Source organism: Caldimonas hydrothermalis (genome assembly GCF_056746695.1).
In genome coordinates, this window is record NZ_JBWQXA010000011.1 from 1 (window position 1) to 55016 (window position 55016).

The window sequence follows — 55016 nt, forward strand, 5'->3', positions numbered from 1 at the left end:
GCGCCCGCTCGACGATGGAACGCTCGGTCTCAGAGCGCGGCGCAGTATGGACAAGGCCCCGCCGCCTTGGGAAGCCAGCAATCGCGGGTTTTACAAAGAGTTGCCGCAGGTTGCGGGTGGTTACGGGCGCTTCAAGGCGGGGGGCGGCTCAGCAGGCGCAAAAAAACAAGCGGCTCACAAGGAGCCGCTTGCTGGTGTGGGCCGCGCCGCTTCAGGCTGCCGCGAGCCAGGCCGAGGTGTCGAAGGCGCTGCTCATCAGCGGCATGTGGGTGCCGAAGCTCGGGCCGGAGGTCTTGGAGGCCTTGGCGGCCGGCTTGACGGTGATCTCGCTGTGGGCCATCTCGTTCGCCCGCTCCCATGACCCGATTTCCTGGGAGCGGGCTACAGAAAAGAATAGAAACACCTGAAGGGCACCTTTCGGTCGCCCCAGAAGTCCGCCGCGTCGCGGAAGACGTCGAGCAGTTGCTCGCGCGCCTCGCGGTCGAAGCGGGGGTTGTCGGGAATCTGCTCCAGCACGACGATGAAGCCCGGCTGCGGGCCCGACTTGTTGACCAGGTCGGTCATGCAGTCGTACAGCGCATCGAAGTTCTTGCCGAAGTGCGTCGGGAACAGGAAGGCCTCGGCAATGCCTTCCAGCACGTCCTGCTTCGTCTGGGCCTGGGCCAGATTCGCGTACAGAAAGTGCTGACCGGTGTCTCGGGCGGCCTGCATCAGATCCTCCACCCGGAAGGCCCGGATGGATTGGACGATGTTCGGACGGACGGTCTGCAAAAGCATGGTCACGATCCTCGTTGCTTCAAAAGCGCTTCATTCGATGATCCGGCGAAAGCTCGCATAGTGGTCATCGGTGTAGTAACAGACCTCAGGTTTCGTGGGAGGCACGCCGCCACAGACGATGCGCCGCGCCCCGCGATGCCGCACCCCCGGGGTCTTGACCGTGTACTCGCGGTAGTGGCCGCGCGGCTTGGGCGGCAGCAACCGCTCGCGGTTGAAGAACACGGTCCCGTCCTTGTCGTACGGGAAGGGGCCGCCGGCGAGGATGCGCCGGTGGGTGTCCTGGGCTTGACGGGGCAGGTCGCTCAAAGCGACCACATCGACGCCGGCTTTCAGGCCCGGCGCAGCTTCCCGGGCCGTGACATCGTTGTGACCCAGGACCATCGCCAGCACTGCGGCGGTAGTGACTCCTAACATCCGGAGTGACTGCCACCGAAGTGACCTTGCAGCGGTTGCCACGGGTTTTCCCTGAATCCTGAAGCCGCCATGGTAGCGAATCGGCACCAAAACCACAAGGCTGTGCCTCAAATTTCAGCAGCGTCAGGGGATTTTAAGACCCATCGAAGTGGGCGCACGCTGACAGATATAGCTTTTTGCGGCGTGGTTTTCATCCCGCCGTCACGGCCACAGCGGGTCCGGCGGGCGCCGGGCCGGACCGCGGCGGGGGGCCAGGGGTGTTCAAGCCCACGGCCCCAGGACCTCAGCGCCCTGCGTTGGCGTCGGCCACCGCCAGCGCGGTCATGTTCACGATGCGGCGCACCGTGGCCGAGGGGGTGAGGATGTGCACCGGCTGGGCCGCGCCCAGGAGCACGGGGCCGATGGCGATGCCGCCGCCGGCGGCCGTCTTGAGCAGGTTGTAGCTGATGTTGGCCGCATCGATGTTGGGCAGCACCAGCAGATTGGCCTCGCCGGACAGCGTGCTGTTGGGCATCAGGGCCTTGCGGGCGGCTGCGTCCAGGGCCACGTCGCCGTGCATCTCCCCGTCGATCTCCAACCACGGAGCCTGGGTGCGGATGAGCTCCAGGGCCTGGCGCATCTTCACGGCCGAAGGCTGGTTGCTGGAGCCGAAGTTGGAGTGCGACAGCAGCGCGGCCTTGGGTTGGATGCCAAAGCGCAGCATCTCCTCGGCCGCCAGCACGGTGATCTCGGCGAGCTGCTCGGCCGTGGGGTCGTGGTTCACGTGCGTGTCGACCAGATAGACCTGGCGGCCGGGCAGGATCAGGCCGTTCATGCAGGCGTAGGTCTTGACACCCGCCCGCCGGCCAATGACCTGGTCGATGTAGTGCAGGTGCATGGCCGTGGTGCCCCAGGTGCCGCACAGCATGCCGTCGACCTCGCCTTTGTGCAGCAGCATCGCGCCGATGAGCGTGAGGCGCCGGCGCATCTCGATTTTGGCGAGCTGCTGGGTCACGCCCTTGCGTTCGGTCATGCGGTGGTAGGTCTGCCAGTAGTCGCGGTAGCGGTGGTCGTATTCGGTGTTGACGACGTCGTAGTCGCGGTCTTGCTGCAGCCGCAGGCCGAAGCGTTCGATGCGCTGCTTGATCACCTCGGGGCGGCCGATCAGCGTGGGGCGAGCCAGGTGCTCGTCCACCACGACCTGCACGGCGCGCAGCACGCGCTCCTCCTCGCCCTCGCAGTAGACGATGCGCTTGTTCTTGGCTCGCTTGGCCACGTTGAAGATGGGCTTCATCGTGGTGCCCGAGGCATAGACGAAGCTCTGCAGCTTCTCGCGGTAGGCGTCGAGGTCGGCGATGGGCCGGGTGGCCACGCCGGAGTCGGCCGCGGCCTTGGCCACGGCCGGCGCGATGCGCATCATCAGCCGCGGGTCGAAGGGCTTGGGGATCAGGTACTCGGGCCCGAAGCTCAGCGTCGCGCCGGCATAGGCGGCAGCCACCACCTCGCTTTGCTCGGCCTGGGCGAGTTCGGCGATGGCGTGCACCGCGGCGATTTCCATCTCGTCGGTGATCGTGGTGGCCCCGCAGTCCAGCGCCCCACGGAAGATGTAGGGAAAGCACAGGACGTTGTTGACCTGGTTGGGGTAGTCGGTGCGGCCGGTGGCCATGATGGCGTCGTCGCGCACGGCCTTGACCTCTTCCGGCAGGATCTCGGGCGTGGGGTTGGCCAGCGCCAGGATGAGGGGCTTGGCGGCCATCTTCGCCACCATCTCCGGCTTGAGCACGCCACCGGCAGACAGGCCCAGGAAGATGTCGGCGCCTTCGATCACCTCGGCCAGGGTGCGCAGCGGGGTGTCTTGCGCGAACTGGGCCTTGTCCGGGTCCATGAGTTCGGTGCGGCCCTGGTAGACCACACCGGCAATGTCGGTGACCCAGATGTTCTCGCGCGGGATGCCCAGCTTCACCAGCAGGTTCAGACAGGCCAGGGCGGCCGCGCCAGCGCCGGAGGTGACCAGCTTGACCTGCCGCAGATCCTTGCCCACCACCTTCAGGCCGTTGATGACGGCCGAGCCCACGACGATGGCCGTGCCGTGCTGGTCGTCGTGGAAGACCGGGATCTTCATGCGTTCGCGCAGGCGGCGTTCGACGTAGAAGCAGTCTGGCGCCTTGATGTCCTCGAGGTTGATGCCCCCGAAGCTGGGCTCGAGCGCGGCGATGATGTCCACCAGCTTGTCGAGGTCGTGCTTCTCGTTGATCTCGATGTCGAAGACGTCGATGCCGGCGAATTTCTTGAACAGCACCCCCTTGCCTTCCATCACCGGCTTGGCCGCCAGCGGGCCGATGTCGCCCAGGCCCAGCACGGCCGTGCCGTTGGTGACCACCGCGACCAGGTTGCCGCGGGAGGTGTAGCGAAAGGCGTTGGCCGGGTCGGCCACGATTTCCTCGCAGGCCGCGGCCACGCCGGGCGAATAGGCCAGGGCGAGGTCGCGTTGGTTGACGAGCTGCTTGGTGGCGGCGATGGCCACCTTGCCGGGGGTGGGGAACTCGTGGTACTCGAGGGCGGCCTGGCGCAGTTCGGCGCGTTTGTCTTCGGCAGACGACATGGTGATTCCCTTGTGAGCTCGGCGGGTCGGACGGCGGCCCACCGGCCGCGGCGCGCTGCCACGGTGGGCCAGGATTGTAGGAGGGGGGCAGCCGGCCGGCGTGCGTTTCCCGCATGGGCCGATGCGCAGGCCGCATCGCGGCCAGTGTGGCAAAGCCCGCGGCGGCCGCCGATTCGCAAAAGTGCGTACGCCGCTCCCAGGGGCCGGGGGCGATAGTGTCGTGGCAGGTTCTGACGGCCGCGCAAGCCTCACAATGCCATGATGTCCACCGAGCTGCCACCGCCCGTCCGGCCGCGCCCCTGGCGCAGGCCCATGTTGTGGGGTGCGCTCGTGGCCTTGCTGGTGGTGGCGCAAACCGCGCTGGTCAAGCTCACCATGGAGTACGAGACGGCGCGAGCCCAGGACCGCGTCGAACGGGCGGCCGCCGAGGCAGCCGGCGAGGTCCGGCAGAGCCTGTCGCGCGACCTGCAAAGCCTGCAGGCGCTGCTGTGGAACGAGCCCTCACTGCCGCAGTGGCGCGCCGATGCGGCCGACCTGCTGCGCGCGCGCCGCGAGCTGGTGCGCATCGAGCGCCGAGACCTGGACTTCCGCCTGATCCAGGGGGTGGACAGCCCCTATCGCACACCGCTGTTCACCGTGATCCCGCGCGACGAACTGCGGGTGGATGCCGAGGTGGCCTGCGCCAACGCGCGCCGCTTGTCGGGGCCGGCCTACTCGCGCAGCTATTTCGTGCCCCTGCCCGGCGGCCTGGGCCTGGAGGTCATGGACGTGTGCCTGCCGGTGACCGAACAGGCCCGCCTGTCGGGGTTCATGGTGGCCTCCTATGCGCTGCAAAGCGTGCTCGGCGAGGCCGTTGCGCCCGAGACGGCCAAGGGCTACGAGCTGGCCTTCGTCGAGGGCGACGGCACCCGTCTGGCACGCGCCGGGGCGGTGCCACGCGGCCAGGGGGTCTTCGTGGCCCAGCGCCTGATCGACCTGCCGGGCAACACCCTGCAGTTGCGCCTGGACAGCGGGGCGGGTCAACCGGCCCTGATCCCCAACCTGGCGGTGGCCCTGGTGCTGGGGCTGTCGCTGGCGCTGGCGGCGGTGGTGGCGCTGCTGGCGCGCGACGTGCGGCGCCGCGCCCAGGCCGAGCACGATCTCGCCGAGGCCCTGGCCTTTCGCAAGGCCATGGAGGATTCGCTGGTCACCGGCTTGCGCGCGCGCGACCTGGACGGGCGCATCACCTATGTCAACCCGGCCTTCTGCGCGATGGTGGGTTTCGAGCCGCACGAGCTGATCGGCAAGACCATCGGTCAGGACTCCCCGCCGTACTGGCCCCCCGAGATGGTGCAGGAATACACGCAGCGCCAGCAGGTGCGGCTGTCGGGCACCTTGCCCCCGCGCGAGGGCTACGAGACCACCTTCATGCGCCGCAACGGCGAGCGCTTCCCGGTGATGGTCTACGAAGCCCCGCTGGTCGACCGCGAGGGGCGGCAGGCGGGCTGGATGGGGGCCGTGCTCGACCTGAGCGACCAGCGGCGCGTCGAGGAACTGTCGCGTCAGCAGCACGAGAAGCTGCAGGCCACGGCGCGGCTGGCCACGGTGGGCGAGATGGCCTCGCTGCTCAGCCACGAGCTCAACCAGCCGCTGGCGGCCATCTCCAGCTACGCCACGGGGTCGGTGAACCTGATGCGCAGCGGCCCGGTGGACGCCGACATGCAGGCCATGATCCTGCAGGCGCTGGAGCGCATCGCCGAACAGGCCGAGCGTGCCGGCCGGGTGATCAAGAGCGTGCACGACTTCGTGCGCCGGCGCGAGCACATCCGCGAGGCTCTGCGCGCTGACCAGCTCATCGACGCCATCATGCCCCTGGTGCGCCTGCAGGCGCGCAAGAGCGCCACGCGCATCGAGCTGGACTGGCCCGGGCCGGGGGCACCGGTACCGCGCGTGGTGTGCGACCGCACGATGGTCGAGCAGGTGCTGCTCAACCTCACGCGCAACGCCATCCAGGCCATGGAGGATCAGCCGCTGGAGCGGCGCGTGCTGCGCATCCGGGTGCGCCAGGCCGATGCGCGCTGGGTGCGTTTCTCGGTGATCGACCAGGGCGCGGGCATCGCACCCGAGGTGGCCTCTCGGCTGTTCACCCCCTTTTTCACGACCCGCAGCGAAGGCATGGGCCTGGGTCTGAGCCTGTGCCGCACGGTGATCGAGCAGCACGGCGGTGCGCTGGTGTTCGAAAATCTCGGGGAAGGCGCCGGCACGGAGTTCCGTTTCACCCTGCCGGCCGAGCGGGCGGCGCCGCGCCGCAACGCGCCGCCGCAGACCACCCCCAGCGAGGAGCCCACGCGATGACCGTTCCTGCCGACGCCGGCATCCCCACCGTCTACCTCGTCGATGACGAGGACGTGCTGCGCGACGCCCTGGCCTGGCTGCTGCGTTCGCGCCGGCTGCTGTCCGAGGGCTACGCCTCGGCCGAGGCTTTCGAGGCCTTTCTGGACCAGCGTCGCATCTCGGGCCCGCTGGACCTGCGCGACCCGAGCTGCCTGCTGCTGGACGTGCGCATGCCGGGCATGAGCGGGCTGGCGCTGTTCGACCGCCTGATCGAACGCGGCCTGGTCGAGGCGCTGCCGGTGATCTTCCTCACCGGCCATGCCGACGTGCCCACCGCGGTGGCGGCGGTCAAGCGCGGGGCCTTCGATTTCGTCGAGAAGCCCTTTTCCGACAACGCGCTCGTCGACCGTGTCGAACAGGCCCTGGCGCGCAGCGCCGAGGTGCTGGCGCACCTGCGCACCGTGCAGGCCATCCATCGCCGCCTGGCCGAACTGACCGACCGCGAGCGCGACGTGATGCGCCTGGTGGTGGAGGGCCGGCCCAACAAGCTCATCGCCGACGAGCTGGACATCAGCGTGCGCACCGTCGAGGTCCACCGTGCGCGGGTGTTCGAGAAGATGGAGGTGAAGTCTGCCGTCGAGCTGGCCAACCTGCTGCGCGAGCTGCCCACCCCTCCGATCGCCTGAGCATGTCCCTGGGTGAATTCGAGCTGATCGCGCGGCATTTCACGCGCCCTGTGCGCCGCGCCGCGCTCGGCGTGGGCGACGACTGCGCCCTGCTGTCCCTGACGCCGGGCCAGCAGCTTGCCACCTCGACCGACCTGCTCATCGAGGGGCGGCATTTCCTGTCCACGGTGGCCCCGGAGCGCCTGGGCCACAAAGCCTTGGCGGTCAACCTGTCGGACCTGGCCGCCTGCGGGGCACGCCCGCTGGCCTTCACGCTCAGCCTGGCCCTGCCACAGGCCGAGGAAGCCTGGCTTGCGGGATTTGCGCGCGGGCTGTTCGCACTGGCCGACGCCCACGGCTGCGAGCTGGTGGGCGGCGACACCACGCGCGGGCCGCTGGCAATCAACGTCAGCATCTTCGGCGAGGTGCCTGCCGGCCAGGCCCTGTTGCGCAGCGGCGCGCGGCCCGGCGACGAGCTGTACGTGAGCGGCCGCCTGGGCGATGCACGGCTGGCGCTGGAGGTCTTCCGCGGCACGGTGAGCCTGCCTGGCGAGGCCTTCGAGCGCGTGCGCATCGCGATGGAATGCCCACAGCCGCGCGTGGCGCTGGGCCTGGCCCTGCGCGGCGTGGCCAGCAGCGCGATCGATCTGTCCGACGGCCTGCTGGGCGACCTCGGCCACGTGCTGCAGCGCTCGGGCTGCGGAGCGCGTCTGGAGGTGGACGCCGTGCCGCGCAGCGCCGAGCTGGCCGCCCAGCCGCTGGCGCTGCAGCGCCTGTGCACCCTGGCCGGCGGGGACGACTACGAGCTGCTCTTCACCGCCCCGGCCGCGCAGCGGCAGGCCGTGGCTCATGCGGCACAGGCCGCCGGCGTGCCCGTCAGCCGCATCGGCTGCATCGAGGCCGAGCCTGGGCTGCGCCTGATGGATGCACAGGGCCAGCCCCTGCCGAACACCTGGACTTCCTTCGACCATTTCCGAACGTGACCCTTGCCACTTCCAACATGACCCCCGGCGCCGCGCCCGAAGGCCCGGTGCGTCCCACCGGGCGCTTCCTCTGGTCCCATCCCGCCCATGCGATCGCGCTGGGCTTTGGCAGCGGGCTCAGTCCCTGGGCGAGCGGCACCGTGGGCACGCTGTGGGCCTGGCTGAGCTTTCTCGTGCTCGATCCCTGGCTGGCCGACCGGCACTGGGCCGGGCTGCTCGTCTTCGGGACCCTCGTGGGGTGGTGGGCCTGCACCGTCACCGCCGGCCACCTGCGCACCCAGGACCCGGGCTGCATCGTCTGGGACGAGATCCTCGCCTTCTGGACCGTGCTGTGGCTGGTCACACCCACCTCGAGCGAGGCGCTGTGGTCGCGCCACCTGGCCGCGTTCATCCTGTTCCGCGCCTTCGATGCCCTCAAGGCCGGCCCGGTGGGCTGGGCCGACCGCGCGTTCAAGGGGGGCGGCTGGCGCGGGGGCTTCGGTATCCTGTTCGACGATTTCGTCGCGGCGCTGTGCACCCTGCTGGTGATTGCGCTGTGGGTCTTCTTCACCGCGTGATGGACAGCCTCGGACTCGATCGGCTCGTCGAAGTGCAGGCCCTCGAAACCCTGCTGGGTGCACTCGCCCAGGGCCTAAAGGGGCGGGGGTGGCGCCTGGTGACGGCCGAATCCTGCACCGGCGGGCTCGTGGCCGCGGCTTGCACCTCGATGGCCGGCTCCAGCGACTGGTTCGAGCGGGGTTACGTCACTTACTCCAACCAGGCCAAGAGCGAGGCGCTGGGCGTGCCGCCGGACTTGATCGAGCGCCACGGTGCGGTCAGCCGCGAGGTGGCCATGGCCATGGTCATGGGGGCCCTGCAGCGCTCGGGGGCGCAGGTTGGCGTGGCCACCACCGGCATCGCCGGCCCGGGCGGCGGCAGCCCACGCAAACCCGTGGGCACGGTGTGGTTCGCCTGGGCCCGCGGCCAGGACTTCGTCGAGACCGAATGCCGGCGCTTTGCCGGCGACCGCACCCAGGTGCGTGCGGCGGCCACGCGGCATGCGCTGCAACGGGTGCGCGCCCTGCTGGAGGCCGCCCCGTGACGATCCTGCTGGCCGGGACGTTCGACCCGGGCGAAGCCGAGCAGTGGCTGGCCTGCCTGGAGGCTGCGCTGCCTGGCGAGCGCTGGGTGCGCCAGCGCGAGGAGGCCGACGACATCGACATCGCCGTGGTGGCCAACCCGCCGCCGGGCAGCCTGCAGGGCCTGGCCGGCCTGCGCCTGATCCAGTCGCTGTGGGCCGGGGTGGACAAGCTGCTGCGCGACCCCACCGTGCCCACCGGCGTGCCGCTCGCACGCATGGTCGACCCGGCGATGAACACCGCGATGGCCGAGACCGCGCTGTGGGCCGTGCTGCACCTGCACCGCGACCACGACCTGTACACCGCCCAGCAGCGCGAACGGTGCTGGCAACAGCACCCCCAGCGCCGTGCCGACGAAGTGCACGTGGCCGTGCTGGGCCTGGGCGAGATGGGCCGCGCCACGGCGCGGCGCCTGGTGGCCAACGGCTACCGCGTGAGCGGCTGGAGCCGGCGCGGCATGGCCATGCCGGGGGTGGAGGTCGCACGGGGCCGCCAGGGCCTGCACGCCCTGCTGGGCGAGGCCGACATCGTGGTCAACCTGCTGCCGCTTACGCCGGACACCCAGGGCCTCTTCAACGCCACCACGCTGGCCGCGATGCGGCCGGGCGCCTCGCTCGTCAACCTCGCGCGGGGCGGGCATGTGGTCGAGACCGATCTGCTGGCCGCCCTCGATGCCGGCCACCTGCGTCATGCCGTGCTCGATGTCTTCCGTGACGAACCTCTGCCGCAGCACCATCCCTTCTGGGGGCATCCGCGCGTGACGGTACGCCCCCATGTGGCGGCCGCGACCGATCCGCGCTCGGCGGCACAGGTGGTGGCGCGCAACATCCGCGCGCTGCGCGAGGGCCGGCCGCTGGCCCATCTGGTGGATCGGGCGGTGGGCTACTGAGCCAACGGCTTCAAAGCAAGACACCGCGGCCCCGCCGGCGGGGCCGGGCCAGTGATGCCGGCGCAGGGCTCGGCCAACATCAGCGTCAGCCGCCGCAGGGCCTGCCAGGGGTCGGCCGGCCAGTCCGGATGGGGCAGGCCCTTGACCAGGCCGTCGCAGACCTGGGCGGCCTGCAGCAGGCCGTGCAGCACCGTGTCGGGCAGGCGGGGCAGCACACGCTCGTAGAGCTTTTCCTTCACACCCCAGACCCGGTTCTCGCGCAAGGCCATCGGCAGCGGGCGGCCCGCCGCGGTGGCATCCTTCACGCGCTTGAGCGCACGGATGTCTTCGGCCAGCGTCCAGTGCACCAGCACGGCGGCCTCGCCCTCGGCCTGCAGGCCATCGAGCATGCGCAGCGCACGGGCCACCTGGCCGGCCAGCACGGCCTCGGTGAACTTGTAGACGTCGTAGCGCGCCACGTTGAGCACCGCAGCCTCGACCTGCTCGAAGCTGAGTTCCCCCTCGGGGTACAGCAGGCCGAGCTTCTGGATCTCCTGGTGGGCGGCCAGCAGATTGCCTTCGACCCGGTCGGCGAAGAAGGCCAGCGTGCGCTGCCCGGCCTCGCCGGCCTGCACGCGCTGGCCCTGGGCGGCCAGGCGCTGTGCAATCCACTGGGGCAGGGCCTTGCGGTCGATGGGGTCGATGCGCACACTCACGCCGGCGGCGTCCAGGGCGCTGAACCAGGCGCTGGCCTGCGTGGCCTTGTCCAGCCGCGGCAGGATCACCAGCGTCACGACCTCCTCGCCCAGCCCCCCGGCAACCGCCTGTGCATAGCGCTGCAGCGCCTCGCTGCCGTCCTTGCCCGGCTTGCCGCTGGGAATGCGGATCTCCACCAGCCGTCGGGCCGAGAACAGCGACAGCGCCTGGGCCCCGGCGAGCAGCTCGCTCCAGTCGAACCCCGGCCCGGCAACGGTGTAGACGCTGCGCTCGCCATGGCCGGCAGCCCGGGCGGCCGCGCGGATCGCGTCGCCGGCCTCCTGAACCTGCAGCGGCTCGTCGCCGTGCACGACGTACAAACCGCGCAAGCCCTGACGCAGATGCGCGACCAGTTGATCGAAGCGCACTTGCATGGGCCTGACTCAGCGCTGCAGCGCCGCCAAGCGGCGAATCACCTGGGCGGCGATGTCCTCGCGCATGCTGCGCAGCAGCTGCGCCTCCTCGCTCTCCTTGGCCAGCGAGGCGGTCTCGTTGTAGCTCATGGCTTGATTGAGCGACAGCTGCGTTTCGTCCAACCACAGCTCGCCATCGGAGCGGCGCAGACGAAAGCGCAACCGCAGCTGCAGCGTCAGCTCGCGGATCTGGCCGGCCGAGGTGCGGCTGCCCACGCCGCGCTGGAAGCCGTCTTCCAGCACCTCGAAGACGGCCTCGGCCTGGCGCGGGTCGTCCACCAGGCGCAGGTCCGGCACCGCGGCGAGCTGGCGGCGCAGTTCCTGGCCCATTGGTGACAGCGGGTCGAAACCCAGGCGCAGGCTGCGAAAGGGCAGGCTCGTGGCACCGCGCAGCCGAAAACCACAGCCGGCCAGCAGGCCCAGACCGGCCAGCGCCAGCACGGGCCGGCGCGCAAGACGGGGCTCAGACCACCACATTCACGAGACGCCCAGGCACCACGATGACCTTCCTGGCCGGCTTGCCCTCGCTGAATTTCGCGAACTCCGGCGCGGCCAGTGCGGCGGCCTCGATGGCCGCCTTGTCGGCGCTGGCCGCCACTTTGATCGCCCCGCGCAGCTTGCCATTGACCTGCAAGACGAGCTCGATCTCGTCTTGCACCAGCGCGGCTTCGTCCACCAGCGGCCAGGGCGCGTCGAGCAGATCGCCGAAGCGCTGGGCATACCCCAGCTCGCTCCACAGCACGTGGGTGAGGTGGGGGCAGGCCGGATAGAGCACGCGCAGCAAGATGCCCAGCCCTTCGCCCACGGCCCAGGCCGCGTAGTCGGCGCCGGCATCGGCGCGGGCGTCGAAGCCCTCCAGCGCGTTGAGCATCTTCATGCAGGCCGACACCACGGTGTTGTACTGCATGCGCTCGTAGTCATGCGTGGCCTGCTGCAGCAGCCGGTGGATCTCCAGGCGCAGCTTCTTCACCTCGACCGGCGCGGCGTGCCAGATGATCTCGGTGGCCAAGCCCGGCATCAGCATCTTCGCCGGCAGGTCGCGGTGGGCCTGGGCATAGTTCCAGACGCGGCGCAGGAAGCGGTGGGCCCCCTCGACGCCAGCGTCGTTCCACTCCAGCGTGGCCTCCGGCGGCGCGGCGAACATCGTGAACAGGCGGGCGGTGTCGGCGCCGTAACGGTCGATCAGGTCCTGCGGGTCCACGCCGTTGTTCTTGCTCTTGCTCATCGTGCCCACGCCTTCGTAGGTCACGGCCGAGCCGTCGCGCTTGAGCCGGGCCCCGGTGATACGGCCTTGATCGTCGTAGACGTTGTCCACCTCGTGTGGCCAGAAGTACTCGATGCCGCCCTTGTCGGTGCGGCGCGAGTAGATGTGGTTGAGCACCATGCCCTGGGTGAGCAGCTTGGTGAAGGGCTCGTCTACCTTCACCAGGCCCAGATCCCGCATCACCTTGGTCCAGAAACGTGCATACAGCAGGTGCAAGATGGCATGTTCGATGCCGCCGATGTACTGGTCCATCGGCATCCAGTACTGCGCGCCCTCGGCCACCATGCGGTCGTCACGCTTCGGGTCGCAGTAGCGCATGTAGTACCACGCGCTGTCCACGAAGGTGTCCATCGTGTCGGTCTCGCGGCGCGCCGGCTTGCCGCAGCGGGGGCAGTCCACCTTCAGGAAGCTCTCGCACTTGTTCAGCGGGTTGCCTGAGCCATCGGGAATCAGGTCCTCGGGCAGCACCACCGGCAGATCCTGCTCGGGCACCGGCACGGCGCCGCAGTCGTCGCAGTGGATGATGGGAATCGGCGTGCCCCAGTAGCGCTGGCGGCTGATGCCCCAGTCGCGCAGGCGCCAGGTGGTCTTCTTCTCGCCCAGCCCCTTGGCGGCCAGCAGCTCGGCGACCTTGTCGACCGCGGCGGCGTAGGACAGGCCGTCGAGCACACCCGAGGCAATGCAGCGCCCGCGCTGCTTGTCGGCATACCACTCGGCCCAAGCCTCGGTGGAATAGCGCTCGCCCTCGACGGCGACCACCTGCTTGATCGGCAGCCCGTACTTCTTCGCGAACGCGAAGTCACGCTCGTCATGCGCCGGCACGCCCATCACCGCGCCGTCGCCATAGCTCATCAGCACGTAGTTGCCCACCCACACGGGCACAGCCTCGCCGGTCAGAGGATGTTGCACGGTCAGGCCGGTGGGCATGCCCTCCTTTTCTTTGAGCGCCAGCTCGGCCTCGGTGGTGCCGCCTTGCTTGCAGCGCTCGATGAAGGCCGCCAGTTCGGGACGTCGCGCCGCCGCATGCGTGGCCAGCGGGTGTTCAGGCGCCACGGCGCAAAACGTCACGCCCATGATGGTGTCGGCGCGCGTGGTGAAGACGTACAGCCGCCCGTCCTGGATCAGTGCCCCCGAGGCGTCGCGGATCTCGTGCGGGAAGGCAAAGCGCACCCCCTCGCTCTTGCCGATCCAGTTCTCCTGCATCAGGCGCACACGCTCGGGCCAGCCGCTCAGGTGGTGCTGCACGTGGTCGAGCAGCTCCTGCGCGTACTTCGTGATCTTGAGGTAGTAGCCGGGGATCTCGCGCTTTTCCACCAGCGCGCCCGAGCGCCAGCCGCGTCCGTCGATCACCTGCTCGTTGGCCAGCACGGTCTGGTCCACCGGGTCCCAGTTCACCACCTGGGTGCGGCGCTCGGCGATGCCCGCCTCCAGCATCTTCAGGAAGAGCCACTGGTTCCACTTGTAGTAATCGGGCGAGCAAGTGGCGATCTCGCGCGACCAGTCGATGGCCAGGCCCATGGCCTGCATTTGCCCCTTCATGTGGGCGATGTTGGCGTAGGTCCACTGCGCCGGCGGCACCTTGTTCTTCATCGCCGCGTTCTCGGCGGGCAAGCCGAAGGCGTCCCAGCCCATGGGCATGAGCACGTTGTAGCCGTTCATGCGCAGGTAGCGCGTCAACATGTCGTTGATCGTGTAGTTGCGCACGTGGCCCATGTGCAGCTTGCCCGAGGGGTAGGGCAGCATCGAGCAGGCGTAGAACTTCTTGCGGCTCGCATCCTCGGTGACGCGGTAGGCGTCGCGGGCTTGCCAGTGGGCCTGGGCGGCGGCCTCGACCTGGCGGGGATCGTAGGGCGTGGTCTCGGTGCTCATGGTGCGGGAGGACGGCTTTCTTATTGGAGGCCCAACACGTCGGCCATGTCGAACAGGCCGCGCTCCTGGGCGGCCAGGAAACGCACGGCGCGCAGGCTGCCCTGGGCATAGGTGGCACGGCTGCTGGACTTGTGCGTGATCTCGATGCGCTCGCCGGTGCCGGCAAACAGCACGGTGTGGTCGCCCACGATGTCGCCGCCGCGCACGGTGGCAAAGCCGATGGTGGAGGGGTCGCGCTCGCCGGTCACGCCCTCGCGGCCGTAGACGGCGCATTGCGCAAGGTCGCGGCCCAAGGCCTGGGCCACCACCTCGCCCATCTTCAGCGCGGTGCCGCTCGGAGCATCGACCTTGTGACGGTGATGGGCCTCGATGATCTCGATGTCGTAGCCCTGCGCCAACGCCTTCGCGGCGGTCTCGAGCAGCTTGAGCACGACGTTGACACCCACGCTCATGTTGGGCGCCATCACGATGGCGATGTCTTGCGCGATGCGTGCGATCTCGGCTTTCTCAGCTTCGGAAAAGCCGGTGGTGCCGATCACGGCCTTCACGCCCAGTTCGCGGCAGACCTGCAGGTGGGCCAGCGTGCCCTCGGGGCGGGTGAAGTCGATCAGGAAGCGCGCATCCTTCAGGCCGGCGCGCAGGTCGGCGCCGATGCTCACACCGCTGCTGCGGCCCAGGAAAGCGGCGGCATCCTGACCGAGGGCCGGGCTGCCCTCGCGGTCAAGGGCGCCGGCCAGCCGGCAGTCGTCGGCGGCCAGCACGGCTTCGATCAGCACGCGGCCCATGCGGCCGGAGCTGCCGGCAATGGCGATGGGATGGGTCATGTCAGGACTCGTCGGGCGAAAAAAGGCAGAGGGTAGGACCGGCCCTCAGCGGGCCGCCGGTTCCAGCGGGGGGTACTCGCGCGTCGGCGGCTCGGCCGCAGCAGCGGCGGCGGGCTCGGCCGCCGGGCGCGGGGCGGGCAGTTGGCGCATCTGCTCCTCGGTGAGCTGCAGGACCGGCACGCTGCGCGGCTTGCGGAAGTTGTCGATCGAGGCGACGAAGGCCTCCTCGGTGGGCAGCTCGTCGGCGTCCAGGCGCACCAGGCGGTCGCCTTCGAAATGGGCGGTGACGCGGCGCGTCTGCGGCTGCGTGCCGGCGCGACGGATCGCAAAAACGTAGTCCCAGCGGTCGGCGTGGAAGGGGTCGGTCAGCAGCGGCGAGCCCAGGATCTCGCGCACCTGGGTGCGGCTCATGCCGGGGCGCACGGCGCGGGCCATCTCGGCGGTGACCACGTTGCCCTGCACCACTTCCACGCGGTAGGGGGTGAGCAGGCCCAGCACGGCGCCGTCGTCGCGCGCGGCGCAGCCGGCCAGCGACAACAGGGCGAGGGCGGCAAGGGCGGGACGCAAAGCTTGGGTCATCAGGGTTTCTCGGGAGAGGGCAGACGAGCGCAGGCGGGCCCGATATGATGCGAAGATTCTACCCAGCACGGTGCCGGCGCTTCGCAGCGCGCCGAATGTCCACAAGCCTGCGGAGTGCCCATGACCACCCTGGAAGAACTCAAGAGCAGCGGCCTGAAAGCCACCTTGCCCCGCATGAAGATCCTCGAGATCTTCCAGAAGGGCACGATGCGCCACATGACGGCCGAGGATGTCTACAAGGCCTTGCTGGCCGAGGGCTCGGACATCGGGCTGGCCACGGTCTACCGGGTGCTGATGCAGTTCGAACAGGCCGGCATCCTCTCGCGCAACCATTTCGAGGCCGGCAAGGCCGTCTTCGAGCTCAACGAGGGCAAGCACCACGACCACCTGGTGTGCGTGGTGTGCGGCCGCGTCGAGGAGTTCTTCGACCCGGAGATCGAACGGCGTCAGCAGCAGATCGCCAAAGAACGCGGCTACGAGCTGCAGGACCACTCGCTGGCCCTGTACGTGGTGTGCGGCCGCGAGGGCTGCAAGGGCCATCACGGCGAACGCTGAGCAGGGCCGGACGGCGGCCGCTCACAGGCTGGTGTCGTCGCGTTCCATGGCGCGCTGGTGGCGCTCGATGAATTCCTTGTAGGTGTCGATGCCGCGCAACTGCAAGATGGTGTTGCGTACGGCGGCCTCCACCAGCACGGCCAGGTTGCGGCCGGCGTCCACCGCGATCACCACCTTGCGCACCGGCAGGCCCAGCACGTCCTCATACAACGGCTCGTAGGGCAGGCGCTCGAAGTCGCGCTCCATCGTCTCTTTGCGCACCAGGTGCACGATGAGCTTCAGGCGCATCTTGCGGCGCACCGCGGTCTCGCCGAAGATGGCCTTGATGTCGAGCAGGCCGATGCCGCGCACCTCCAGCAGGTTCATCAGCAGCTCGGGGCAGCGGCCCTCGATGGCCGTCTGCGAGACGCGGTACAGGTCCACCGCGTCGTCGGCCACCAGGCCGTTGCCGCGCGAGATCAGCTCCAGGCCCAGTTCGCTCTTGCCCAGGCCCGACTCGCCGGTGAGCAGCACGCCCAGGCCCAGGATGTCCATGAAGACGCCGTGGCGCGTGGTGCGCTCGGCGAAATGCAGCGCGAGGTAGCTGCGCAGCACGTCGATGACGAAGCCGGCCGATTCTTGGGTGACGAACAGCGGGATCTCGGCACGCTCGCACATCGCCACGAGCTGGTCGGGCGGGGTCTGACCATCGGCCACCACCAGCACCGGCGGCTCCAGCGTGACGATGCGGGCGATGCGACGGGCCTGGTCCTCGGGCTCGGCGTTGGCCAGGTAGTCGACCTCGCGCCGGCCGACGATCTGCACCCGGTAGGGATGGATGTAGTTGAGGTAGCCCACCAGATCAGCGGCCGACTGGGCATCGCGCACGGCGACTTCGTCGAAGCGGCGTTCGGGATGGGCGTGGCCGGCGATCCACTGCCACTTGAGCGCGGCCCGGTGGGCCTCGAACAGGGCCTCGGCACTGATGACGGTGGGCTTCATGGGGCGGGTTGTAACCGCTTTCGGTGGGGGCTGTCACCCTAGTGGGTCCGCTGCACCAGCCCCGCTCCGGTGGCCAAGGTTCAGGCCACCGATTTCAGCGGTTCCCAGTTGGAGATCAGCTCGTGAACCTTGGCGGCCTCGGTCTCGGTCTTCAGGCGCTCGCGCAATTCTCGGTCGCTGAGCAGCTCGGCGATCTCGGAGAGGATCTCCAGGTGGCGCTGGGTGGCCGCCTCAGGCACCAGCAGGAAGATCAGCAGGCTGACGGGCTCGTCGTCGGGGGCGTCGAAGGGGATGGGCTGCTGCACCCGCAGCACGGCGGCCAGCGGGTTCTTCAGGCCCTTGATACGGCCATGCGGGATGGCCACGCCATGGCCCAGGCCCGTGGAGCCCAGGCGTTCGCGGGCAAAAAGATTGTCCGTCACGGTCGCGCGGGCGATGGCGTGCTGGTTCTCGAACAGCAGGCCGGCGTGCTCGAAAGCCCGCTTCTTGCTAGTGGCGTCCACGTTCACCAGCACGTTGCTGGCGGGGAGGATGGCTGCGAGACGGTTCATGCGGTCACCGCGCCGGGCTTGGCGGTTGGGGTCAACCTGTGCCCACGCGTCTTCGTGACAAAACGTTGAATTATAGGAAGCGCCCCTGTGGCGTATAGAGCGCACTCCCCAGCGACCTCGGGCATTGTGCACAGCTTGTTGCGTCGCAGCAAGCGCCGCGGGCAGCCGCTCAGGAAGGCAAACGGCGGCCCGCAGGCCGCCGGCGCCAATGCAATGTGTGTGTTCACTTATGACACTGGCTCGTCCATGTCGCCGTTGAGGCGCTTGGGCGAGCGGTGGTGATGGTCCTGCAGACGATCCTTGTGCTTGACGACTTGGCGGTCGAGCTTGTCCATGAGTTCGTCGATTGCGGCGTACAGGTCCTCATGGGCGGTTTCGCAGAAGATGTCCTTGCCCTTGACGTGCAGGTTGACCTCGGCTTTCTGGCGTCGCTCCTTTTCCTTCAGTTTCTCGACCGTGAGCAGCACGTTGATGTCCACCACCTGGTCGAAATGCCGGGTGACCCGGTCGAGCTTGGTGAGCACATACTCGCGCAGAGCGGGTGTCACTTCCAGGTGGTGGCCACTGATCGTCAGATTCATTCGAACCTCCTTTCCGAGGGAGTGAGGGAGTCGTGCCCCAGGAGGGTGCGCCGACCCGGGCCGATGGCCCGAACCCAGTGTGCTCCTCGGGGGCCGTCGTGACAAGACGGTGACGCAATACCCGAAACCCGGGTGCGGCCGCTCTCCCCAAGCGGGCCGAGCTGGGGCATGATTCATCGCTGGACATCGCCAGCCGCCGCTGGACGTGTCGTCCGGCCCCCTCCCCCCCTATCGACTCCAAGCCCTTGAGCCAGGTCAAGGCCGGCGCGCCGCTGGCCGCTAGGCTGACGGCAACGATGTCGTGACGACAGGGGAGTCCCGTCTTGAGCATCCGCAACCTGGACGCGATGTTCCGCCCGGCCTCGGTGGCCGTGATCGGTGCCTCCGACCGTGAGGGCAGCCTGGGCCGGCTGGTGATGCACAACTTGCAGGCCGGCGGCTTTGCCGGTCCGGTGTGGCCGGTCCATCCGCGGCGCGAGTTCGTGGCCGGGCAGCGGGCCTGGCCTTCGGTTGCGGCCCTGCCCGGCGTGCCCGACCTGGCCGTGCTGTGCACGCCCGCGCCCACGGTGCCGGCCCTGGTGGCCGAACTCGGGGCACGTGGCACACGGGCGGCTGTGGTGCTCAGTGCCGGCCTGGGCTCAGTGTCGGCCGACGGCGGGCGCAGCCTGCGCCAAGCCATGCTGGAGGCGGCCCGGCCACACCTGCTGCGCATCCTCGGTCCCAACTGCGTGGGCCTGCTGGTGCCGGGATGGCGCCTGAACGCGAGCTTTGCCCATACCGGGGCCCGGCCCGGCTCGCTGGCCTTCGTCTCGCAGTCCGGCGCCCTGGCCACCGGGCTGCTGGACTGGGCCAATGCACGTGATCTGGGCTTCTCGCACTTCGTCTCGCTGGGCAATGCCGCCGACGTGGACTTCGGGGATTTGCTGGACTATCTGGCCACCGATGCCTCGACCCGGGCGATCCTGATGTACATCGAATCCATCCAGGCGGCGCGCAAGTTCATGTCGGCTGCACGCGCGGCCGCGCGCAACAAGCCCGTGCTGGTCGTCAAGGCGGGCCGGGCCCCCGAGGGGGCCCGGGCGGCGGCCTCGCACACCGGGGCGATCGCCGGTGGCGATGCGGTCTTCGATGCAGCCGTCCGGCGCGCCGGGATGCTGCGTGTGGACACACTGACCGAGCTGTTCGATGCGGCCGAGACGCTGTCGCGCATGAAGGCACCGGCCGGCGAGCGCCTGGCCATCCTCACCAATGGCGGCGGGGCCGGGGTGCTGGCGGCCGATGCCTTGGCCCTGGGCGGCGGGCGGCTCGCCGAGCTCGGGCCGGCCACGCTACAGGCCTTGGATGCGGTGCTGCCGCCGACCTGGTCGCACGGCAATCCGGTGGACCTGATCGGCGATGCGCCCGTGGCGCGTTACACCGCGGCGCTGGATGCCGTGCTGGGCGACCCGGGTGTGGATGCCGTGCTGTTCATGCACGCGCCCACGGCGATCGTGCCCAGCGAGGCCATCGCCCGGGCCGTGCTGCCGCGCATGCGCGATGCCGCCCGGCCGGTGTTCACCTGCTGGCTGGGTGGGACGGCGGTGGCGCAGGCGCGCTCGCTCACACGCAAAGCCGGCATCGCCGGCTACGACACGCCCGAGCAGGCAGTGCGGGCCTTCTTGCACCGGGTGACCTACCAGCGCAACCAGCAGGCGCTGATGCAGACGCCGCCGTCGGTCCCGGCCGGCCCCCCACCCGACCGGGCGGCGGCCCGGGCCGTGCTGGCGCAGGCCCTGCAGGCCGGACGCCGGCGGCTCGACGAGCCAGAGGCCAAGGCCTTGCTGGCCGCCTATGGCCTGCCGGTGGTCGAGACCCGGGTGGCGGCCGACGAAGCCGCCGCGGTGCAAGCCGCCCAGGCCATCGGCTTTCCAGTGGTGCTCAAGATTCTGTCGCCGCAGATCTCGCACAAGTCCGACGTGGGCGGCGTGGCCCTGGCGCTGCAGGACGCCTCGCAGGTGGCGCAGGCCGCGCAGGCGATGCGCGAGCGGGTGCAGCGACTGCGTCCGGACGCGGTGCTGGCCGGCTATACGGTGCAGGCGATGGTGCAGCGCCCGCGTGCCCACGAACTGCTGGTGGGGGCGCTGAGCGATCCGCTGTTCGGGCCGGCGATCGTGTTCGGCCAAGGCGGCACGGCCGTGGAAGTGGTGCGCGACCGGGCGGTGGCCCTGCCGCCGCTGAACGTGGCGCTGGCGCGTGACCTGATCGGGCGCACGCGGGTGTCGCGCCTGCTGGCGGGCTACCGCGACCGCGCGCCGGTGGACCCGGCGGCCCTCGAGGCGGCGCTGATGGGGGTATCACAGCTCCTGTGTGAGCTGCCCGAGGTGGTGGAACTGGACATCAACCCCTTGCTGGCCGACGACCAGGGCGTGATCGCGCTGGATGCGCGGGTGGTGATTGCACCGGCCACCGGCACGGCGGTGGAGCGCCTGGCGATCCGGCCCTACCCGGTGGAGCTGGAGCACGGCTTCGACTGGGGCGGGCAGCCGATGCGGCTGCGGCCCATCCGTCCGGAGGACGAGCCTGCGCTGCGAGACTTCTACGGCCGGGCCGACCCGCAGGACTTGCGGCTGCGCTTTTTCATGGCGCGCCGCGAGGTGCCGCGCTCGGAGCTGGCGCGCTACAGCCAGATCGACTACGACCGCGAGATGAGCTTCGTGGCCGAGCCGCTGGGTGAGGCGGCCGGCGAGATCTGGGGCGAGGTGCGCGCCGTGTGTGATCCGGACAACCACACCGCCGAGTTTGCGATCCAGGTGCGCAGCGGCCTGCAGGGTCGGGGCCTGGGGCGCTACCTGCTGCAACACATGATCGCCTACCTGCGCGCACGCGGCACGCGCGAGCTGGTGGGCCACTGCCTGCCCGAGAACACTGCGATGAGCACGCTGGCGCGCCAGCTCGGCTTCCGCGTGGACATGACGCGCGAGCCCGGGGCGGTTTGGCTGAGACTGCCGCTGCAGGACGGCTGAGCTCCCTTTGTCGCCTTATCCGGGAAAGCCGCGGGATGCCATCACGCCCCTCTTGGCACGGGCCAGCAGGTTTTGGCAACAGGGTGTGACACGCGCGGCGCGCGGGGCACCGTTGGGGCGTGGCTCCCCCGATCAGGAAGTGTCGGCGCCGCGCAGGTCCAGGTCCCACAACACGTCGTCGCCCAGACGGTAGGCCCGGGCGCGGGGACGCAGGCACTGGCTCATCCGTTGCACCGGTGGCAGTTGCACGCCGGGCCGGCCCTGGCCGATGAGCACCGGGGCCACCATCAGATGCAGCCGGTCGAGCACCCCCTGGGCCAGGCAGCGCGACACCGTCACGCCCCCGCCTTCGACCAGCACCGTGGCCAGCCCCCGTTCGCGCAGGCCCGCCAGCAGGGCCGGCCAGACCACCTGGCCGCGATCGTCGACCAGCCCCGGCACGGCCAGCACCTGGTGCCCCCCCACGCGCTCGGCCGCGCGAGCACGGTCGCGCTCGTCGCAGGCCAGCAGCGTCGGGGCGATGCCATCGGTGAACAGGCCGGACTCGGGCGGCACGCGCAGGTGCACGTCCAGCACCACCCGCGTGGGGTGGGGCCCGTTGACACGCCGGGTGGTCAGCCGCGGGTTGTCGGCCACGGCGGTGCCGGTGCCCACCAGCACCGCGTCACACAAGGCGCGCAGCCGGTGCAGATGGGTCAGGGCCTCGGGGCCGTTGAGCGCGCCGGAATCGCCGCCCTCGGTGGCCACCTGACCGTCCAGGCTCTGGCCGAGCTGGCCCACCACACGGCTGGCATCGGCCGGCACGTCGGCCACCAGCGGCAGCAGCGGGCCGGCCAGCTCGTGCGCGGCCATGGGCCAGGCGCCGTGGAGCTGCCACTGGCCGTCGTGGTGGTGCATGCCCAGCCGGGGGTCGTGCACGGCGGTCAGGCGCGGTGCGGGCCCACGGCCATGGCGACGCCAGTCGGCCGCCTGCAGCAGCAGCGGCCAAAGAGCCTCGCAGGCCTGCGCCGCCGTGCGGCCCAGCGCCAGGATGTTCGGGCCGTTGCGCAGCTCGAAGGTCAAGCCAGGGCCTCCAGGAAGGGGGGCGGGGCCGGCGGGACGCGCCGGATGGGCCTGTGCCGGTAGAGCCCCGCCATCGCGGCTATGCTAGCAGCCTGATGAATGCCTTGATCTCCCCTCTTGCCGCCCTGCCCGCGCAGGATCTGGCCTCGGAACGCGCCGCCATCCGCGTGGACCGGGCCCAGACCGAACTCAAGCATGGCCGTGTGCTCGCACTGCGCTCGGACGCCGGCCCCGTGCTGCTGGCCGCCACGATCGAGACCCTGAGCCCTCCCCGTCTGGCCTGGCTGAGCGGCCTGGGTGTGCCGCTGCGCCTGCTTTTCACTGCCGAGCGGGCCACGGCCCTGGGCCTGGGCGTGGCCGGCAGCGTGAGCCTGCCGCTGCCCCCCGGCGCCAGCGTCGAGCAGTTGCAGGCGCTGGGCGCTGTGACGCTGGAGTTCGGCCCCGAAGGCCGCGCGCGTCTGCCCGCCGGCCTGCCCGATGTCGCCTCGCTGGGCACGCCTGAGCCGGCCACGGCCGTCATGCTGTCGGCTCTGGCCCTGGCCAAGCGGGCCCGCCTGATCCCGGCCCTGGTGGTGGCCGAGATTGGCGCGATCGGCGACGACACCCTGGAAGCCGCCCAGCTCGAGATCGTCAGCGAGGCCGAGGTGACCCAGGTGCGCGAGCAGGGCCATCTGAGCCTGCGCCGCGTGAGCGACGCCCACGTGCCCATCGACGCGCACGACGACTGCACGCTGGTGCTCTTCCGCGAGCTCAACGGCGATGCCGAGCATGTCGCCATCATCGTGGGCCAACCCGACCTGAGCCAGCCGGTGCCGGTGCGGCTGCATTCATCGTGCCTGACCGGCGACCTGCTGGGCAGCCTGCGCTGCGACTGCGGCGACCAGCTCCAGCGCGCCATCGCCCACCTGGCCGAGCGCGGCGGTGTGCTGCTCTACCTGGCCCAGGAGGGCCGTGGCACGGGTCTGGGCAGCAAGCTGCGCGCCTACCGGCTGCAAGACAGCGGCCTGGACACCATCGATGCCGACCAGTACCTGGGCTTCCGCGCCGACGAGCGCGACTTCCAGGCCGCCGTGGCCATGCTCAAGGCATTGGGCGTCACCCGCATCCAGTTGCTGACCAACAACCCGCGCAAGATCGAGGCGCTGCGCCGCGGCGGCATCGACGTGGTCGACCGCATCGCGCTGCACGCACCGCCCACGGCGCACAACGCCCGGTATCTGGCCACCAAGCGCGAACGCGCCGGACACATCAAGCCGGACGACGAGCAGGAGTGAAACCTGCCACTCAGGCCGGCACGCGCGCCCGGAACTTCAGATAGTCGGCCGCGCACTCCTGCGGCCGCTCGATCATCGGCAGGTGTCCGACACCGGGCATGCGGATGAGTTCCGCCTGCGGCATCAGGCCCTGCAGGATGGGGCCGGCGCCCGGGTGCAGCACGCGGTCTTCCTCGCCCCAGACGATGAGGCTGGGCGCCTTCACGGTGCGGGCCCGGTCCTCGATCGGATCGGCCTTGATCTGCTGGTACACCCGCTGCTCCAGCGCGTGGTTGGCGATGCGCTCCTTGGCCATCACCTGGATGTAGGGCATGGGCACCTCGGGCAGCCTGGCCACGGTGAAGGCCAGCGTGCGGGCAAAGTCTTCAGTGCTGCGCACCAGCAGCGGGTTGTCGGCACCGGCCTTCAGCATCTGCGCGAGCTCGCTCGGGGGCGCACTCCACACCCCGCCCGGGGCCAGCAGCCACAGGCTCTTCACCGCCTGCGGATAGCGTGCCGCAAACGCCAGGGCGATGTGCCCGCCCATGGAGTTGCCGCCCAGATGCAGCGCCGGCGCCCCCAGGGCCTGGGCCAGGGCCAGCAGACGCTCGGCCTGGGCGTCGGTGCTGTAGTCGGCCTCCATCGGCTTGGCCGATTCGCCAAAGCCGATGTGGTCGGGCACGATCACGCGATAGTGCGGCGTGAGGTGACGCGCGATGGTGTTGAAGTTGTCCTTGTTGCCGCCAAAGCCGTGCAGCAGCATCAGCGGCTCGCCCCGGCCGCCTTCCAGGTACACGTACTGCAGCCCGCCGGGCAGCGTGATCGAGCGGCGCTGCAACCCCGCGCGTTCGCGCAGGGTGTCGAGCATGTAGCGGACGGTCTTTTCCGGGGCGAGGTGGGCGAAGACTTGGGCGAGCAGGTTCATGGGCGCCGAGCATAGCCCAGGGCCGTGACGCGGCCTGTCACGCCGATGTCACCCCCGCCGCACCCGCAGCCGCTGCCCGTCGGCGGCCACCAGCACCAGGGCCCCATCGGCCGTGAACTCGTGGCGCACCACCTGGCCGAGGAACCGACCTTGCCTGTGTGGAGCGAAGTTCTTGACCCGACGCCCAGCCGTCGCGGGGCCGATCCATGGCAGGCAGGCCTGCCCGGCGCGCCAGCAGGGTTTGCGCGCAGGCCCCGCAGGCCAGGGAGGGGCTGCTGCGGCGCAGCACCTGCTGACGGCGGCTCGCGACTGGCCACCCGGTCGGCGATCTGACAAGATGCAGGAATGGCCCCCGGTGCACTGCAAGCTGCCATGTCCGCCCCTGCGCCCCAGGTGCTGGTCCAGCTCTCCGACACCCACATCACGGTGCCCGGCCGCTGGCTGGATGGTCGCATCGACACCGCCACCGCGCTGGCACGTGCGGTGCAGGCGGTGTGCCGCCTGCGGCCCGCACCGGTGGCCGTGCTGGTCAGCGGCGATCTGGTCGATGCCGGCTCGCCCGAGGAGTATGCGCACCTGCGCACGCTGCTGGCGCCCCTGCCGGGCCCCGTCTATCTGATGCCGGGCAACCACGACGAGCGCGGTGCCCTGCGGGCGGCCTTTGCCGACCACCCCTACTTGCGTCAGATGGAGGAAGGTGACTTCATCCAGTACACAGTCGATCTGCCCGGCTTGCGCCTGGTCGCCCTGGACACCGTGGTGCCCGGCGCCGGCCACGGTGCGCTGTGCCAGCGCCGCCTGGACTGGCTCGACGCCACCCTGGCCCAGGCCCCCGGACAACCCACCCTGGTGGCCCTGCACCACCCGCCCTTCCTCACGCACATCGAGCACATGGACGCCCTGGGCCTGCGGGAGGGCCGCGAAGCCTTCGAAGCCATCATCCGCCGCCACCCCCAGGTGGAACGCATCGCCTGCGGTCACCTGCACCGCTGCATCCAGGCCCGTGTGGCCCACACGGTGGCCATCACCGTGCCGTCGCCGGCCCATCAGGTGGAGCTGGACCTCGTCGGCGACCACCCGGCCAGCTACACCTTCGAGCCGCCGGGCTTCGGCCTGCACGTGTGGACCCGTGGCACGGATCTCGTCAGCCATGTGATGCCGGTGGGCGACTTCCCGGGGCCGTTTGCGTTCTAGCCGGGCGGCATCCGCTCAAAGGCCTGCAGCGAGGGATCCATGGCATCCCAGGCCTGCCCACGCACGCGGTAGGTGAGCACCTGCGGTGCGAAGCGGCTGGGGTCGTCGAGGCTGGCCGCGGGCACGGCGATGAGGTCGGGCATCGCAGCGAAACGCAGGTAGACCGGTGCGCCGCAGATGGGGCAGAACGCATGCGTCTTCACGTTGCCGCTGTCGGCTGCAACGTCCCAGTGTGTGGGGTTGCCGGTGATCTGCATCTCGGCGCGCGCGGGAAAGGTGAGGTAGGAACCGTGTCCCGTGCCGCTTTGCCGCTGGCAGTCGCGGCACTGGCAATGGTTCTGGAAGATGGGCGTCTGCTTCGTGGTGTAGCGCACGGCGCCACACGCGCAGCCGCCGCTGTACGGCGCTTGATGATCCGATGTCATGAAAGGGCTCCCGGTTCAGGCCGCTGCCTTGGGCTTGGCGAAAACGTCGATGCCCTCGCCGGTTTCGAGCAGTGACTTCAGGCTGGACAGGACGATGGGCCAGCCCTGCTGGATGCCCCTGGCCATGCCGCTACCGGCCTGCAGATCGTCATGGCTGACGGTGAGCTTCACCATGTCCTGATAGGGCGCGATATCGAAGGTCACGCGGCTGTAGGCGTCCGGGTCGTCGGCCTGCGAGGCATTGGCCCAGGTGATGACCAGACGCGTGGGCGGGGACACCTCCACGACCTTGCCCACCAGCTGAAGCGTGCGCTGCTCGTCGGCGCGCACATGCTGCCAGTCGGACCCCACCTGCCAGTCGGACAGGTTCTCGTGGCCCCAGTAGCGGCGGGCGATTTCGGGTTGGGTGATGGCTTCGAACACCTTGTCTGGTGTCGAGCGGATGTAGGTCACATAGACGAAGCTCGTCTTTTCCTGGCTCATCGTCACTCTCCTTCGAGTTCCTTTTTCAGGTCATGCAGCAGGCTGAGCCGCTGGCGTTCGAACTTGCGCACCCACCGCTCATAGACCTCGTGCAGCGGCACCGGGTTGATGAAATGCAGCTTCTCCCGGCCCCGTCGTACGGTGCTCACCAGGTTGGCTTCCTCCAGGATCCCGAGGTGCTGGGTGGCCGACTGCCGCGCCATGTCCAGGTGCTCGCAGAGCTGGCCCAGCGTCTGACCGTTCTGTTCACACAGCAGGTCGAGCAGCTTGCGACGGGTCGGGTCGCCCAGCGCCTTGAAAACTTTGTCTGCGTCCATTCGATGCGTCGGTACGTGAAGCCAGTATATGCAGGTAAATGCCTGCATGTCAAACGGACCTAGATCATCCTTGTTCCGGGTGGTCTTGAGGTAGGTCTAGTCGAACAGCGCAAAGCCCGCGCTCGCCGCCACCTGGCCATTCACCAGCACCTCGGCCTGGTGGGCACCGGGATACAGCACCCGCGTGCTGCGCGGCACGAAGTCGCGACGAAGGACCAGGGCCGCCTTCTCGCCAGGCGCCAGCACGAGATCGGTGCCCTTGAACACCTTGCGGCGCGGTGTGCCGCGCGCGCTGGCATAGACGATGGCGTAGTCGACGCACACCCGCACCGGCTCGGCATTCGGGTTGTGCAGTTCGAAGGACAGGTCCAGCACACCGCCCACGCGCACGCGACGTGACGACAGGCGCAGCGCCTTCAGCCCGATGGGCGCGCCCACACCATACCCCTGCAAGGCCAACGCCTCGGGGTGGCCGGCCTTCACCAGGGTGCGCAGGCCGTGGCGTACCGTCCCCAGGGCCTCACCCCCTTGTGCCTGCCAGCGCCGGGCGTGCTCGAGGGCCAGCTCGGCATCGAGCCGGCTCACGTCGTTCAGATGGTTGGCGGCCGAGCGGCGCACCACCTCGTCGGCATCGGACGCGAGCGGTTCGATGAGCGCCAGGCAGCGCTGCGGGTCGCGTTTGAGGGCCAGCACTTGCTGGCCCCAGGGCAGGAGCGGACGGCTGCCCTCGCTGGCCAGGCGGCGCACGCGCGGGTCGGCATCGGACACCCACTGCGCCAGATGCGCCAGTGAAAGGTCGAGGTGCTGAGCCAGGAAGGGGCGGATCGCAAACTCGGCGCTGAAGTGACGGGTGAGCCGGGCCAGCGCCGGCAGGGCCTGCTGCGGCTGGCTCAACCCGGCCAGTGCCGCCCATTCCAGATAGGGCGCCCGCGCAAAGGCGGCGATGCCCTCGCCTTCATTCCAGCCGTCGCGGGGTGCGCCGAGGGCGCGCTCCACCACGGCCAGGGCCTCGTCGAAATGCTTGGGCAGGTGGGTGTGCAAGGCCTCGCCCACGCGGCGCACGCGCTGCATCAGGCTCAGGGCCTCGAAGCCCTCGCGGCAGTCACGCAGGAAGGCGGTCGCACGGAAGCCCGGATGGGCCGTGCTCACGTCGCCCGCAATGGCACGCAGCACGGGCTCGGCGAAGCCGTCTTTCAAGGCGGGGGATTCGGACATGCCGCAAGCCTAACCCGGGCCTGCTGACAACGCGGCGTCAGCAGACCGCGGGAATCGTGCCATCGGCCGCCAGCAGCGTCTCCAGCGCCTGCTCGCGGATGCCGTAGAAGCGCTTGATCTCGCGGATCTGGTCGAGGATTTCATCGGCCGGCTTCGGGCTCGCGCGCTTGACCGCCAGGATCATCTTGTTCTTGTTGGTGTGCTCCAGCGAAACGAACTCGAAGACCTGGGTGTCGTAGCCGCAGGCTTCCAGCAGCAGGGCGCGCAGGCCGTCGGTGAGCATCTCGGCCTCCTGGCCCAGGTGCACGCCATGCTGCAGGATGGGTCGCAGCGGGTGCGGGCTGAGGAGCTGCGGGCGGATCTGCTTGTGGCAGCACGGCGAACACAACAGGATCGACGCCCCGCCGCGCACCCCCTGGTGGAGGGCCAGGTCGGTGGCCGTGTCGCAGGCGTGCAGCGCGATCATCACGTCGATGGGTTGCGGGGGCCTGCGGGCGATGTCGCCCTCGTCGAAGCGCAGACCTTGCAGGCCCAGCCGCTGCACGATGCCGTTGCACAAGGCCACCAAGTCGCCGCGCAGCTCCACGCCCACCACCTCAGCCTGACGCTGCAGGTGCTGCTGCAGGTGGTCGTGCACGGCGAAGGTGAGATAGCCCTTGCCGGCGCCGAAGTCGAGCACACGCACCGGCTCGCTGGCCGCTCGGGCCGCCAGCGGCGAATCGCCAAAGGCGTGCGAGAAGATCTCGACGAACTTGTTGATCTGCTTCCACTTGCGGGCCATCGCCGCCACCAGGTGGTGGCCGGCGTCCATCACCCCGAGTTCCACCAGGAAGGGGCGTGTGGGATCGACCCAGCGGCGCTTCTCGCGGTTGTGCCCGGCCGGCGGCGGGGCCTCGGCCACCGCCCCATGAAGGCGGCCGGTGCGCAGGCTGGCCCTGCCCTTGCGGCTGTGGGCCAACTGCACCTCCTGCGTCGGCGTGAAGAGGTGGGCGTTGCGAAAGCCCTGGGCGATCCACTCGCGCAGCGCCGCCGCCACCTCGGCAGCCGGCAGGTTTTTCGTGATGTCGCGGGTGCGGTAGCGCCACACGAAGGACCAGTGCGGCTGGCCGCGCAGCACCACCGGGCGACCCATCAGGCGCTCCAGTTCGGGCTCCGCCCCCTCGTAGCGCGCCAGCACCAGCTTGTGGGCCGTGCCCTGTGCCACCTCGGCCGCCACGCGGGCGAGGAAGCGTTCGAGGGCGTCGGTGTCGGGCGCGGTCATCGGAAACAAGTGTAGGACGGGACAAAGAAAAAGCCCGGCGCCAGCGGCCGGGCTTCCAGGCTGCCGCAGCAGCGGCTCACTTGAGGTGGCTGCTGATCAGCTTGGTCATCTCGAACATCGAGACCTGGGCCTTCTTGAAGATCTCCTTCAGCTTGGCGTCGGCGTTGATCATGCGCTTGTTGACGGCGTCCTGGAGCTTGTTCTTCTTGATGTAGTCCCAGACCTTCTTGGTGATCTCGGTGCGGGGCATGGCCTTGTCACCGACGATCGCGGCCAGGGCGGCGCTGGGGGTCATGGCCTTCATGAAGGCGGCATTGGGCGTGCGCTTGACCTTGGGCTTGGCCTCTTTCTTGGCCGCGGCCTTCTTGGCCGGCGCCGCCTTCTTGGCGGGTGCCGCCTTCTTCGCCGCCGGCGCCTTCTTGGCCGGCGGCGCCGCCTTCTTCGCGGCCGGGGCCTTCTTGGCCGGCGCGGCCTTCTTCGCTGCCGCCTTCTTGGCGGGAGCCTTCTTCGCAGTTGCCATGTCGAATCTCTCCATCATGAGTGGTTGATGTGCCGGGTCGGGGCGAGAACCGCATGAGCCCTCGTTCCTGCCGAACGCCTGCGTCGCGAATGGTACTGCGTGTGCATGCCACTGAGAAGCGGTTTTCAGAGGGAAAACCACCGCTTGGCCCAGTGTTCATGCGGTTTTGTCGCGGCCGGGCATCACCGCGAGGGGGAGGCTCCCCCCTTTGAAGCCCCTGGGCAGCGCAACAACGGGCTGTTACCCATCGGCCCTCGACGCTTTCCACAATGGTCTGCGCCCCTCTTTTCCCACCCGCGTTCAGACAGGAGACAGTCATGGCCAAGAAGATCCTCATGCTCGTCGGCGATTTCGGCGAGGACTACGAAACGATGGTGCCCTTCCAGGCGCTGTCGATGGTGGGTCACACCGTGCATGCGGTGTGCCCGGACAAACGCGCCGGCGACTGGGTGATGACCGCCGTCCACGACTTCGACGGTTACCAGACCTACTCGGAAAAGCCCGGCCACCGCTTCACCCTCAATGCCAGCTTCGCCGAGATCCGAGGCGAGGACTACGATGCCTTGGTGGTGCCGGGTGGACGCGCGCCGGAGTACCTGCGGATGAACCGCGAGGTGATCGCCCTCGTCCAGCACTTCGCGAAGGCCGGCAAGCCCATCGCCGCCATCTGCCATGGGGCCCAGTTGCTGGCCGCGGCCGGCGTGATCCGCGGCAGGAAAGTGTCGGCTTACCCGGCCTGTGCCGCCGAGGTGGAACTGGCCGGTGCGAGCTATGCCGACGTTGCGGTGGATCAGGCCGTCACCGACGGTGCGCTCGTGACGGCGCCGGCCTGGCCGGCCCACCCGGCTTGGCTGGCCCAATTCCTGACGCTGCTGGGCACGCGCATCCAGACCTGAGCTTTGCAAAGCCGCAGCACAGCGGCTATGGTTGACGCGGGCCGCGCGGCTCGCGCGGCGAGGAGACAGCGATGTGCGAGATTTTCATTCGCGCCAACCCCCAGTCGTACGAGTCGCGCACCCGCTCGGTGCGTCTGCACGGGGTGGTCACCAGCATCCGGCTGGAAAACCTGTTTTGGGATGTGCTGACCGAGATCGGTCAGCGCGACGGCCTGGGCGTGACCCAACTCATCGAAAAGCTGTACGACGAGCTGATCGCCTCGCGCGGGCAGGTGGGGAACTTCGCCTCCTTCCTGCGCGTGAGCGCACTGCGCTACCTGGCGCTGCAGGTGCACGAGCGCATCCCGAGCGACCTGTCGGTGCCGATCCGCTCACTCGACGCCCGGCAGGTGCTCGAACGCCTGCCCGAGCGTTGGGCGGCCGCCCAGCCGCACTGAGCCCTTCAAGCGCGCGGTGGATCGAACAAGCACTCCGGGCTGATGTCCGACAGCGTGGCGCAACCACACAGGGCCATCGCGATTTCCAGCTCATCGCGCAGCAAGCGCAGCACATGTGCCACCCCGCGCGCGCCGGCGGCCGCCAGGGCCCACACCTGAGGGCGTCCGACGAGCACGGCGCGCGCGCCCAAGGCCAGCGCCTTGAACACATCGGTGCCGCGGCGGATGCCTCCATCCACCAGCACCGGCAAGCGGCCTTCCACGGCCTGCACGATGCGCGGCAACACCAGGGCCGTGGGTGCGGCCGTGTCCAAGGTGCGTCCGCCATGGTTGGAGACGATCAGCCCGGCCACGCCATGGCGCAGGGCCTCGCGCGCATCGGCCGGGTGCATCAGCCCTTTGAGCAGCACCGGCAGCTCGGTGGCCGCACACAACCAATCCACATCGTCCCAGGTGGGCGCGGCATGCAACAGGCCGTCGAACAAGGCGCTGCCTGCACCGCTGGCGGGTGCTGCCGCTGCCGGCGGCCGGCCCGCCAAATGCACGGCCGACACGCCGGGCGGCAGCCGGAACTGGGCACGCCGCTCCCGGTCGCGCGCGCCACTGACCGGGGCGTCCACCGTCAGGACCAGGGCCTCACAGCCGGCCGCATGGGCCCGCTGCACGAGTTCGCGCCAAAAGCCGCGGTCGGACTGGGGATAGAGCTGCATCCACAACGGCCCGGCCTCGGGCTCGCCGCGCAACGCCTGGGCCACCGTCTCCACCGGCGTGTTCGACTGCAGGCTCAGCACCATGCCGGCCTGCAGGGCCGAGGCCGCCAAGGCCGTGGCCAGTTCACCATCGGGATGGGCCAGTCGCTGGTGCGCCACCGGAGCCAGCAAAATGGGATGCGCCAAGCGGCGCCCCAGCAGGCTCAAGCCCGTGTGCCCGCCGGCCGTGCGGCGCAGCACACGCGGCTGCAGGCGCAAGGCGCGCCAGGCCTCCACATTGGCCTGCAGCGTGAGCTCGTCGCCCGCCCCTCCGGCCAGATAGGCCCAGGCGTTGTCGTCCAGCCGCTGGCGCGCCAGCACCTCGTAGTCGGCAGGGCTGATGGCCGGCGCGCTCATGTGTCGGCCCACATGCGCAGCAGGTTGTGATACGTGCCCGTCAGGCCCACCACCGCCTCTTGCGTGCCGGCCACTGCGCGCAACTGGCTCAAGTGGCGGTCCAGGTCGTAGAGCAAGCGGCGCTGCTCATCGCTGCGCACCATGCTTTCCACCCAGAAGAAGCTGGCCAGGCGCTCACCGCGCGTGACCGGGGTGACCGCATGCACGCTGGTGCCCGGATAGATCACCGCATCGCCAGCCGGCAGCTTCACACGCTGGCTGCCATAGGTGTCTTCGATCACCAGCTCGCCGCCCTCGTAGTCCTGCGGATCGCACAGAAACACCGTGCAGCTCACATCCGAGCGCACTCGCTGGCCGGTGCTGCGCGAGTGCATCACCGCCCCGTCCACATGGGCCCCATAGGTATTGGCCTCGCCGCCATAGCGATTGAACAAAGGGTTGAAGATCTTCTTGGGCAAGGTCGCGGCGAAGAACTCGGCATGGCGCTCCACGGCTTGCAGGATCAGCGCTTGCAGCTGGCGCGAAGCCTCGCTGTCTTGCTTGAGCTGCCAATTGTGCTTGGCATGCACGGCCAAGGCGCCGGCGGTGCTGCGTCCGTCGATCCAGGGCCCCTCGCGCAACCAACGTCGCGCCTGGGCAAGCTCTTGCTCGCTCAATACCTTGCGTAAATGCAGCAGCATGACGCTCCCCTACTTCCACCGTCGATAAAAGAAAAACCGCTGCACCCGATGGCGCAGCGGTTGCATTGTCTCGCCTGGGCCGCCCAGCGACCCAGGCTCAGATCAAAACACCGCCTTGAGCGTGGCCTGCACGGTGCGCGGCGCGCCCGGTGCATAGAAGCCGCGATACAGCGAGTCGGCATACAGCTTGTCGGTGGCGTTGTTCACGTTCACCTTCAGCGACAAGGACTCGTTGAACGCATACTCGCCCATCAAGTCCAGCGTCGTGAAGCTGGGCGCCTCGATGGTGCGGTTGCCCTCCGGGTTTTGCTTGCCACGGTGGTTCAAGCCCGCGCCCACGCGCAACTTGGGCAGCACCCGGTAAGTCGTCCACAAACTGGCGGCATGCTTGGGCGTGAGGCCCGGACGGTCCCCCTTTTGCTGCGCGTTGCCACTGGTGACATTGCTCTCGTCGATGCGCGCATCTGGAATCCAGGTGTACGACAGGAAAGCCTCCCACTTGGGCGTGATGCGGCCGGCCACGTCCAGGTCCAGGCCCGCGGCATGGCGCTTGCCTGACAGCAGCTCCTGGTTCGCCGCCGTGTCCGGGTCGGTGTTACGCTCGTTGTACTTTTCCGAGTAGAACAGCGCCGAGCTCACCCACAGACGGTTGTCCAGCAAATCGAACTTGCCGCCGATCTCGAAGTTGCGGCTTTTCTCCGGCGGCGTGTTGATCAGGCGCTGCACATTCGTCGATCCCAGGTTGGCGTTGATCGCATGCTGGTAGGTATCGGCCGAGGTGTTGTACGACGTGCCGTACGAGACGTGGTAGGACGACCAGTCGTTGGGCTGGAACAGCAGGCCCACGCGCGGGCTCCACAGCGATTCCTTCATCTCGGCGCTGTTGCCGGCGGTGTCGCGGAAGTCGGCCGTGAAGCGGTCGAAGCGCACCCCGGCCACCAGTTTGACCGTGGCACTGAGTTCCGCCGTGTTTTGCACATAGGCGCTGTAGGTGCGCGCGTCAAAGCGGTTCATCGGGATGACGCGCGTATCCGCAATGCTGGCGCCATCGTCGGGCGTGCCCACGGTGGTGGTGGGACGTGCCGGTCCGGCGGCATTGTTGTTGCGCTGCGCATCGTCGCGGTTGAACTCCAGGCCGGCGATGAGGTGGTGACGCAGGCCCCAGGCCTCGAAGCGGTCGGAGTAATCGCTTTGCAAGGTGGTGATGTCGCTCACCCCGCGACGGCCTTTGCCGGTGCGCGTGAGCACCGTGTCCGGCCCCAGATTGTCAGGCGTGACGGCCTGTCCGTTGGGCTGACTGGCCGCACCGGCGAAGCGGATCACCGAGGCCCACAAATCGCGCTTGAAGCGCCCGTGCATCAGCGAGGTTTTCAGCTCGGCATCACCCGAGAAGCGGTGAATGTGCTGGAAGGAACCATAGGTGGAGCCACCTTTGTTGTAGTCGCTGTCCAGGCCATAGTAGTTTTTCGCCGGCAAAGACGGCTTGATCTTGCCGTCGATGTTGAACCAGGGGTGGTTGTACAAGGGCTTGTTGTCGTATTCCAAGTGATAGAAGCCCACTTGGAATTCATCGGCCGTGCCGATCCCCCAGTTGTACGTCGGCGCGATGCCCTTTTTGTCCACGCTGGCACCCCAGTTGTCGGCCTCGTGGATGAGGGTGTTGATGCGCAGCGCCGCGTTGGGCCCGGTCATCGCATTGAAGTCACCGGTCAGGCGGTAATAGTCACCCGAGCCCACCGAGACGTTGACCTCGTGGCGGTTCATCAGGAAGGGCCGCTTGCTCACCTGGTTGACCACCCCGCCGGTGGAGCCATGACCAAAGAGCATCGAGGCCGAACCCTTGAGCACTTCGATGCGCTCCAGATTGAAGGTGTCGCGCTCTTGCAGGCCGGGGTCGCGGCGGCCGTCGATGTAGACATCGCCGGCTTGCAGCAGCGAGAAACCGCGCAGACGAATGTCCTCCTCGCCGGTTTCCCCGGCCTGGAAGGTCACGCCGGCCGTGCTGCGCAGCACCTCGCGGAAGTCGTCCAGATTGCGCTCGTCCATCAGCCGCTCGGTGATCACCGTGACCGACTGCGGAATGTCGCGCAGCGCCTGATCACCCTTGCCGATGCCCGTGCGGTTGACGCGCAGGCTCTCCTTGGGGTTTTGTTCAGCGGTGGCTTGCACCTTGACTTCGGGCAGCGCCGAAGACTGCGTGGTGGCAGAGGGTGTGGACGTTTGTGCCCACGCACCGCCCACGGCCAGACTGGCCATCAAGGCAGCGGCCGGCCCCATCCGGGCCGGGGCCACCGCCCCCGAAACATGCGAACGAACCGAACGGCGCAAACGCGCCTTGGCGCGAGCTGAGCGTGCCATGAAAGCTTCTCTCCAACTGAGGGTGGCAAGACAGGCTCGAAAGTCGTCTTGGCTGGCGAGAGGCTCCCCGACGACGGGGGCTCATGGCTGGCGGATACACCTTCGAACAAAAACCATCACAAATGATAACAATTCTCGTTCGTGTTGTATGCGCAGGGGCGCGTGCCGCGTGCGATCAACGCGCCCGGGCACGCGCAGGGTTCATTCCCCGGGGCGGCGTGCCGGCAGCTTCGGCGCAGTGCGCACGCTCAGGATCATCGTGATCGCCAGGATGGCCGCCACCACGCCCAGCGAGGCGAAAACCGGGATCTTCACCACGTCGATCAGCAGCATCTTGGTGCCGATGAAGGCCAGGATCACCGCCAAGCCGTAGCTGAGCAGGTGGAACTTGGTGGCCATGGCCGCCAGCAGGAAATACATCGCCCGCAGGCCCAGGATGGCGAAGATGTTCGACGTGAGCACGATGAAGGGGTCGGTGGTGATCGCAAAGATCGCCGGGATGGAATCCACTGCGAAGATCACGTCGATCACACCCACCAGGGCCACCACCAGCAGCAAAGGCGTAGCGATGCGCTTGCCGTTTTCGATCGTGAAGAATTTTTCACCGTCGAACGATTTCGACACAGGCATGAGCCGGCGCAACAGCTTGAGCGCTGGGTTGTCCTCCAGGTTCGGCTCCTGGCCCGAGGCCCACCACATCTTGATGCCGGTGATGAGCAAGAAGGCGCCGAACACATAGAGCAGCCAGTGGAACTGCGCCACCAGCCAACTGCCCAGGAGGATCATCACCGTGCGCAGCACGATGGCGCCGATGATGCCGATCATCAACACCCGCTTCTGATAGGCCGGCGGCACCGCGAAGTAGGTGAAGATCATCAGGAAGACGAAGATGTTGTCGACCGCCAGCGACTTCTCGATGAGGTAGCCCGTGAGGAACTCGGTGGCCTTGACGTTGGCCACGGCCGTGCCGTGGTCCTGGGCCACGGCCCACCAGAACAGGCCGTTGAAGGCAAAGCTCAACGCGACCCAGACGATCGACCAGTTCAAGGCCTCCTTCACCGACACCGCATGCGCCCCCTGCTTGCGCAGGACGACGAAGTCGATGAACAGGGCCACGAGGACGGAAACGACAAAGAAGACCCACAGCCAATCGGGCGCAATGGTGTTCATGAACACTCCACAAAAGCTTGATTGCGCCGAAAGGTCTTGCGGGGCGAAGTCGCAGCCCTGGCGGGCCGGCTTCCTGCGGGACCCGGGCACATCCTGGCGGATGCGTCCGTACTGACGGGCCGTCGCCACGGTGGGGAACCGTGTGCTACTCCCCTTTCGACAGTCGGGATTGTCGCGGCCCCCACCATAACCCGGCAAGCGATGGGGCTTTATGCCGATGGACAGCCCAGCGGATCAGACTTGACCATCCGACGACAGTCCCCCCCAATGACAAGGAACCCCATGCGCACGACGGTCTTTCTCGTGGACGATGCCTCTCACACCCGGGAGCGCTTGTTGCCCCTGCTGGAGGGCCGGCCGGCTGCGCTGCAGACCGACACCGACGAGATCGTCCTGGTCGGCTGCGCGCCACGCATGACCCACCGGGTGTCCAAGTGGGTCTCGCACGGAGCTCGCGAGCATTGGCGCACCAAGTGGGCCCACAGACTGTTCGATGAGCTGGAGCCCTGGCTGGCGGCCCACGGCCTGCGGGTGCGCTGCGTGCTGGCCCGCGGACCGCTCGATGAGCTGCTGGGCACGCTGCGGCCCGATCAAGTCGTGGACCTGCGACGCCCCAAGGCGAGCGCTCCGATCGAGCCGCCCCGCGAACGCGCGCGGCCGGCCTGGCGCACGACCCTGCTGCTCTTCGGACTGGGGGCCCTGGTCGCGTTGTCGGAAGCCTGAGCGACCCGCCCAGGCCGCGATCGTGCGGGAGCCGGGCGCCGTCGCGCTGGCCTGCGCTATGCTGGACGCATGATGCTCATCCTCCTGCGCTGGGGCCTGCTGGCCGCCGCCCTGCTCTTCGTCGCCTATGTCTACCCGGCCGTGCAGGTGGCCAGCTTCAGCGCCGCGCTGGTCGCGGCCCTGGTGCTGGGCCTGCTCAATGCCGTCGTGCGCCCCGTGCTGGTGGTGCTCACGCTGCCGGTCACGGTCGTCACGCTGGGCCTGTTCCTCTTCGTCATCAACGCGCTGCTGTTCTACTTCGCGGGCTACCTGCTGGCCGGGCTCACGGTGCCCAGCTTCACGGCCGCGCTGATCGGCTCGCTGATCTACAGTGCGCTGGGCCTGCTGATCGACGCGGCCCTGCAGCAGCTCTTCGGCCGCAGCCGCTGAGGTCCGCAGCGCCTGGCCCCGGCCGGCTCGCGGGGGTGGTCAGGACGCGCGCGGGCGCACCCAGCGATGCAGCGTGGCGTGCAGGTCGTCCAGGTCGATGGGCTTGGGCACGAAGTCGTTCATGCCGGCCTCGCGCGCACGGCGCTGCTCGCTCACCATGGCGGCCGCGGTGAGCGCGATGATGGGCAGCGCCTCGGGCCCGTGGCGGCGCCGGATCCGTGCGGTGACGTCATAGCCGCTCATGTCGGGCATGTGCACGTCCATCAGCACGGCATCGAAGCGGCCCTGGTCGCGCTCCACCGCCTCCAGGGCCTGCTGCCCGTCACACGCCTGCACGACCTCGATGCCCCAGCGCTCGAGCATGCTGACCGCGATCATCATGTTCACCGGGTTGTCCTCCACCACCAGCACACGCGCGCCCTGCAGTGCCTGCGCATCCGGACCGCCCAGGGCCTGAGGGAGGGTGTGCGGCTGCACCTCGCGCAGGGGCAGTTCGGCCCAGAACACGCTGCCCTGGCCCGGCTGGCTGCGCACCCCCACCTCGCCGCCCATCAGGCGCGCCAGTTGGCGGCAGATCGACAGGCCCAGCCCGGTGCCGCCATAGCGGCGCGTGATGGAGTCGTCCGCCTGGATGAAGGGCTCGAAGAGGCGGTCGTGCAAGGCCGGATCGATCCCCGGGCCGGTATCCTCCACCTCGAAGCGCCAGCCCCCCCGGCGGCCACGGTCCACGCGCAGCGTGATGCGGCCGCGCTCGGTGAACTTCAGCGCATTGTTCAGGAAGTTGCCCAGAATCTGGCGCAGGCGCACCGGGTCGGCGCACACCCGCGTCGGCAGGTCGTCCGGCCGCTCGAGCTCGAAGTCCAGCGACTGGGCGCGTGCGAGCTCGCCATAGGTGTCGTGCAGGGCCTGCAGCAGCTCGGGCAGGTCGAACTCGATGGACTCGAGCTTGAGCCGGCCCGCCTCGATCTTGGACAGATCCAGGATGTCCGAGATCACGGCCGACAGTGAGCGGGCGCTTTCCACCAGGCGCTGCAGGTAGTCCTTGCGCCGGTCGGGCTCGACCTCGGGCAGGGCCGCGAGCTGGGCCAGCCCCAGCACACCATGCAACGGCGTGCGGATCTCGTGGCTCATGTTCGCCAGGAAGGCGCTCTTGGCCCGGCTGGCCGCCTCCGCCCGCTCCGTGGCGGCGGCGAGCTGGGCGGCCGCCTCGCGCTCGGTGGTGACGTCCTCGACGATCCAGATCGTGTCACGCCCGTCATGCGCCGGCGTCATTGACGGCACGTCCCTCAGCACGGTGGCCCGCGAGCGGGCCCAGAAGGGGCTGCCGTCGCGCCGCCACATCTGCCACTCGAAGTCCAGCGGCTGCCCCGAGGCGATGGCTCGCTGCGCCGTCGCCCGCACGCGCGCGAAGGCTTCGTCGCTGGGCCAGATGTCGCGCACCGACCGGCCGGCCAGGCTGCCGGCGGGCCAGCCCAGCATGCGCTCGAAGCGCTCGTTGACCTGGCGCATCCGGCCCCGGCGCACCAGCACGATGCCTACCGAGGCGTTGTCGAAGATGGCGCGGTACTCGGCCAGGACACGCTGGTGCTCGCTCATGTCACGCGACATCACGAGCAGGTAGCGCCGGCCACCCACCTCGAAGAAGGTGCCGGCGATCCGCATGGGCATCTCGCGTCCGTCCTTGGTGCGGTAGCGCATCGGGAAGTTGACGATGCGACCCTCGCGCTCGATCACACCGAGAAAGCGCTCCCGCTCGGCCTGGCTGGGCAGCATGCCCAGCTCGAGCACGGTGCGGCCGACGGCCTCCTCCGGGGCATAGCCAATGACGTCGGTGAAGCGGCGATTGACCCGGACATACCGCCCGGTCTCGGGCTCGGTGACCGTGATGATGTCGGGACAGGCCTCGAACAGGCCCGTCAGCAGGGCCTCCGAGCGACGCAGCGCCGCCTGGGCCTCACGGTGTTCGGTCACGTCGAGGAACATCGATTCGGTGACCGGTCCATCGGGCAGCTCCACCCGGGTGGACGTGGCCTCGACGATCACCTGACGCCCGTCGGGCCGCACGATCACCAGGTCCGCCAGCGGCAGGCTCTCGTCCGGCGCCAACGCGGCCAGCGCCTGCAGCCGTGCGCGTGCACGCTCACGCGAGTCCTCGTCGAAAAAGGACAGCAGGTCACGGCCGATCAGGTCCTCGGGCCGGGCCAGGCCCATGATGCGGGCCGCGGCCTCGTTGCAGACGACGATCTGCCACGCACGGTGAATGACCAGGGCCGAGGGCGAGCGCGAGAACAGGCGCCGATAGCGACGCTCCTGCGTGCGGGCTTCGCGCAGCAGCATGCGCATGTGCCAGGCCAGCACTGCCGCCAGCCCGAGCACCCCGGCCCCCCCGGCCCAGCGGGTCCAGGCGCCCAGGCCTGCGAAGGCTCCGCCGAAGGCCAGGATGGCGAGCGCCCCCGCCGCAGCCAGGAGGACATAGGCGGGTGCGGGCCAGCGCGGGGCGGCGCTGACCAAGGGCGCGAGCACTCGGTGCTCCTGGACAGGGATCACGCGGCTGTCATAGGGCGGTTGGGAAAGGCGCCCCGGATTCTAGGAGCCACCCTGGGACGGCAGGTCTACGCGCTCACCCTAGGAAAGACCTGGCCGACACCACGCAAACGGCGCGAACGTGCACTATTGCCGATCGCCGCGCCGGCGGACCGACCCGGGGATCGCCCCGATGCAGACCGCCGGCGGCTGCGTCCACACTGCGGGAGACTTTCGATCGACGACGGAGACCTCATGAAACGCTTCACCCGCCGCGGCCTGTGCCTGGCCGCCCTCGCCCTGGCCTTCGCGCCGGCCCTGCAGGCGCAGTCGGCCTGGCCCACCAAGCCCGTGCGCATCGTCGTGCCCTTTGCCCCGGGCGGCACCACCGACATCCTGGCCCGTGCGCTGGCCCCCGAGCTCAGCCGGGCCTTCGGACAACAGTTCGTGGTGGACAACAAACCCGGCGCCGGCGGCAACGTGGGCGCGGCCGAGGTCGCGCGCGCCGCGCCCGACGGCTACACCCTCCTGATGGGCACGGTGGGCACCCATGGCATCAACGTCTCGCTGTACGGCAAGCTGCCCTACGACCCGCAGAAGGACTTCGCGCCCGTGACCCTGGTGGCCGGCGTGCCCAATGTGCTGGTGATGAACCCGGCCAAGGCGGCCGAGTACAAGATCGAGACCGTCCCGGACCTGATCCGCTATGCCAAAGCCCACCCCGGCAAGCTCAACATGGCCTCCAGCGGCAACGGCACGTCCATCCATTTGGCGGGCGAGTTGTTCAAGACCATGACCGGCACCTACATGGTCCACTTTCCCTATCGCGGCTCGGCGCCGGCCGTGACCGACCTGATCGGCGGCCAGATGGACCTGATGTTCGACAACCTGCCCTCGTCGATGCCGCACATCAAGGCCGGCAAGCTCAAGGCCCTGGCGGTGACCAGCGCCTCGCGCTCGGAGGCCCTGCCGGACGTGCCGACGATTGCCGAGGCCGGCCCGCTCAAGGGCTATGAAGCCAGCTCGTGGTTCGGCCTGCTGGCCCCGGCAGGCACGAGCGCCGACATCGTCAACCGCTTGCAGCAGGAAACCGCCAAGGCCCTGGCCAATCCGGCGATCAAGGAGCGGCTGCAGTCCCAAGGCGCCATTCCGAGCGGCAACACCCCGGCGGAATTCGCCCGCCTGATCGACAGCGAGATCAAGAAATGGGCGGCCGTCGTGAAGGCCTCGGGGGCGAAGGTGGACTGAAAGGCCTCGGATCTCGCCCCCCGGGGCTGCGGGCGGCCACGCGCGGGCCTCAGCCCCGGGCCAGGCGTCGCTCGACGAAATCGAGCCGGTCCTGGCCCCAGAACAGCTCGCCGTCGATGACGTAGCTGGGCGCACCGAACACCCCGGCGTCGATGGCTTGCTGGGTGTTGGCCTCATAGCGCTCGTGCACCGTTTGGCTGTGGGCGTCTTCGATGCGCGAGGACGGCAATTCGCTTTCGCGCAGCAGCGCTGCGAGCACCGCCTCATCGGCGATGTTGCGCTGCTCGGCCCACACAGCCCGCGTGACCGCCGTGACCAGGCGCATCGCCGCCTCGGTGCCGTCCTTGAGGTCCACCGCGACGATGAGTTTGGCCGCGTCGTCACCGGCGACCGGAAAGTAGGCCGGCTCCGGGTGGATGGGAATGTTCAGGTACTCGCCGAAACGCTTGAGCTCCAACAGCCGGTAGGCTTGGCGCTGGGGCGCGCGCTGCTTGAGCGGCAGCCCGCCCGAGACCGGGAAGACCTTGCCGCCCAGATCCATGGGCAGCACGCGGATCGTCGCGCGATGGCGCCGGGCGATGTCCCAGAAACGCAAATGGCCCAGGTAGACATAGGGCGACTGCGGGGCGAGGTAGTAATCGACGGTCAAAGTCATGGGGACGCTCCTGGCAGTGCTTGCGCACTGTACGGCGAGCCTCACCGCGGCGCAGCCGGGCCGCCGCGATCCCCCCTGGTGCACTCAGGATCCGCCAGACACGGCCACCGACGGCTCCTCGACGATGGCCTGCTGCAGCTGCGGCGGCAGTCGTTCGCGCAAAGCTTGCAAACGCGCGCTGCGCTCTTCGGGGCTGAGGGAGGCATCCTGGGCCACGAAGGCCGCCTCCATCACCACGCGACCATGCTCCATGCCCTCACCGAACAGGGCTTGCGCCGTCTCGGCACCGAAATGCTGCCGCTGCAAGGCTTGCATGCGATCGAAAAACTGCTGCGCATCTTGTGCGTTGGCGGGTATGCCCCATTGCTGCAATTGCGCACGCGCTTGGCCCAGGTAGTCCCGATAGGTCTGGATCAGGCCCAGCGCGCGCTGGGCATCGGCGGCCGGCAAACCGTCACGCAGCGTCCAGGACAAGCGCTCCAAGTCCTGGGCGTCCCAGTGTTCGGGCATGTGCGACAGCACCGTCTCCAAGGCGTCGAGGGTGCGCTCGTCGATCGTCAAGCCCCCCGCGTAGCCGATGTCGAACAAACGCGCGACATCGACCGTCAAGCCCATCAGATCGATGGGCTCGCGCAAGCCGGGGCTGGCATCCGCCGCGGCGGAAGCCTGCGGCATGGCCCCTTCGGAGACGGCTCGCGCCTGCGGCGCAACCCCGGCCCGGGGCTCGTCGGGAGCCGACTGCCAAAGCTGCCAGGCCGCCACCAGGCCCACGGCCACGACGGCGGCCGCAAGCCAGGCAAGAGTGCGTCGGGAGATCAGCATGCGCGCATCTTGCACCGCCGCCAACCCTTTGGATCTAGGGAATGCACGGGCAGCAGATGACACCCGGGAGACAGGGGCATTCCCCGGTCTCGGGAAAACCCGTGGGAGACGCACGCCCGCGCGTGCAATGATGAAAGTGCACGGCCGTGCATTTTAATATGTTTCAATCGGAAACAGGCTGTTCCAGCCAGGGCCGCGCATTCATCATCATGCATGACGTTCGGAGACATCTTCATGAAATCTTGGACTCTTTCGACGATGGCCGCAGCGATTGCGGCTGGTGCGGCCTTGTTGGCGCCCGCCGCTGCTCAAGCCCAATATCAAAAAGGCCCCGACCCCACGGCCTCGGCTCTGGAGCGCAACGGCCCGTTTGCCATTCGCAGCACCTCGGTGTCGCGCTATGCGGTCAGTGGTTTTGGCGGCGGGCGCCTGTACTACCCCACGGCCAGCGGCACCTACGGCGCGATCGCGGTGTCGCCGGGCTTCACTGGCACGTCCTCGACGATGACCTTCTGGGGCGAACGCCTGGCCTCGCACGGCTTCGTCGTGCTCGTCATCGACACCATCACCTTGTACGACCAACCCGACAGCCGGGCCCGTCAGCTCCAGGCCGCGTTGGATTATCTGGCCACACAAAACGGCCGCAGCTCCAGCCCGATCTATCGCAAGGTGGACACCAGCCGCCGCGCGGTGGCCGGTCATTCCATGGGCGGTGGCGGCTCGCTGCTGGCCGCGCGTGACAACCCCAGCTACAAGGCCGCCATCCCGATGGCGCCGTGGAACACCTCGTCCACGGCCTTCCGCACCGTGAGCGTGCCCACGATGATCTTCGGCTGCCAAGACGACAGCATCGCGCCGGTGTCCAGCCATGCCATCCCGTTCTACAACGCCATCCCGAGCAGCACGCGCAAGAACTACGTCGAGATCCGCAACGACGACCACTTCTGCGTGATGAACGGTGGCGGCCATGACGCCACGCTGGGCAAGCTGGGCATCTCGTGGATGAAGCGCTTCGTCGACAACGACACGCGCTACAGCCCCTTCGTGTGCGGGGCCGAGTACAACCGCGTGATCACGAGCTACGAGGTCTCGCGCTCGTACAACAACTGCCCGTACTGAACGCTGAACGCGGCCCCGGCTCAGCTCAGCAACGGTCGCAGGTAGCGGCCGGTATGGCTCGCAGGGTGGCGGGCGATGTCCTCGGGCGTGCCGGCGGCCACCACGGTGCCACCGCCGGCCCCGCCTTCGGGGCCCATGTCGATGACCCAGTCGGCGGTCTTGATGACGTCCAGGTTGTGCTCGATCACCACGATCGTGTTGCCGTGGTCGCGCAACTGGTGCAGCACGCGCAGCAGCAGCCCGATGTCGTGGAAATGCAGCCCGGTGGTGGGTTCGTCCAGGATGTACAGCGTGCGACCGGTGTCGCGCTTGGACAGCTCCAGCGCCAGCTTCACGCGCTGCGCCTCGCCGCCCGACAGCGTGGTGGCACTCTGCCCCAGGCGGATGTAGCCCAGGCCCACATCGAGCAGTGTCTTGAGCTTGCGCGCGATCGCCGGCACGGCGTCGAAAAAGGCGTAGGCGTCTTCCACCGTGAGGTCCAGCACCTCGGTGATGTTCTTGCCCTTGTAGAGCACCTCCAGCGTCTCGCGGTTGTAGCGCCGGCCGTGGCAGACGTCGCAGGGCACGTACACATCGGGCAGGAAGTGCATTTCCACCTTGATCACGCCGTCGCCCTGGCAGGCCTCGCAGCGCCCGCCGGCCACGTTGAACGAAAAGCGCCCCGGGCCATAGCCGCGCTCACGCGCCATCGGCACCTCGGCGAACAGCTCGCGGATGGGGGTGAAGAGCCCCGTGTAGGTCGCGGGGTTCGATCGCGGGGTGCGGCCGATGGGCGATTGGTCGACGTTGATGACCTTGTCGAAGACGTCCAGCCCCTCGATCTCGTCGTGCGGTGCCGGCTCCAGGTGGCTCTGGTAGAGCTTGCGCGCCACCGCGGCGTACAGGGTATCGTTGACCAGCGTGGACTTGCCCGAGCCGGACACGCCGGTCACGCAGGTGAACAGACCCACCGGGATCTCGACCGTGACGCCGCGCAGATTGTTGCCGCGTGCATTGACGATGCGCAGCACTTGCGGGTCGGTGCTGTCGGCCAGCCGCCGGCGGCGCGCCGGCACCGGGATCTTCAGCTTGCGCGCCAGGTACTGGCCGGTGAGCGACTCCTCATGGGCCGCCACCTCGGCCGGCGTGCCCTGGGCGATGACGCGCCCACCGTGCACGCCAGCCCCCGGCCCCATGTCCACCACGTGGTCGGCCGCCAGGATCATGTCCTCGTCGTGCTCGACCACCAGCACCGAATTGCCCAGGTCGCGCAGGTGCTTGAGCGTGCCGATCAGGCGGTCGTTGTCGCGCTGGTGCAACCCGATGCTGGGCTCGTCGAGCACGTACATCACCCCCGTCAGGCCCGAGCCGATCTGGCTGGCCAGGCGGATGCGCTGGGCCTCGCCACCGCTGAGGGTGTCGGCACTGCGGTCCAGGCTGAGGTAGTCGAGGCCCACGTTGTTGAGAAAGCTCAGGCGCGAGCGGATCTCGCGGATCACCTTGTCGGCGATCTCGGCCTTGGCGCCCTTGAGCTGCAGCGTCTCGAAGGTGCGCAGCGCCTGCGCCAGCGTGGCACGCGAGATCTCGTAGATCGGCGTGCCCCTGCCGCTGGCGGCATCGACCAGGCGCACGTGTCGGGCCTCGCGGCGCAATCGCGTGCCGTGGCAGTCGGGGCAGGGCTTGTTGCTCTGGTAGCGGGCCAGTTCCTCGCGCACGGCCACCGAATCGGTCTCGCGCCAGCGGCGCTCGAAGTTGGGCAGGATGCCCTCGAAGGGATGCGAGCGCCTCACGCTGCGCTTGCGCCCAGCGCTGCCTTCGGCCTCGTAGACGAACTCGATGGCTTCCTCGCCCGAGCCGTACAGGATCACCCGGCGGGCCGGCTCGGGCAGGTCCTCGAAGGGCGTGTCGAGGTCGAAACCGTAGTGCCGTGCCACACTTTCGAGCATCGAGAAGGTGTAGGCGTTGCGGCGGTCCCAGCCCTTGATCGCGCCGCTGGCCAGGCTCAAAGAGGGGAAGGCCACCACGCGCTGCGGATCGAAAGCCGTGACCTCGCCCAGGCCGTCGCACGTGGGGCAGGCGCCCACCGGTGAGTTGAACGAGAACAGCCGCGGCTCCAGCTCGGCCAGCGAGTAGCTGCACACCGGGCAGGCAAACTTGCTGGAGAAGAGGTGCTCGGTGAGCGAGTCCATCTCCAGCGCGATGGCGCGCCCGTCGGCGATGCGCAGTGCAGCCTCGAAGCTCTCGGCCAGGCGTTGCTGCAGCCCCGGCTTGATCCTGAGGCGGTCGACGACCACGTCGATGTCGTGCTTCTCGGTCTTCTTCAGCTTGGGCAGTTCAGCGGCCTCATAGACGACACCGGCCTGTCCGCCCGAGCCGATGCGAAAGCGCACGAAGCCCTGGGCCTGCATGTCCTGGAAGAGCTCGACGAACTCGCCCTTGCGGTCACGCACCACGGGCGCGAGGATCATCACCCGCGTATCCTCGGGCAGGGCCAGCACGGCATCGACCATCTGGCTCACGCTCTGCGCTTCCAGCGGCAGGTCGTGGTCGGGGCAGTAGGGGGTGCCCGCACGGGCATAGAGCAGACGCAGGTAGTCGTGGATCTCGGTGACCGTGCCCACGGTGGAGCGCGGGTTGTGGCTGGTGGCCTTCTGCTCGATGCTGATCGCCGGGCTCAGGCCCTCGATCACGTCCACGTCGGGCTTGTCCATGAGCTGCAGGAACTGCCGCGCATAGGCCGACAGGCTTTCGACGTAGCGGCGCTGCCCTTCGGCATACAGCGTGTCGAAGGCCAGCGAGGACTTGCCCGAGCCCGACAGCCCGGTGATCACCACCAGCTGCTGGCGCGGCAAGTCCAGGTCGATGTTCTTGAGGTTGTGGGTGCGGGCGCCGCGCACGCGGATCAGGGGGGCATCGGCCGACAGGATGGGAGCGACGGGCGGGCGCTGGGACATGGGACGCGGCAGGAACGCTAAACCGGCCATCATAGTGCGCCACGCCGACGGGCGTTGACCGCAAGGGCCGGGACAAGCCCCGGCGCAAACGCTAGGATGCGCTCATGACACCCCCAATCCCCCTGTCCGCACGGTGCCGACGCCAGCTGCCGGCGGCCCTGGCCCTGGCGGCCCTGACCGGCTGCGGAGGCGGCGTGTTCGTCGAGTGGGGTCAGGGCTGGATTGGCTGGGACGGGGGCTGGGACCGCCACCCCCCGAGCGTGTCGCTCGTCGTCTCGCCCGCAAGCGCGAGCGCCGGTGCCACCGTCTTGCTCTCGGCCGCGGCCAGCGACGACAGCGGCATCGACGAAGTCCTCTTCTTCCGGCGCAGCGGCGAGACCGCCGTGCTGCTGGGCAGCGTCGGACGCAGCCCCTACACCTGGACCACCACGGTGCCGTCGGACGCCAGCGGCTCGGTGGGCTACTTCGCGCGCGCGGTGGACGTGGCCGACCGCCGCACCGACAGCGCCACGGTCACGGTCACGGTGTTGCCCTGAGCGGCTGGGCCTCGAGCAGCTTAACCAGGGCCCACAAGGCACGGTTGACCGGGGTGGCCACCCCGTGCACCGCCGCTCGGCGCACGACCAGGCCGTTGAGGTGATCGATCTCGCTGGGCTTGCCGCGCGCCAGGTCCTGGGCGGTGGACGAATACTGCGCCGGCATCGTGCCGGCCAGGCGACGCACCGCCTCGTGGGCATCGCCGGGCAGCGTCACGCCTTCGGCGCGCGCCACGGCCAGGCATTCGTCCACCACATCGCGCATCACCTCGGCGACGCCCTCGCCCTGCACCAGGCGGCCATAGGGCAGGCGGGCGATGGCCGACAAGGCGTTGTAGGCGCAGTTGAGCACGAGCTTGGCCCACAAAGCCCCGGCCACGTTGTCGGACACCTGCACCGGCACGCCGGCCGCACCGAAGGCCTCGACCAGGCCGGCGCTGCGCGGCGAGGGGCCGATCACCAGCTCGCCGCGGCCATGGTGGCGCACATGGCCGGGGCCAGCCATCTCGGTGGCGACATACACCACCGCCGGCAGCACCTCCTGCGTCAGCACGGCCCGCAGCCGCTCGGCGTTGTCCACGCCGTTTTGCAGGCTCAGCACCAAGGCATCGGCACGCAGATGCGGCCGCATCGCCCGCGCGGCGTCCTCGGTGTCGGGAGACTTCACGCAGCACAGCACCACGTCGGCGCCGGCCACCGCCGCCGGTTCGGTGTGGGCCTGCACGGCCACCTGTTCGTCAAAGGCCGCCGTCTGCAGCCGCAGCCCGCGGGCGCGCATGGCCTGCACATGCGCTGGCCGTCCGACCAACACCACCTGGTGGCCGGCACGCGCCAGCATGCCGCCGTAGTAGCCGCCCACCGCGCCCGCGCCCATCACCGCCCACTTCATCGCCCGCTCCTGCCGGAATCACTGTCGGCGATGGTAAGGGGTCTGGGGCGGGCGGCGAATCAGGCTTGCAACCGCGCGTCCAGCGTGATCGTGGCGTTGAGCACCTTGGACACGGGGCAACCCTCCTTGGCGCGCTGGGCGGCCGCTTCGAAGGCGGCGCGGTCGGCCCCGGGGATCTCGGCCACCAGGTCCAGATGCACCGCGGTGATGGCAAAGCCTTCGCCCACCTTCTCCAGCGACACTGTGGCGGTGGTGCGGATGCTGCGCGCCGTCAGACCCACCGCGCCGAGCTGGGCCGACAGGGCCATCGAGAAGCAGCCCGCATGGGCAGCAGCGATCAGCTCCTCGGGGTTGGTGCCCGGACCGTTCTCGAAGCGGGTGCCAAAGCCATAAGGGGCCTCGGTGAACAGGCCGCTGCCCACGGACAGACGGCCCTGGCCGTCCTTGAGGCCGCCGCTCCAGGCGGCCGATGCGCTGCGCTTCATGCCAGGTCTCCTTTCGGGTGAACAGGCCCCCAAGGTAGACCAAAGTCCTGTGTCGCGCACCCGGGAAACAAAGGCCTTACAATGTTGCGATGCAACAAACAGGCCGCTTCTCCCACGGCACGGTGCCGGCTTGCTACCCCGGCTGGGGTCTGGCGCGCGGCTTCTTTCGAGCGGTCGCCCCGCCCTGACGTCGCTCGGCCGCCCGGTTGGTACGTTTGCTGTCGGGGCGGCGATGCTCTGTTCGCCGCCTTCCCCCCTTTCGATTCCCTGATTTTCTTGCGCTCCCGGTGCGCCGGCGGGCCTCGTCTGTCTTTTCATGTCCACCGTTTTCACGCGCCGAGAGTGGTTCTCCAACATCCGCGGTGACCTGCTCGCCGGCCTCGTCGTGGCCCTGGCGCTCATTCCCGAGGCCATTGCCTTTTCCATCATTGCCGGGGTCGACCCCAAGGTCGGGCTGTATGCCTCGTTCAGCATCGCGGTGATCATCGCTTTCACCGGCGGGCGCCCGGGCATGATCTCGGCGGCCACCGGGGCCATGGCGCTGGTGATGGTCACGCTCGTCAAGGAGCATGGCCTGCAGTACCTGCTGGCCGCCACCGTGCTCACCGGCGTGCTACAGGTGCTCGCCGGCTGGCTGCGCCTGGGCTCGCTGATGCGTTTTGTCTCGCGCTCGGTGATCACCGGCTTCGTCAACGCCCTGGCCATCCTGATCTTCCTGGCCCAGCTGCCCGAACTCACCGACGTGAGCTGGGTGGTGTATGCGATGACGGCCGCCGGCTTGGCCATCATCTACGGCTTCCCCTACCTCAGCAAAGCCGTCCCGTCCCCTCTGGTGACCATCATCGTGCTCACCGCTGTGGCGATGGTGCTCGACCTGGACATCCGCACCGTCGGCGACATGGGCGAGCTGCCCGACAGCCTGCCCGTCTTCCTGTGGCCCGACGTGCCGCTGAACCTGGAAACCCTCCAGATCATCCTGCCCTATTCGGCCACGCTGGCCGTGGTAGGCCTGCTGGAATCGATGATGACGGCCTCCATCGTCGATGAACTCACCGACACCGCCAGCGACAAGAACCGCGAGTGCGTGGGCCAGGGCGTGGCCAACATGGTCACCGGCTTCATTGGCGGCATGGCCGGCTGCGCGATGATCGGCCAGTCGGTCATCAACGTGAAGTCGGGCGGGCGCGGGCGACTGTCCACCTTCTCGGCCGGCGTGTTCCTGCTGCTGATGGTGGTCTTCCTGGGCCCCTGGGTGAGCCAGATTCCCATGGCCGCCCTGGTGGCCGTGATGATCATGGTGTCGATCGGCACCTTCAACTGGGACTCCATCCGCAAGCTGCGCGAGCACCCGCCAAGCTCGTCGATCGTGATGGTGACCACCGTGGTCGTCACCGTGGCCACGCACGACCTGGCCCAGGGCGTGTTCGTGGGCGTGCTGCTGTCGGGGATCTTCTTCGCCCACAAGGTGGGGCGTGTGCTGCGCATCGACCGCAGCAGCAGCGCCGACGGCCGTGTGCGCACCTACACCGTGGTGGGCCAGGTCTTCTTTGCCTCGTCCGAAACCTTCACCGGCGCCTTCGACTTCAAGGAGGTGATCGACAAGGTCTGCATCGACGTGAGCCGCGCCCACTTCTGGGACATCACCGCGGTGAGTGCGCTCGACAAAGTGGTGCTGAAGTTCAAGCGCGAAGGCACCGAGGTCGAGGTGCGCGGCTTGAACGAAGCCAGCGCCACGCTGGTGGACCGCTTCGCCGTGCACGACAAGCCTGGCGCCGTCGAACAACTGATGCACTGAGAAGGAGCGCCCCATGGACAAGGTATACGCATGCATCGACGGTCGTTCCAACTCGGATGCCGTGATCGATTGGGGCATCTGGTCCGCCCAGCGGCTGCAGGGTCAGCTCGAGTTCCTGCACGTCATCGAGCGCCCTGATGCCGTGGCCGAGGTCAAGGACTACAGCGGCGCCATCGGCCTGGGGGCGCAGGAGACCTTGCTGCATGACCTGAGCGAGCATGACGCCCGACGCGGGCGACAAGCCCGGGAAGCCGGGCGCGCCCTGGTGGCCGCTGCCCGGGCGCGCGCCGAGGCCGCCGGGGTGTTGCACCATGATGGCCGGCTGCGGCACGGGGATTTCGTCGAGACGGTGATCGAGATGCAGGGCGACGCCGGTCTGTTCGTGCTGGGCGAGCACCACCACGCCGCGCCTGGCGGCCGGGTCCACCGGGAACATCATGTGGAGCGTGTGATCCGTGGCGTCGCCGCCCCGGTGCTGGTGGCCACCACCGAGCATTTCGAGGCGCCTTCCCGTGTGGTGCTGGCTTTCGATGGCGGCGCCGCCTCGCGGCGCAGCCTGAGTCGCATCGCCCGCCATCCCTTGCTGCAGGGGCTGCCGGTGCTGGTGGTTCGCGCGGGCGAGGACACGCCTGCGGCCCGCCGACAGCTCGACGAGGCCTGCCGCACGCTCGCCAGCGAGGGTGTGAGGGCCGAGAGTGAATGGGCCCGCGGGCCGGCCGAGGCCGTGCTGCCCGCCTTGGTGAAGGCGCACAAGCCCGCTTTGCTGGTGATGGGGGCCTTCGGCCACTCCTGGCTGCGAAGGCTGTTACTGGGGAGCACCACCTCGACGCTGCTGCGCGTCAGCGAAGTGCCGGTTTTGGTGTTGCGCTGAGACCGCGGCTCAGCGCTTCGCGCCGGTGGCGTGCGCCACGTACAGCGCCAGCGCCTCGATCTGGGCAGCGCTGAGGGTCTGCTCGTAGGCCGGCATGATGCCGAAGCCGTTGCGCACCGCCTTGGCCACGCGCTCGGCGTCCGGGCGCAGTTCGTCGAGCGAGGGGCCCACGGCCCCTCGCGCGCCGGCATCGGCCAGGGCATGGCAAACGGCGCAGGCCGGCGTGGCCCCCTGAAGGAACAGTTGCTTGCCCAGCGCCAGCTTGTCGGCTTCGCTGGCCTGGGCGCCCAAGGCCAGGCCGACCACGGCTGCCGCGATCGCGGCGCGCAGGCAAAGGATCGTCGGAAAGGATGGTCGGGACATCGAGGCAAAAGACGCAGCAAGATAGAGGCAAAGGCCGCCCGCAAGCAGCGTGCGAGGGCCTGCAGGGCGGGGCCCATGGCCCCGCCGCAGTCTCAGGCCACGGTGAGCTTCACCGCGTGGTCGGCCCAGCTGTTGTTGTTGTAGCCGTCCTGGTTCTCCATGCGCTGCTCGGGCTGCACATTGCCCTTGACATCGGTGGCGCGGCTGGCCAGGGTGTAGGTGCCGGGCTTGAGGTCGGCCGAGAACACGAACTGGCGCCAGGCGTACTTGCCCAGGTCGGGGCCCACCAGGCGCGCGGCCTGCCAGGTCTTGCCGCCGTCGATCGATACTTCGACCCCCTTGAGCGCCTCGATGCCGCCAAAGGCCACGCCGTGGATCTGCACCCGGCCGGCCTTGACCGGGCCGTGCTCGGACAGCGGGCCGTTGATCCAGGACTTGACGTTCATGCCCAGCACCGACTCGTGCTCGGGGCCGCCCTTGGCGCCCACGGGGCTGACGCGATAGCGGTTGGCCATGATGCCCGCGGTGGTCTCGCGCGGCGTGAAGGCCACGTTCTTCACGTACTTGATGTTGTTCACGCCGGTGTAGCCCGGCACGATCAGGCGCAGCGGGCCGCCATGGGCCAGCGAGATCGGCGCGCCGTTGAGCTCCCAGGCCAGCAGCGCGTCTTCGAGCGCGGCAATCGGCACCGAGCGCTCGACCTTCACCGAGTTCGGGTCCACGCCCTCGGGGATCTTCTCGCCGCCGGTGCCGGTGATGTAGCGGGCTCCGTCGACCAGACCGCCCAGGGCCTGCACCACGTTCTTCAGCGGCACGCCGCTCCAGACCACGCAGCCGGCCGCGCCCACCGTCCACGGCGTCCCGCTGGGCTTGTGCGGGAAGAAGCCGCGGCCGTTGCCCGAGCACTGCAGCACCATCGCCACGGTCTCGATGCCCAGCGTCTTCAACTCGGCCAGGGTGAGGTCGCGCGGGGACTTCACGCCCTGGAAGGAAACCGTCCAGGCATCGCGGTTGTCCAGGATGGAGGGGTCCGGCGCCGGCAGGTTGTTGCGGATGAAGAGCTGCTCACTGGGCGTGATGACGCTCGTGCCGAAGGCACTGCGCTTGGTCTCCAGCGTGCTGCTGCTGTGCACGATGAGGGCCGATGCGTCCTTCCAGCTCACATAGGCCGGCAGCGGCTTGGGTGCGGCGGCCTGCGCCACGGCCCCGCGGGTCCAGGTGGCCAAGCCCACGCCGGCCAGCGCACTGGCGCTGCCCACCAGCAGATGGCGGCGCGGCAGCGAGGTCGGTGTCTCTTGCATGGTCGTTTTCTCCTGATTCATCAAATGGTCGGCAGCTCCGCCAGCACAGGCCGGCAGGACACCACCGCGAAGTGTGACAAGAGCGCATGACGTCCACGGCGAATGTTGCGTCTTGTTACAACAAGAGAGCACCGAAAACCGCCCCGCCATCAAGGGCTTGCGGCATCGCAACAACCCTGCGGCCGTGCACGCAGGGGTCAAACGCTGTCGAGAACACGCAGCAGTTCACGCCCGTAGGCCTCCAGCTTCTTGGCGCCCACACCGCTGATGCCGGCCAGGGCCTCGAGGCTCGCAGGGCACTCGCGCGCCATCTGCACCAGGGTGGCGTCGTTGAAGACGATGTAGGCGGGCAGGTTGTGCTCGCGCGCGACCTCGGCGCGCCAGGCCTTGAGGGCCCGCAGGCGGGCCTGGGCGGGGGCGTCCAGGTCGGCCGCCGCGGCCCGGGCCGCGGCCTTGCCGCGCAGGCCCACGGCCGCGCGGCCCCGCCCCCCATCGGCGGGCACGCGCAGGCGCAGCGACACCTCGCCGCGCAGCACGGCGCGGGCGCTGTCGGTCAGCGACAGGGTGTTGAACTCGCCCTCGGCCACCACATGGCCCAAGGCCACGAGTTGGCGCAGCACCGAGCGCCACTGCGGCTCCGACAGGTCGGCGCCGATGCCAAAGGTGCTGAGCGCCTCGTGGCCGTACTGCTGCACCTTGGGCGTGCGCTGGCCTCGCAGCACGTCGATGAGATGCCCCGCCCCGAAGCTCCTGGGCCGGAAACGGTAGATGCATGACAGCGCCTTGCGCGCCGCCTCGGTCGCATCCCATGTCGCCGGCGGACTCAGGCAGTTGTCGCAGTTGCCGCAGGGCTCGCTGTCTTCGCCGAAGTAGCCCAGCAGCCGCACGCGCCGGCAGTCGTGCGCCTCGGCCAGGGCCAGCAAGGCGTCGAGCTTGGCACGTTGCACGCGCTTGAACTCCTCGGTGGCCGGGCTGTCGTCGATCATGCGGCGCTGGTTCACCACGTCGGCCAGGCCATAGGCCATCCAGGCCTGGGCGGGCTCGCCGTCGCGCCCGGCGCGGCCGGTCTCCTGGTAGTAGCTCTCGATGTTCTTGGGCAGGTCCAGGTGGGCCACGAAGCGCACATCGGGCTTGTCGATGCCCATGCCGAAGGCGATGGTGGCCACCATCACCAGGCCGTCCTCGCGCAAGAAGCGGTCCTGGTGCTGCTGGCGCACGGCCGCCTCGAGCCCGGCGTGGTAAGGCAGGGCCGGGATGCCCTCGGCGGTGAGCCAGGCGGCCGTCTCTTCCACCTTCTTGCGGCTTTGGCAGTAGACGATGCCGGCCTCGCCCGCATGCTCGGTGCGCAGGAAACGCAGGAGCTGCAGGCGCGGGTTGTCTTTCTCGACGATGTGGTAGCGGATGTTGGGCCGGTCGAAGCTGCTGATGAAGACCCGGGCGTCGTGCAACGCCAGGCGCGCCAGAATGTCGGCGCGGGTGTGCTCGTCGGCCGTGGCCGTCAGCGCGATGCGCGGCACGTCGGGGTAGCGCTCGTGCAGCACCGACAGCCCAAGGTACTCGGCACGGAAGTCGTGGCCCCATTGGCTCACGCAATGGGCCTCGTCGATGGCGAACAGGCTCAGCAGGCCGCGCTCGTGCAGCGAATCGAGCTGGGCCAGGAAGCGCGCAGTGGTCACGCGCTCGGGCGCGGCATACAGCAGCACGAGACGAGCGCTCATCATCTCGCGCTCGACCTGCTGGGTCTGCTCCAGGCTCAGCGTGGAATTCAGGAAGGCGGCGTGCACGCCGGCCTCCTCCAGCGCGCCGACCTGGTCATGCATCAGGGCGATCAGCGGGCTCACCACCACGGTGACACCGCAGCGGCGGCGATGGCGGGCGATGGCTGGCACCTGGTAACACAGGCTCTTGCCCCCGCCGGTGGGCATCAG

The 55016-nt window shown here is 69.0% G+C and carries 52 protein-coding genes (1 of these 52 running past the window's edge); 19 read left to right on the plus strand and 33 right to left on the minus strand.

Annotated features, from left to right (window positions below):
* Positions 1–211 precede the first annotated feature (211 nt).
* From AC1ECW_RS13255 to AC1ECW_RS13270, 4 genes are all read right to left on the minus strand, one after another.
* Positions 212–340 (minus strand): hypothetical protein, encoded by a 129-nt coding sequence (locus AC1ECW_RS13255; RefSeq protein ID WP_409707737.1) that lies wholly within the window; start codon positions 338–340, stop codon positions 212–214.
* Positions 341–381: 41 nt separating this feature from the next.
* Entirely contained in the window at positions 382–777 is a 396-nt protein-coding gene (locus tag AC1ECW_RS13260) for a barstar family protein (RefSeq protein ID WP_409661125.1), read from the minus strand.
* Positions 778–807: 30 nt separating this feature from the next.
* Complete coding sequence (locus tag AC1ECW_RS13265; RefSeq protein ID WP_409707734.1) at positions 808–1191, minus strand: guanyl-specific ribonuclease; 384 nt, start codon at positions 1189–1191, stop codon at positions 808–810.
* 283 nt (positions 1192–1474) lie between these two features.
* On the minus strand, positions 1475–3772 hold the full coding sequence (locus AC1ECW_RS13270) for an NADP-dependent malic enzyme (RefSeq protein ID WP_409707731.1): 2298 nt from the start codon (positions 3770–3772) through the stop codon (positions 1475–1477).
* A 258-nt stretch (positions 3773–4030) separates the two neighbouring features.
* On the opposite strand from AC1ECW_RS13270, the gene AC1ECW_RS13275 reads away from it, so the two are divergent.
* The 6 genes from AC1ECW_RS13275 to AC1ECW_RS13300 are packed head-to-tail and all read left to right on the plus strand — an operon-like array spanning position 4031 to position 9740.
* On the plus strand, positions 4031–6106 hold the full coding sequence (locus AC1ECW_RS13275) for a two-component system sensor histidine kinase NtrB (protein WP_409707728.1): 2076 nt from the start codon (positions 4031–4033) through the stop codon (positions 6104–6106).
* Positions 6103–6771 carry a response regulator transcription factor gene (locus AC1ECW_RS13280; protein WP_409707725.1) on the plus strand — a complete coding sequence of 223 codons (669 nt, stop codon included), beginning with the start codon at positions 6103–6105 and terminating at the stop codon, positions 6769–6771. Before AC1ECW_RS13275 ends, AC1ECW_RS13280 begins: the two co-directional genes overlap by 4 nt.
* 2 nt (positions 6772–6773) lie before the next feature.
* Positions 6774–7733: a thiamine-phosphate kinase gene (thiL, locus tag AC1ECW_RS13285; protein WP_481202019.1), complete on the plus strand. Its 960-nt coding sequence runs from the start codon at positions 6774–6776 to the stop codon at positions 7731–7733.
* A gap of 17 nt (positions 7734–7750) precedes the next feature.
* Positions 7751–8290, plus strand: a complete 540-nt coding sequence (locus AC1ECW_RS13290; protein WP_481202020.1) for a phosphatidylglycerophosphatase A family protein — start codon at positions 7751–7753, stop codon at positions 8288–8290.
* The gene (locus tag AC1ECW_RS13295) at positions 8290–8814 is read left to right on the plus strand and encodes a CinA family protein (protein WP_409707719.1); all 525 of its coding nucleotides are present in this window, start codon (positions 8290–8292) and stop codon (positions 8812–8814) included. Before AC1ECW_RS13290 ends, AC1ECW_RS13295 begins: the two co-directional genes overlap by 1 nt.
* A complete protein-coding gene (locus AC1ECW_RS13300; protein ID WP_481202021.1) occupies positions 8811–9740 on the plus strand; it encodes a 2-hydroxyacid dehydrogenase in 930 nt (309 codons plus the stop codon). Before AC1ECW_RS13295 ends, AC1ECW_RS13300 begins: the two co-directional genes overlap by 4 nt.
* On the opposite strand, the gene holA is transcribed toward AC1ECW_RS13300, so the two are convergent.
* Genes holA through AC1ECW_RS13325 form a run of 5 tightly spaced genes read right to left on the minus strand, consistent with a single transcriptional unit; the run spans position 9734 to position 15424 of the window.
* Complete coding sequence (holA, locus tag AC1ECW_RS13305; protein WP_481202022.1) at positions 9734–10849, minus strand: DNA polymerase III subunit delta; 1116 nt, start codon at positions 10847–10849, stop codon at positions 9734–9736. The genes AC1ECW_RS13300 and holA overlap by 7 nt on opposite strands.
* Positions 10850–10858: 9 nt before the next feature.
* The gene (locus AC1ECW_RS13310; RefSeq protein ID WP_409702785.1) at positions 10859–11365 is read right to left on the minus strand and encodes an LPS-assembly lipoprotein LptE; all 507 of its coding nucleotides are present in this window, start codon (positions 11363–11365) and stop codon (positions 10859–10861) included.
* Positions 11352–14021 (minus strand): leucine--tRNA ligase, encoded by a 2670-nt coding sequence (leuS, locus tag AC1ECW_RS13315; RefSeq protein ID WP_409702787.1) that lies wholly within the window; start codon positions 14019–14021, stop codon positions 11352–11354. The genes AC1ECW_RS13310 and leuS overlap by 14 nt, the downstream gene beginning before the upstream one ends.
* Positions 14022–14041: 20 nt before the next feature.
* Positions 14042–14845: a 4-hydroxy-tetrahydrodipicolinate reductase gene (gene dapB, locus AC1ECW_RS13320; protein ID WP_409702789.1), complete on the minus strand. Its 804-nt coding sequence runs from the start codon at positions 14843–14845 to the stop codon at positions 14042–14044.
* Between the two features lie 45 nt (positions 14846–14890).
* Positions 14891–15424, minus strand: a complete 534-nt coding sequence (locus AC1ECW_RS13325; RefSeq protein WP_481202023.1) for an outer membrane protein assembly factor BamE — start codon at positions 15422–15424, stop codon at positions 14891–14893.
* A 120-nt stretch (positions 15425–15544) separates the two neighbouring features.
* Between AC1ECW_RS13325 and fur the strand changes: the two genes are divergently transcribed.
* Positions 15545–15979 (plus strand): ferric iron uptake transcriptional regulator, encoded by a 435-nt coding sequence (fur, locus tag AC1ECW_RS13330; protein WP_409702793.1) that lies wholly within the window; start codon positions 15545–15547, stop codon positions 15977–15979.
* Positions 15980–16000: 21 nt separating this feature from the next.
* Here fur and hprK read toward each other — a convergent pair whose 3' ends face one another.
* From hprK to hpf, 3 genes are all read right to left on the minus strand, one after another.
* A complete protein-coding gene (hprK, locus tag AC1ECW_RS13335; protein WP_409702795.1) occupies positions 16001–16960 on the minus strand; it encodes an HPr(Ser) kinase/phosphatase in 960 nt (319 codons plus the stop codon).
* A gap of 80 nt (positions 16961–17040) precedes the next feature.
* Positions 17041–17511 carry a PTS sugar transporter subunit IIA gene (locus tag AC1ECW_RS13340; protein ID WP_409702797.1) on the minus strand — a complete coding sequence of 157 codons (471 nt, stop codon included), beginning with the start codon at positions 17509–17511 and terminating at the stop codon, positions 17041–17043.
* A 227-nt stretch (positions 17512–17738) separates the two neighbouring features.
* A complete protein-coding gene (gene hpf, locus AC1ECW_RS13345) occupies positions 17739–18092 on the minus strand; it encodes a ribosome hibernation-promoting factor, HPF/YfiA family (RefSeq protein ID WP_481202024.1) in 354 nt (117 codons plus the stop codon).
* Positions 18093–18415: 323 nt separating this feature from the next.
* Here hpf and AC1ECW_RS13350 point away from each other — a divergent pair, with 323 nt between their 5' ends.
* Positions 18416–21094: a bifunctional acetate--CoA ligase family protein/GNAT family N-acetyltransferase gene (locus tag AC1ECW_RS13350; RefSeq protein ID WP_481202025.1), complete on the plus strand. Its 2679-nt coding sequence runs from the start codon at positions 18416–18418 to the stop codon at positions 21092–21094.
* Positions 21095–21226: 132 nt separating this feature from the next.
* Here AC1ECW_RS13350 and AC1ECW_RS13355 read toward each other — a convergent pair whose 3' ends face one another.
* Positions 21227–22156 carry a RibD family protein gene (locus tag AC1ECW_RS13355; RefSeq protein ID WP_481202026.1) on the minus strand — a complete coding sequence of 310 codons (930 nt, stop codon included), beginning with the start codon at positions 22154–22156 and terminating at the stop codon, positions 21227–21229.
* A 95-nt stretch (positions 22157–22251) separates the two neighbouring features.
* Between AC1ECW_RS13355 and AC1ECW_RS13360 the strand changes: the two genes are divergently transcribed.
* Positions 22252–23430 (plus strand): GTP cyclohydrolase II, encoded by a 1179-nt coding sequence (locus tag AC1ECW_RS13360; protein WP_409702807.1) that lies wholly within the window; start codon positions 22252–22254, stop codon positions 23428–23430.
* 10 nt (positions 23431–23440) lie between these two features.
* Here the strand turns inward: AC1ECW_RS13360 and AC1ECW_RS13365 are convergent, their stop codons facing one another.
* A complete protein-coding gene (locus AC1ECW_RS13365) occupies positions 23441–24334 on the minus strand; it encodes an alpha/beta fold hydrolase (RefSeq protein ID WP_481202027.1) in 894 nt (297 codons plus the stop codon).
* 372 nt (positions 24335–24706) lie between these two features.
* Between AC1ECW_RS13365 and AC1ECW_RS13370 the strand changes: the two genes are divergently transcribed.
* Entirely contained in the window at positions 24707–25528 is an 822-nt protein-coding gene (locus AC1ECW_RS13370) for a phosphodiesterase (protein WP_481202028.1), read from the plus strand.
* Here the strand turns inward: AC1ECW_RS13370 and AC1ECW_RS13375 are convergent.
* From AC1ECW_RS13375 to AC1ECW_RS13400, 6 genes are all read right to left on the minus strand, one after another.
* The gene (locus AC1ECW_RS13375) at positions 25525–25953 is read right to left on the minus strand and encodes a GFA family protein (protein ID WP_409702813.1); all 429 of its coding nucleotides are present in this window, start codon (positions 25951–25953) and stop codon (positions 25525–25527) included. The two genes, AC1ECW_RS13370 and AC1ECW_RS13375, sit on opposite strands and share 4 nt — an antisense overlap.
* 15 nt (positions 25954–25968) lie before the next feature.
* Entirely contained in the window at positions 25969–26436 is a 468-nt protein-coding gene (locus AC1ECW_RS13380; protein ID WP_409702815.1) for an SRPBCC family protein, read from the minus strand.
* A 2-nt stretch (positions 26437–26438) separates the two neighbouring features.
* A complete protein-coding gene (locus AC1ECW_RS13385; RefSeq protein WP_409702817.1) occupies positions 26439–26753 on the minus strand; it encodes an ArsR/SmtB family transcription factor in 315 nt (104 codons plus the stop codon).
* 96 nt (positions 26754–26849) lie between these two features.
* Positions 26850–27968, minus strand: coding sequence for a DNA alkylation repair protein (locus tag AC1ECW_RS13390; protein ID WP_409702819.1), 1119 nt, complete (start codon positions 27966–27968; stop codon positions 26850–26852).
* A 37-nt stretch (positions 27969–28005) separates the two neighbouring features.
* Entirely contained in the window at positions 28006–29229 is a 1224-nt protein-coding gene (locus AC1ECW_RS13395) for a class I SAM-dependent methyltransferase (RefSeq protein WP_409702821.1), read from the minus strand.
* Between the two features lie 76 nt (positions 29230–29305).
* Positions 29306–29749 carry an SWIB/MDM2 domain-containing protein gene (locus tag AC1ECW_RS13400; protein ID WP_409702823.1) on the minus strand — a complete coding sequence of 148 codons (444 nt, stop codon included), beginning with the start codon at positions 29747–29749 and terminating at the stop codon, positions 29306–29308.
* 317 nt (positions 29750–30066) lie between these two features.
* Here AC1ECW_RS13400 and AC1ECW_RS13405 point away from each other — a divergent pair, with 317 nt between their 5' ends.
* Positions 30067–30645, plus strand: a complete 579-nt coding sequence (locus tag AC1ECW_RS13405; RefSeq protein WP_409702825.1) for a DJ-1/PfpI family protein — start codon at positions 30067–30069, stop codon at positions 30643–30645.
* Positions 30646–30716: 71 nt separating this feature from the next.
* Positions 30717–31082, plus strand: coding sequence for a ribbon-helix-helix domain-containing protein (locus AC1ECW_RS13410; protein ID WP_409702827.1), 366 nt, complete (start codon positions 30717–30719; stop codon positions 31080–31082).
* A gap of 5 nt (positions 31083–31087) precedes the next feature.
* Here AC1ECW_RS13410 and AC1ECW_RS13415 read toward each other — a convergent pair whose 3' ends face one another.
* The 4 genes from AC1ECW_RS13415 to AC1ECW_RS13430 form a co-directional block, all read right to left on the minus strand.
* Positions 31088–32188, minus strand: coding sequence for an alpha-hydroxy acid oxidase (locus tag AC1ECW_RS13415; RefSeq protein WP_409702829.1), 1101 nt, complete (start codon positions 32186–32188; stop codon positions 31088–31090).
* Positions 32185–32868, minus strand: coding sequence for a Fe2+-dependent dioxygenase (locus tag AC1ECW_RS13420; protein WP_409702831.1), 684 nt, complete (start codon positions 32866–32868; stop codon positions 32185–32187). The genes AC1ECW_RS13415 and AC1ECW_RS13420 overlap by 4 nt, the downstream gene beginning before the upstream one ends.
* A gap of 102 nt (positions 32869–32970) precedes the next feature.
* Positions 32971–35226, minus strand: coding sequence for a TonB-dependent receptor (locus tag AC1ECW_RS13425; RefSeq protein ID WP_409702833.1), 2256 nt, complete (start codon positions 35224–35226; stop codon positions 32971–32973).
* Between the two features lie 201 nt (positions 35227–35427).
* A complete protein-coding gene (locus AC1ECW_RS13430; protein ID WP_409702835.1) occupies positions 35428–36396 on the minus strand; it encodes a TerC family protein in 969 nt (322 codons plus the stop codon).
* Between the two features lie 282 nt (positions 36397–36678).
* Between AC1ECW_RS13430 and AC1ECW_RS13435 the strand changes: the two genes are divergently transcribed.
* Both AC1ECW_RS13435 and AC1ECW_RS13440 read left to right on the plus strand, forming a co-directional pair.
* Complete coding sequence (locus AC1ECW_RS13435; protein ID WP_409702837.1) at positions 36679–37119, plus strand: hypothetical protein; 441 nt, start codon at positions 36679–36681, stop codon at positions 37117–37119.
* Positions 37120–37191: 72 nt separating this feature from the next.
* A complete protein-coding gene (locus tag AC1ECW_RS13440) occupies positions 37192–37548 on the plus strand; it encodes a phage holin family protein (protein ID WP_409702855.1) in 357 nt (118 codons plus the stop codon).
* Between the two features lie 39 nt (positions 37549–37587).
* On the opposite strand, the gene AC1ECW_RS13445 is transcribed toward AC1ECW_RS13440, so the two are convergent.
* Positions 37588–40071: a PAS domain S-box protein gene (locus AC1ECW_RS13445; RefSeq protein ID WP_481202029.1), complete on the minus strand. Its 2484-nt coding sequence runs from the start codon at positions 40069–40071 to the stop codon at positions 37588–37590.
* A gap of 255 nt (positions 40072–40326) precedes the next feature.
* On the opposite strand from AC1ECW_RS13445, the gene AC1ECW_RS13450 reads away from it, so the two are divergent.
* The gene (locus tag AC1ECW_RS13450) at positions 40327–41319 is read left to right on the plus strand and encodes a Bug family tripartite tricarboxylate transporter substrate binding protein (protein WP_409702841.1); all 993 of its coding nucleotides are present in this window, start codon (positions 40327–40329) and stop codon (positions 41317–41319) included.
* Between the two features lie 49 nt (positions 41320–41368).
* Here AC1ECW_RS13450 and AC1ECW_RS13455 read toward each other — a convergent pair whose 3' ends face one another.
* On the minus strand, positions 41369–41974 hold the full coding sequence (locus AC1ECW_RS13455; RefSeq protein WP_409702843.1) for a 2-hydroxychromene-2-carboxylate isomerase: 606 nt from the start codon (positions 41972–41974) through the stop codon (positions 41369–41371).
* 84 nt (positions 41975–42058) lie between these two features.
* Positions 42059–42796, minus strand: a complete 738-nt coding sequence (locus AC1ECW_RS13460) for a lipase secretion chaperone (RefSeq protein WP_481202030.1) — start codon at positions 42794–42796, stop codon at positions 42059–42061.
* 234 nt (positions 42797–43030) lie between these two features.
* Between AC1ECW_RS13460 and AC1ECW_RS13465 the strand changes: the two genes are divergently transcribed.
* Positions 43031–43915 carry an alpha/beta hydrolase family protein gene (locus tag AC1ECW_RS13465; protein ID WP_409702847.1) on the plus strand — a complete coding sequence of 295 codons (885 nt, stop codon included), beginning with the start codon at positions 43031–43033 and terminating at the stop codon, positions 43913–43915.
* Positions 43916–43935: 20 nt separating this feature from the next.
* On the opposite strand, the gene uvrA is transcribed toward AC1ECW_RS13465, so the two are convergent.
* Positions 43936–46848 (minus strand): excinuclease ABC subunit UvrA, encoded by a 2913-nt coding sequence (gene uvrA, locus AC1ECW_RS13470; protein ID WP_409702849.1) that lies wholly within the window; start codon positions 46846–46848, stop codon positions 43936–43938.
* Between the two features lie 104 nt (positions 46849–46952).
* Here uvrA and AC1ECW_RS13475 point away from each other — a divergent pair, with 104 nt between their 5' ends.
* Complete coding sequence (locus AC1ECW_RS13475; RefSeq protein ID WP_409702851.1) at positions 46953–47384, plus strand: Ig-like domain-containing protein; 432 nt, start codon at positions 46953–46955, stop codon at positions 47382–47384.
* Here the strand turns inward: AC1ECW_RS13475 and AC1ECW_RS13480 are convergent.
* The gene (locus AC1ECW_RS13480) at positions 47368–48273 is read right to left on the minus strand and encodes a ketopantoate reductase family protein (RefSeq protein WP_481202031.1); all 906 of its coding nucleotides are present in this window, start codon (positions 48271–48273) and stop codon (positions 47368–47370) included. The two genes, AC1ECW_RS13475 and AC1ECW_RS13480, sit on opposite strands and share 17 nt — an antisense overlap.
* A gap of 59 nt (positions 48274–48332) precedes the next feature.
* The gene (locus AC1ECW_RS13485; RefSeq protein ID WP_409709263.1) at positions 48333–48758 is read right to left on the minus strand and encodes an OsmC family protein; all 426 of its coding nucleotides are present in this window, start codon (positions 48756–48758) and stop codon (positions 48333–48335) included.
* A gap of 316 nt (positions 48759–49074) precedes the next feature.
* Between AC1ECW_RS13485 and AC1ECW_RS13490 the strand changes: the two genes are divergently transcribed.
* Together AC1ECW_RS13490 and AC1ECW_RS13495 are read left to right on the plus strand one after the other, a co-directional pair.
* Positions 49075–50553: a SulP family inorganic anion transporter gene (locus tag AC1ECW_RS13490; RefSeq protein WP_409709266.1), complete on the plus strand. Its 1479-nt coding sequence runs from the start codon at positions 49075–49077 to the stop codon at positions 50551–50553.
* 13 nt (positions 50554–50566) lie between these two features.
* Positions 50567–51424, plus strand: coding sequence for a universal stress protein (locus tag AC1ECW_RS13495; RefSeq protein ID WP_409709269.1), 858 nt, complete (start codon positions 50567–50569; stop codon positions 51422–51424).
* Positions 51425–51433: 9 nt separating this feature from the next.
* Here AC1ECW_RS13495 and sorU read toward each other — a convergent pair whose 3' ends face one another.
* The 3 genes from sorU to recQ all read right to left on the minus strand — a co-directional run.
* Entirely contained in the window at positions 51434–51787 is a 354-nt protein-coding gene (gene sorU, locus AC1ECW_RS13500) for a SorU family sulfite dehydrogenase c-type cytochrome subunit (RefSeq protein ID WP_409709272.1), read from the minus strand.
* A gap of 92 nt (positions 51788–51879) precedes the next feature.
* Positions 51880–53088, minus strand: coding sequence for a SorT family sulfite dehydrogenase catalytic subunit (gene sorT, locus AC1ECW_RS13505; protein WP_409709275.1), 1209 nt, complete (start codon positions 53086–53088; stop codon positions 51880–51882).
* A gap of 197 nt (positions 53089–53285) precedes the next feature.
* Positions 53286–55016 carry the 3' portion of a DNA helicase RecQ gene (gene recQ, locus AC1ECW_RS13510; RefSeq protein ID WP_481202032.1) on the minus strand. Its footprint extends 219 nt past the window's final position, so the window shows 1731 of its 1950 coding nt (coding positions 220–1950); its start codon lies beyond the right edge, outside the window — the gene reads right to left on this strand; it ends in the stop codon at positions 53286–53288.

Bases quoted from the DNA above. Each gene is read 5' to 3' on its own strand.
- AC1ECW_RS13375 (WP_409702813.1), bottom strand. From the start codon at position 25,953: ATGACATCGGATCATCAAGCGCCGTACAGCGGCGGCTGCGCGTGTGGC.
- AC1ECW_RS13420 (WP_409702831.1), bottom strand. From the start codon at position 32,868: ATGCTGCTGCATTTACGCAAGGTATTGAGCGAGCAAGAGCTTGCCCAG.
- AC1ECW_RS13450 (WP_409702841.1), top strand. From the start codon at position 40,327: ATGAAACGCTTCACCCGCCGCGGCCTGTGCCTGGCCGCCCTCGCCCTG.
- AC1ECW_RS13415 (WP_409702829.1), bottom strand. From the start codon at position 32,188: ATGAGCGCGCCGGCCATCAGCCCTGCCGACTACGAGGTGCTGGCGCGC.
- AC1ECW_RS13395 (WP_409702821.1), bottom strand. From the start codon at position 29,229: ATGACCGCGCCCGACACCGACGCCCTCGAACGCTTCCTCGCCCGCGTG.
- AC1ECW_RS13265 (WP_409707734.1), bottom strand. From the start codon at position 1,191: ATGTTAGGAGTCACTACCGCCGCAGTGCTGGCGATGGTCCTGGGTCAC.
- uvrA (WP_409702849.1), bottom strand. From the start codon at position 46,848: ATGTCCCAGCGCCCGCCCGTCGCTCCCATCCTGTCGGCCGATGCCCCC.
- AC1ECW_RS13275 (WP_409707728.1), top strand. From the start codon at position 4,031: ATGATGTCCACCGAGCTGCCACCGCCCGTCCGGCCGCGCCCCTGGCGC.
- AC1ECW_RS13425 (WP_409702833.1), bottom strand. From the start codon at position 35,226: ATGGCACGCTCAGCTCGCGCCAAGGCGCGTTTGCGCCGTTCGGTTCGT.
- AC1ECW_RS13280 (WP_409707725.1), top strand. From the start codon at position 6,103: ATGACCGTTCCTGCCGACGCCGGCATCCCCACCGTCTACCTCGTCGAT.
- AC1ECW_RS13465 (WP_409702847.1), top strand. From the start codon at position 43,031: ATGAAATCTTGGACTCTTTCGACGATGGCCGCAGCGATTGCGGCTGGT.
- AC1ECW_RS13460 (WP_481202030.1), bottom strand. From the start codon at position 42,796: ATGCTGATCTCCCGACGCACTCTTGCCTGGCTTGCGGCCGCCGTCGTG.
- AC1ECW_RS13480 (WP_481202031.1), bottom strand. From the start codon at position 48,273: ATGAAGTGGGCGGTGATGGGCGCGGGCGCGGTGGGCGGCTACTACGGC.
- AC1ECW_RS13370 (WP_481202028.1), top strand. From the start codon at position 24,707: ATGTCCGCCCCTGCGCCCCAGGTGCTGGTCCAGCTCTCCGACACCCAC.
- AC1ECW_RS13325 (WP_481202023.1), bottom strand. From the start codon at position 15,424: ATGACCCAAGCTTTGCGTCCCGCCCTTGCCGCCCTCGCCCTGTTGTCG.
- holA (WP_481202022.1), bottom strand. From the start codon at position 10,849: ATGCAAGTGCGCTTCGATCAACTGGTCGCGCATCTGCGTCAGGGCTTG.
- AC1ECW_RS13255 (WP_409707737.1), bottom strand. From the start codon at position 340: ATGGCCCACAGCGAGATCACCGTCAAGCCGGCCGCCAAGGCCTCCAAG.
- AC1ECW_RS13360 (WP_409702807.1), top strand. From the start codon at position 22,252: ATGAATGCCTTGATCTCCCCTCTTGCCGCCCTGCCCGCGCAGGATCTG.
- AC1ECW_RS13435 (WP_409702837.1), top strand. From the start codon at position 36,679: ATGCGCACGACGGTCTTTCTCGTGGACGATGCCTCTCACACCCGGGAG.
- AC1ECW_RS13485 (WP_409709263.1), bottom strand. From the start codon at position 48,758: ATGAAGCGCAGCGCATCGGCCGCCTGGAGCGGCGGCCTCAAGGACGGC.
- sorU (WP_409709272.1), bottom strand. From the start codon at position 51,787: ATGTCCCGACCATCCTTTCCGACGATCCTTTGCCTGCGCGCCGCGATC.
- AC1ECW_RS13410 (WP_409702827.1), top strand. From the start codon at position 30,717: ATGTGCGAGATTTTCATTCGCGCCAACCCCCAGTCGTACGAGTCGCGC.
- AC1ECW_RS13295 (WP_409707719.1), top strand. From the start codon at position 8,290: ATGGACAGCCTCGGACTCGATCGGCTCGTCGAAGTGCAGGCCCTCGAA.
- AC1ECW_RS13430 (WP_409702835.1), bottom strand. From the start codon at position 36,396: ATGAACACCATTGCGCCCGATTGGCTGTGGGTCTTCTTTGTCGTTTCC.
- hprK (WP_409702795.1), bottom strand. From the start codon at position 16,960: ATGAAGCCCACCGTCATCAGTGCCGAGGCCCTGTTCGAGGCCCACCGG.
- AC1ECW_RS13405 (WP_409702825.1), top strand. From the start codon at position 30,067: ATGGCCAAGAAGATCCTCATGCTCGTCGGCGATTTCGGCGAGGACTAC.
- AC1ECW_RS13340 (WP_409702797.1), bottom strand. From the start codon at position 17,511: ATGAACCGTCTCGCAGCCATCCTCCCCGCCAGCAACGTGCTGGTGAAC.
- sorT (WP_409709275.1), bottom strand. From the start codon at position 53,088: ATGCAAGAGACACCGACCTCGCTGCCGCGCCGCCATCTGCTGGTGGGC.
- AC1ECW_RS13390 (WP_409702819.1), bottom strand. From the start codon at position 27,968: ATGTCCGAATCCCCCGCCTTGAAAGACGGCTTCGCCGAGCCCGTGCTG.
- AC1ECW_RS13490 (WP_409709266.1), top strand. From the start codon at position 49,075: ATGTCCACCGTTTTCACGCGCCGAGAGTGGTTCTCCAACATCCGCGGT.
- AC1ECW_RS13455 (WP_409702843.1), bottom strand. From the start codon at position 41,974: ATGACTTTGACCGTCGATTACTACCTCGCCCCGCAGTCGCCCTATGTC.
- AC1ECW_RS13475 (WP_409702851.1), top strand. From the start codon at position 46,953: ATGACACCCCCAATCCCCCTGTCCGCACGGTGCCGACGCCAGCTGCCG.
- leuS (WP_409702787.1), bottom strand. From the start codon at position 14,021: ATGAGCACCGAGACCACGCCCTACGATCCCCGCCAGGTCGAGGCCGCC.
- thiL (WP_481202019.1), top strand. From the start codon at position 6,774: ATGTCCCTGGGTGAATTCGAGCTGATCGCGCGGCATTTCACGCGCCCT.
- AC1ECW_RS13310 (WP_409702785.1), bottom strand. From the start codon at position 11,365: ATGTGGTGGTCTGAGCCCCGTCTTGCGCGCCGGCCCGTGCTGGCGCTG.
- AC1ECW_RS13260 (WP_409661125.1), bottom strand. From the start codon at position 777: ATGCTTTTGCAGACCGTCCGTCCGAACATCGTCCAATCCATCCGGGCC.
- hpf (WP_481202024.1), bottom strand. From the start codon at position 18,092: ATGAATCTGACGATCAGTGGCCACCACCTGGAAGTGACACCCGCTCTG.
- AC1ECW_RS13385 (WP_409702817.1), bottom strand. From the start codon at position 26,753: ATGGACGCAGACAAAGTTTTCAAGGCGCTGGGCGACCCGACCCGTCGC.
- fur (WP_409702793.1), top strand. From the start codon at position 15,545: ATGACCACCCTGGAAGAACTCAAGAGCAGCGGCCTGAAAGCCACCTTG.
- AC1ECW_RS13495 (WP_409709269.1), top strand. From the start codon at position 50,567: ATGGACAAGGTATACGCATGCATCGACGGTCGTTCCAACTCGGATGCC.
- AC1ECW_RS13290 (WP_481202020.1), top strand. From the start codon at position 7,751: ATGACCCCCGGCGCCGCGCCCGAAGGCCCGGTGCGTCCCACCGGGCGC.
- AC1ECW_RS13380 (WP_409702815.1), bottom strand. From the start codon at position 26,436: ATGAGCCAGGAAAAGACGAGCTTCGTCTATGTGACCTACATCCGCTCG.
- AC1ECW_RS13270 (WP_409707731.1), bottom strand. From the start codon at position 3,772: ATGTCGTCTGCCGAAGACAAACGCGCCGAACTGCGCCAGGCCGCCCTC.
- dapB (WP_409702789.1), bottom strand. From the start codon at position 14,845: ATGACCCATCCCATCGCCATTGCCGGCAGCTCCGGCCGCATGGGCCGC.
- AC1ECW_RS13365 (WP_481202027.1), bottom strand. From the start codon at position 24,334: ATGAACCTGCTCGCCCAAGTCTTCGCCCACCTCGCCCCGGAAAAGACC.
- AC1ECW_RS13400 (WP_409702823.1), bottom strand. From the start codon at position 29,749: ATGGCAACTGCGAAGAAGGCTCCCGCCAAGAAGGCGGCAGCGAAGAAG.
- AC1ECW_RS13440 (WP_409702855.1), top strand. From the start codon at position 37,192: ATGCTCATCCTCCTGCGCTGGGGCCTGCTGGCCGCCGCCCTGCTCTTC.